This window comes from Streptomyces sp. NBC_00986 (assembly GCF_045162565.1).
GTDB lineage: Bacteria > Actinomycetota > Actinomycetes > Streptomycetales > Streptomycetaceae > Streptomyces.
In genome coordinates this window covers 4,765,945-4,822,198 of the sequence record NZ_CP108733.1, presented here as the reverse complement: position 1 = coordinate 4,822,198, position 56,254 = coordinate 4,765,945, and the positions used below count along the sequence as shown (strand labels likewise).

The 56,254-nt window shown below is 69.7% G+C and carries 59 protein-coding genes (2 of these 59 running past the window's edge); 41 read left to right on the top strand and 18 right to left on the bottom strand.

Annotation, left to right across the window (positions count from 1 at the left end; all coding sequences use genetic code 11):
• The 6 genes from OG504_RS20955 to OG504_RS20930 all read left to right on the top strand — a co-directional run.
• On the top strand, positions 1-424 hold the 3' end of the coding sequence (locus tag OG504_RS20955) for a serine/threonine-protein kinase (protein ID WP_405991204.1). It extends 560 nt beyond the left edge of the window; 424 of the gene's 984 nt are visible here — the last part of the coding sequence; its start codon lies beyond the left edge, outside the window; it ends in the stop codon at positions 422-424.
• Positions 411-872 (top strand): hypothetical protein, encoded by a 462-nt coding sequence (locus OG504_RS20950; RefSeq protein WP_390157573.1) that lies wholly within the window; start codon positions 411-413, stop codon positions 870-872. Before OG504_RS20955 ends, OG504_RS20950 begins: the two co-directional genes overlap by 14 nt.
• 80 nt (positions 873-952) lie before the next feature.
• Positions 953-1,861: a hypothetical protein gene (locus tag OG504_RS20945; protein ID WP_405991203.1), complete on the top strand. Its 909-nt coding sequence runs from the start codon at positions 953-955 to the stop codon at positions 1,859-1,861.
• A gap of 32 nt (positions 1,862-1,893) precedes the next feature.
• A complete protein-coding gene (locus OG504_RS20940; RefSeq protein ID WP_365305379.1) occupies positions 1,894-2,655 on the top strand; it encodes a VWA domain-containing protein in 762 nt (253 codons plus the stop codon).
• A gap of 3 nt (positions 2,656-2,658) precedes the next feature.
• Positions 2,659-3,450 (top strand): PP2C family serine/threonine-protein phosphatase, encoded by a 792-nt coding sequence (locus tag OG504_RS20935; protein ID WP_405991202.1) that lies wholly within the window; start codon positions 2,659-2,661, stop codon positions 3,448-3,450.
• Positions 3,447-4,610, top strand: a complete 1,164-nt coding sequence (locus OG504_RS20930) for a hypothetical protein (protein ID WP_405991201.1) — start codon at positions 3,447-3,449, stop codon at positions 4,608-4,610. Before OG504_RS20935 ends, OG504_RS20930 begins: the two co-directional genes overlap by 4 nt.
• A 22-nt stretch (positions 4,611-4,632) precedes the next feature.
• On the opposite strand, the gene OG504_RS20925 is transcribed toward OG504_RS20930, so the two are convergent.
• From OG504_RS20925 to OG504_RS20900, 6 genes are all read right to left on the bottom strand, one after another.
• On the bottom strand, positions 4,633-5,244 hold the full coding sequence (locus OG504_RS20925) for a hypothetical protein (protein ID WP_405991200.1): 612 nt from the start codon (positions 5,242-5,244) through the stop codon (positions 4,633-4,635).
• Positions 5,231-6,772, bottom strand: coding sequence for a substrate-binding domain-containing protein (locus OG504_RS20920; protein ID WP_405991199.1), 1,542 nt, complete (start codon positions 6,770-6,772; stop codon positions 5,231-5,233). The genes OG504_RS20925 and OG504_RS20920 overlap by 14 nt, the downstream gene beginning before the upstream one ends.
• A complete protein-coding gene (locus OG504_RS20915; RefSeq protein WP_405991198.1) occupies positions 6,769-7,986 on the bottom strand; it encodes a toxic anion resistance protein in 1,218 nt (405 codons plus the stop codon). Before OG504_RS20915 ends, OG504_RS20920 begins: the two co-directional genes overlap by 4 nt.
• Before the next feature lie 14 nt (positions 7,987-8,000).
• Positions 8,001-9,080, bottom strand: a complete 1,080-nt coding sequence (locus tag OG504_RS20910) for a substrate-binding domain-containing protein (RefSeq protein WP_405991197.1) — start codon at positions 9,078-9,080, stop codon at positions 8,001-8,003.
• A gap of 217 nt (positions 9,081-9,297) precedes the next feature.
• Positions 9,298-9,699 (bottom strand): hypothetical protein, encoded by a 402-nt coding sequence (locus OG504_RS20905; RefSeq protein ID WP_405991196.1) that lies wholly within the window; start codon positions 9,697-9,699, stop codon positions 9,298-9,300.
• Positions 9,700-9,832: 133 nt separating this feature from the next.
• Complete coding sequence (locus OG504_RS20900; protein WP_266861472.1) at positions 9,833-11,044, bottom strand: pyridoxal phosphate-dependent aminotransferase; 1,212 nt, start codon at positions 11,042-11,044, stop codon at positions 9,833-9,835.
• 180 nt (positions 11,045-11,224) lie between these two features.
• Here OG504_RS20900 and OG504_RS20895 point away from each other — a divergent pair, with 180 nt between their 5' ends.
• Positions 11,225-12,061 (top strand): trypsin-like serine peptidase, encoded by an 837-nt coding sequence (locus OG504_RS20895; RefSeq protein WP_405991195.1) that lies wholly within the window; start codon positions 11,225-11,227, stop codon positions 12,059-12,061.
• Positions 12,062-12,132: 71 nt separating this feature from the next.
• Here the strand turns inward: OG504_RS20895 and OG504_RS20890 are convergent, their stop codons facing one another.
• Together OG504_RS20890 and OG504_RS20885 are read right to left on the bottom strand one after the other, a co-directional pair.
• Positions 12,133-13,728 (bottom strand): amidohydrolase family protein, encoded by a 1,596-nt coding sequence (locus OG504_RS20890; protein ID WP_405991194.1) that lies wholly within the window; start codon positions 13,726-13,728, stop codon positions 12,133-12,135.
• An 11-nt stretch (positions 13,729-13,739) separates the two neighbouring features.
• Positions 13,740-15,017, bottom strand: a complete 1,278-nt coding sequence (locus OG504_RS20885) for an amino acid deaminase (protein WP_405991193.1) — start codon at positions 15,015-15,017, stop codon at positions 13,740-13,742.
• Between the two features lie 138 nt (positions 15,018-15,155).
• Between OG504_RS20885 and OG504_RS20880 the strand changes: the two genes are divergently transcribed.
• The 5 genes from OG504_RS20880 (at position 15,156) to OG504_RS20860 (ending at position 19,737) form a co-directional block, all read left to right on the top strand.
• Positions 15,156-16,202, top strand: coding sequence for a sugar kinase (locus OG504_RS20880; RefSeq protein ID WP_405991192.1), 1,047 nt, complete (start codon positions 15,156-15,158; stop codon positions 16,200-16,202).
• Positions 16,199-16,960: an IclR family transcriptional regulator gene (locus OG504_RS20875; RefSeq protein WP_327401632.1), complete on the top strand. Its 762-nt coding sequence runs from the start codon at positions 16,199-16,201 to the stop codon at positions 16,958-16,960. The genes OG504_RS20880 and OG504_RS20875 overlap by 4 nt, the downstream gene beginning before the upstream one ends.
• Positions 16,957-17,361, top strand: coding sequence for a RidA family protein (locus OG504_RS20870; RefSeq protein WP_405991191.1), 405 nt, complete (start codon positions 16,957-16,959; stop codon positions 17,359-17,361). Before OG504_RS20875 ends, OG504_RS20870 begins: the two co-directional genes overlap by 4 nt.
• Positions 17,362-17,508: 147 nt before the next feature.
• Positions 17,509-18,984: a GntP family permease gene (locus OG504_RS20865; RefSeq protein ID WP_405991190.1), complete on the top strand. Its 1,476-nt coding sequence runs from the start codon at positions 17,509-17,511 to the stop codon at positions 18,982-18,984.
• A gap of 90 nt (positions 18,985-19,074) precedes the next feature.
• A complete protein-coding gene (locus tag OG504_RS20860; protein ID WP_405991189.1) occupies positions 19,075-19,737 on the top strand; it encodes a hypothetical protein in 663 nt (220 codons plus the stop codon).
• Positions 19,738-19,768: 31 nt separating this feature from the next.
• On the opposite strand, the gene OG504_RS20855 is transcribed toward OG504_RS20860, so the two are convergent.
• From OG504_RS20855 to OG504_RS20840, 4 genes are all read right to left on the bottom strand, one after another.
• Positions 19,769-20,500, bottom strand: coding sequence for a hypothetical protein (locus tag OG504_RS20855; RefSeq protein WP_405991188.1), 732 nt, complete (start codon positions 20,498-20,500; stop codon positions 19,769-19,771).
• 102 nt (positions 20,501-20,602) lie between these two features.
• Positions 20,603-20,731 (bottom strand): hypothetical protein, encoded by a 129-nt coding sequence (locus OG504_RS20850; protein ID WP_405991187.1) that lies wholly within the window; start codon positions 20,729-20,731, stop codon positions 20,603-20,605.
• An 18-nt stretch (positions 20,732-20,749) separates the two neighbouring features.
• Complete coding sequence (locus OG504_RS20845) at positions 20,750-22,003, bottom strand: hypothetical protein (protein ID WP_405991186.1); 1,254 nt, start codon at positions 22,001-22,003, stop codon at positions 20,750-20,752.
• A gap of 87 nt (positions 22,004-22,090) precedes the next feature.
• Positions 22,091-22,609: a SigE family RNA polymerase sigma factor gene (locus OG504_RS20840; RefSeq protein WP_405991185.1), complete on the bottom strand. Its 519-nt coding sequence runs from the start codon at positions 22,607-22,609 to the stop codon at positions 22,091-22,093.
• Between the two features lie 170 nt (positions 22,610-22,779).
• Here OG504_RS20840 and OG504_RS20835 point away from each other — a divergent pair, with 170 nt between their 5' ends.
• The gene (locus OG504_RS20835) at positions 22,780-23,322 is read left to right on the top strand and encodes a hypothetical protein (RefSeq protein WP_405991184.1); all 543 of its coding nucleotides are present in this window, start codon (positions 22,780-22,782) and stop codon (positions 23,320-23,322) included.
• Between the two features lie 152 nt (positions 23,323-23,474).
• Positions 23,475-23,699, top strand: a complete 225-nt coding sequence (locus OG504_RS20830; RefSeq protein WP_405991183.1) for an antitoxin — start codon at positions 23,475-23,477, stop codon at positions 23,697-23,699.
• 26 nt (positions 23,700-23,725) lie between these two features.
• Here OG504_RS20830 and OG504_RS20825 read toward each other — a convergent pair whose 3' ends face one another.
• Entirely contained in the window at positions 23,726-25,000 is a 1,275-nt protein-coding gene (locus OG504_RS20825) for an MFS transporter (protein ID WP_405991182.1), read from the bottom strand.
• Positions 25,001-25,113: 113 nt separating this feature from the next.
• Positions 25,114-26,802 (bottom strand): chitinase, encoded by a 1,689-nt coding sequence (locus tag OG504_RS20820; protein WP_405996385.1) that lies wholly within the window; start codon positions 26,800-26,802, stop codon positions 25,114-25,116.
• Positions 26,803-27,189: 387 nt separating this feature from the next.
• Here OG504_RS20820 and OG504_RS20815 point away from each other — a divergent pair, with 387 nt between their 5' ends.
• The 17 genes from OG504_RS20815 to OG504_RS20735 all read left to right on the top strand — a co-directional run bounded on the left by OG504_RS20815 (position 27,190) and on the right by OG504_RS20735 (position 43,415).
• Positions 27,190-27,999, top strand: coding sequence for a hypothetical protein (locus OG504_RS20815; RefSeq protein ID WP_106971174.1), 810 nt, complete (start codon positions 27,190-27,192; stop codon positions 27,997-27,999).
• Positions 28,000-28,102: 103 nt separating this feature from the next.
• A complete protein-coding gene (cpaB, locus tag OG504_RS20810; RefSeq protein ID WP_405991181.1) occupies positions 28,103-28,816 on the top strand; it encodes a Flp pilus assembly protein CpaB in 714 nt (237 codons plus the stop codon).
• 9 nt (positions 28,817-28,825) lie between these two features.
• On the top strand, positions 28,826-30,076 hold the full coding sequence (locus OG504_RS20805; RefSeq protein ID WP_405991180.1) for a CpaE family protein: 1,251 nt from the start codon (positions 28,826-28,828) through the stop codon (positions 30,074-30,076).
• An 11-nt stretch (positions 30,077-30,087) separates the two neighbouring features.
• Complete coding sequence (locus tag OG504_RS20800) at positions 30,088-30,504, top strand: TadE/TadG family type IV pilus assembly protein (protein WP_405991179.1); 417 nt, start codon at positions 30,088-30,090, stop codon at positions 30,502-30,504.
• 1 nt (position 30,505) lies between these two features.
• Positions 30,506-30,859 (top strand): TadE/TadG family type IV pilus assembly protein, encoded by a 354-nt coding sequence (locus OG504_RS20795; protein WP_366431341.1) that lies wholly within the window; start codon positions 30,506-30,508, stop codon positions 30,857-30,859.
• 25 nt (positions 30,860-30,884) lie between these two features.
• Positions 30,885-32,225, top strand: a complete 1,341-nt coding sequence (locus OG504_RS20790; RefSeq protein ID WP_405991178.1) for a CpaF family protein — start codon at positions 30,885-30,887, stop codon at positions 32,223-32,225.
• Positions 32,226-32,236: 11 nt separating this feature from the next.
• Positions 32,237-33,178, top strand: coding sequence for a type II secretion system F family protein (locus OG504_RS20785; RefSeq protein ID WP_365305353.1), 942 nt, complete (start codon positions 32,237-32,239; stop codon positions 33,176-33,178).
• Positions 33,179-33,194: 16 nt separating this feature from the next.
• The gene (locus tag OG504_RS20780) at positions 33,195-34,085 is read left to right on the top strand and encodes a DUF5936 domain-containing protein (RefSeq protein WP_405991177.1); all 891 of its coding nucleotides are present in this window, start codon (positions 33,195-33,197) and stop codon (positions 34,083-34,085) included.
• Positions 34,086-34,109: 24 nt separating this feature from the next.
• The gene (locus OG504_RS20775) at positions 34,110-35,663 is read left to right on the top strand and encodes a sensor histidine kinase (protein ID WP_405991176.1); all 1,554 of its coding nucleotides are present in this window, start codon (positions 34,110-34,112) and stop codon (positions 35,661-35,663) included.
• Positions 35,664-35,723: 60 nt separating this feature from the next.
• Positions 35,724-36,599, top strand: coding sequence for a response regulator (locus tag OG504_RS20770; protein WP_405991175.1), 876 nt, complete (start codon positions 35,724-35,726; stop codon positions 36,597-36,599).
• A gap of 160 nt (positions 36,600-36,759) precedes the next feature.
• Positions 36,760-36,996, top strand: a complete 237-nt coding sequence (locus OG504_RS20765; RefSeq protein ID WP_328679542.1) for a hypothetical protein — start codon at positions 36,760-36,762, stop codon at positions 36,994-36,996.
• Entirely contained in the window at positions 36,996-37,601 is a 606-nt protein-coding gene (locus tag OG504_RS20760; RefSeq protein ID WP_405991174.1) for a pilus assembly protein TadG-related protein, read from the top strand. Before OG504_RS20765 ends, OG504_RS20760 begins: the two co-directional genes overlap by 1 nt.
• A 34-nt stretch (positions 37,602-37,635) precedes the next feature.
• Positions 37,636-38,217: a hypothetical protein gene (locus OG504_RS20755; protein WP_405991173.1), complete on the top strand. Its 582-nt coding sequence runs from the start codon at positions 37,636-37,638 to the stop codon at positions 38,215-38,217.
• A gap of 55 nt (positions 38,218-38,272) precedes the next feature.
• Positions 38,273-38,860, top strand: a complete 588-nt coding sequence (locus tag OG504_RS20750; protein ID WP_405996384.1) for an OmpA family protein — start codon at positions 38,273-38,275, stop codon at positions 38,858-38,860.
• Positions 38,861-38,991: 131 nt separating this feature from the next.
• On the top strand, positions 38,992-41,550 hold the full coding sequence (locus OG504_RS20745) for a hypothetical protein (protein ID WP_405991172.1): 2,559 nt from the start codon (positions 38,992-38,994) through the stop codon (positions 41,548-41,550).
• Between the two features lie 46 nt (positions 41,551-41,596).
• Positions 41,597-42,862, top strand: a complete 1,266-nt coding sequence (locus OG504_RS20740) for a hypothetical protein (RefSeq protein ID WP_405991171.1) — start codon at positions 41,597-41,599, stop codon at positions 42,860-42,862.
• A gap of 34 nt (positions 42,863-42,896) precedes the next feature.
• Positions 42,897-43,415, top strand: a complete 519-nt coding sequence (locus OG504_RS20735) for a hypothetical protein (RefSeq protein ID WP_405991170.1) — start codon at positions 42,897-42,899, stop codon at positions 43,413-43,415.
• On the opposite strand, the gene OG504_RS20730 is transcribed toward OG504_RS20735, so the two are convergent.
• On the bottom strand, positions 43,360-43,725 hold the full coding sequence (locus tag OG504_RS20730) for a DUF192 domain-containing protein (protein WP_405991169.1): 366 nt from the start codon (positions 43,723-43,725) through the stop codon (positions 43,360-43,362). The genes OG504_RS20735 and OG504_RS20730 overlap by 56 nt on opposite strands.
• A 132-nt stretch (positions 43,726-43,857) precedes the next feature.
• Between OG504_RS20730 and OG504_RS20725 the strand changes: the two genes are divergently transcribed.
• The 3 genes from OG504_RS20725 to OG504_RS20715 are packed head-to-tail and all read left to right on the top strand — an operon-like array spanning position 43,858 to position 46,166.
• The gene (locus OG504_RS20725) at positions 43,858-44,610 is read left to right on the top strand and encodes a prepilin peptidase (RefSeq protein WP_405991168.1); all 753 of its coding nucleotides are present in this window, start codon (positions 43,858-43,860) and stop codon (positions 44,608-44,610) included.
• 55 nt (positions 44,611-44,665) lie between these two features.
• Entirely contained in the window at positions 44,666-45,253 is a 588-nt protein-coding gene (locus OG504_RS20720; RefSeq protein ID WP_405991167.1) for a dihydrofolate reductase family protein, read from the top strand.
• 40 nt (positions 45,254-45,293) lie between these two features.
• The gene (locus tag OG504_RS20715; RefSeq protein ID WP_405991166.1) at positions 45,294-46,166 is read left to right on the top strand and encodes an LLM class flavin-dependent oxidoreductase; all 873 of its coding nucleotides are present in this window, start codon (positions 45,294-45,296) and stop codon (positions 46,164-46,166) included.
• A gap of 27 nt (positions 46,167-46,193) precedes the next feature.
• On the opposite strand, the gene OG504_RS20710 is transcribed toward OG504_RS20715, so the two are convergent.
• Positions 46,194-46,706 carry a DinB family protein gene (locus OG504_RS20710; protein ID WP_405991165.1) on the bottom strand — a complete coding sequence of 171 codons (513 nt, stop codon included), beginning with the start codon at positions 46,704-46,706 and terminating at the stop codon, positions 46,194-46,196.
• Between the two features lie 50 nt (positions 46,707-46,756).
• Between OG504_RS20710 and OG504_RS20705 the strand changes: the two genes are divergently transcribed.
• The 5 genes from OG504_RS20705 (at position 46,757) to OG504_RS20685 (ending at position 53,381) form a co-directional block, all read left to right on the top strand.
• Positions 46,757-47,563 (top strand): class I SAM-dependent methyltransferase, encoded by an 807-nt coding sequence (locus OG504_RS20705; RefSeq protein ID WP_405991164.1) that lies wholly within the window; start codon positions 46,757-46,759, stop codon positions 47,561-47,563.
• 786 nt (positions 47,564-48,349) lie between these two features.
• Positions 48,350-49,123 carry an isoprenyl transferase gene (locus tag OG504_RS20700; protein ID WP_405991163.1) on the top strand — a complete coding sequence of 258 codons (774 nt, stop codon included), beginning with the start codon at positions 48,350-48,352 and terminating at the stop codon, positions 49,121-49,123.
• Positions 49,124-49,505: 382 nt separating this feature from the next.
• Entirely contained in the window at positions 49,506-50,831 is a 1,326-nt protein-coding gene (locus tag OG504_RS20695; protein ID WP_043684613.1) for a PhoH family protein, read from the top strand.
• Positions 50,832-51,212: 381 nt separating this feature from the next.
• Entirely contained in the window at positions 51,213-51,929 is a 717-nt protein-coding gene (locus OG504_RS20690) for a lytic transglycosylase domain-containing protein (RefSeq protein ID WP_405991162.1), read from the top strand.
• 150 nt (positions 51,930-52,079) lie between these two features.
• On the top strand, positions 52,080-53,381 hold the full coding sequence (locus OG504_RS20685) for an AI-2E family transporter (protein WP_405991161.1): 1,302 nt from the start codon (positions 52,080-52,082) through the stop codon (positions 53,379-53,381).
• A 97-nt stretch (positions 53,382-53,478) separates the two neighbouring features.
• Here OG504_RS20685 and OG504_RS20680 read toward each other — a convergent pair whose 3' ends face one another.
• Together OG504_RS20680 and OG504_RS20675 are read right to left on the bottom strand one after the other, a co-directional pair.
• Complete coding sequence (locus OG504_RS20680) at positions 53,479-54,015, bottom strand: alkyl hydroperoxide reductase (RefSeq protein ID WP_405991160.1); 537 nt, start codon at positions 54,013-54,015, stop codon at positions 53,479-53,481.
• A 6-nt stretch (positions 54,016-54,021) separates the two neighbouring features.
• Positions 54,022-54,576, bottom strand: coding sequence for a peroxiredoxin (locus OG504_RS20675; protein WP_405991159.1), 555 nt, complete (start codon positions 54,574-54,576; stop codon positions 54,022-54,024).
• A 135-nt stretch (positions 54,577-54,711) separates the two neighbouring features.
• Between OG504_RS20675 and OG504_RS20670 the strand changes: the two genes are divergently transcribed.
• A complete protein-coding gene (locus tag OG504_RS20670) occupies positions 54,712-55,668 on the top strand; it encodes a LysR substrate-binding domain-containing protein (RefSeq protein ID WP_405991158.1) in 957 nt (318 codons plus the stop codon).
• 177 nt (positions 55,669-55,845) lie between these two features.
• On the top strand, positions 55,846-56,254 hold the beginning of the coding sequence (locus OG504_RS20665) for a MarR family transcriptional regulator (protein WP_405991157.1). The gene runs 509 nt beyond the window's last position; 409 of the gene's 918 nt are visible here — the first part of the coding sequence; the start codon lies at positions 55,846-55,848; its stop codon lies beyond the right edge, outside the window.

The following is a 56,254-nucleotide window of genomic DNA, read 5'->3' as shown; positions in this document are numbered from 1 at the left end:
GATCGGCCCGCCCAGCGACGTGTTCTCCCTCGGCGGCGTCCTGGTGTACGCGCTGACCGGCCGCCCGCCCTTCGGCACGGGCGAGGCGGTGAGCCTGCGGGTCGTGCACCGCGCACCCGAACTGGACGGCGTACCACCGGGGATACGGCCGCTGCTCGCACGGTGTCTGGCGAAGCTGCCCGGGGACCGGCCCCGACTGGCCGTCCTGCTGGGCGAGTTGCTGGCGCAGCCGCGCCCCGCGACCTGGCCGCCACCGGCCGTGGCCCGCACGATCGAGGTCCGCCGCAGTGAACTGGCGGCCCGCCGCGGGGGCGGCACCAGCCTGCCGGTGCCGTCCTGTCTGCTGCTGCACGCGCAGGCCCTGCTGGACGCGGGCCTCACCGACGACATGATCGCGCAGGCGGTGGCCCGTGGCGACGCCTGAGGCCTCCCTCCCGCCCGGCCGGGACTACGACATCGGCTCGTCCTGGCGGCAGTTGACCCACACCTGGGGTGCCCGCCGGAATTACCACGTCGAGAGCGAGGTCGATTCCGTTTCTCTGCAATTCGATCTAGAGGCGTCCGGGCGTACGCTCACCGTGCGTTTCATGACCACGAAAAGACTCCTTGTCGCCTTTGTCACCGACGGTCATTCTCTGCGCAAGGATCAATTGGCGATCGCCGCCGCCGCGTCGAACGCGTGGAACACCGAACAGCTGAATCCCATGCTCTCGGTGTGGGACGTGCGCGGACCCAGACCATGCCTCGCCGGGGTCTGCGACCTCCCGCTGACCTGCCGGATCTCCCAGGCCGATTTCGATGTTCTGGCCAGTGATTGGGTGGAACGGGCGCGACAGATGTTCACCCGTTGTCATCAGGTTTTCCAGCTGTAGAAGTGAATTGAGCATTCTCAGTCAACCCCTTTCGGCCACCCGCCTGTTGGCTCCACTATGGGCGCCAACGGGGGGTCGTCATGAGACATACGTTGTTCACTGTCCTGCTGTTCGGCTTGTTGATCGCGGTGATTCCGGCGGGGCCGGCGGCCGCGGCCCGCGCGGACTGCGGCAAGAACTTTCCGACGCGGCTCGGCTGTTGGCAGGACGCGCTGGACGACGGGGCCGTGGTCACGGTCACGCTGAACAAGCCGCTGGGCTTCGACGCCGGTCAGAAGGGCGGCCGGGCCGCCGTCCGCCGGGACCTCAAGAACCTCCGGGTACAGGTACCGGCCGGCGCCCACACCGGGCAGGGCGGCAGCGCGCTGATCGTCCTGGCCGGCCATGCGCTGGTCGACCGGGACGCCCGGATCGACCGGCTGGACGACAGGACACTGGCCGAACTCCCCGCCTGCGACGACGACTTGTGCAAGGCGCTCAAGAAGTCCTCGCTCACCGGCGGCCAACTGATCGACAAGAAGGTGGGCGTCGCCGAACTCGGCGGACACAAGTCCACGGACCACACGCGCGTCCTGCTCCTCGCCCTGACCGCCGTACTCCTCCTCCTGCTCCTGGCCCTCCTCCTCGCGGTCCGCCGCTCCCGCACCCCGGCCCTCGCAGGCGCCACGGAGATGCGCTCCGAGGAGACCCCCGCCGAGACCACCGCCCGACTGCGCCCCGTCCCGCCCGCACCCGCCCCGTCCTCCTACGGCCGCCAGGTCGGCCCCCGCACCGGCCCGTCCCGAACAGCCGTGGTCCGTACGGCACTTCACCCGCAGGGCTACGTCGAACTCGACCACGTCCTGTACCGCGCGGTGTGGGCCGAACCCGACCGCACCCCGCCCGTCCCCGGCGCGTACGTCGAGGTCACCGACGCCCACGAAGCCGACTCCGACGTCCTGTACGCCTTCCCGCCCGCCGCCCGGCACCACGCGCGCGGCACCTCGTGACCCCCGTACCGCTCGCTCGACCAGGAGACGCCATGCACAGCGAATACCCGCCCACGATGCCGGCGGAGTACGCCGACATCGAGTTCGAGAACAACGCGCAACGGCTGCCGCTCGTGCTGTGCCTGGACACGTCGAGCTCCATGGCGGGCGCGCCGATCCAGACCCTCAACGACGCGCTCGCCGAGTGGACCCGGGAACTCCACGACGACGTCTCCCTCAGCTACAGCGTCGAGGTCGCCGTGATCACCTTCGGCGGCCGGGGCGTCGGCGCCTGGCGCGGACCCCAACTCCTCGACCCGCGCGCCCCGTTGAGCCCCTTCGTGCCAGCGCACGCCTTCCAGGCACCCCGGTTCACCGCGTCCGGGGTCACCCTGATGACGGAGGCGCTGGAGCTGGCCATGCATGTCGTCGCGGCCCGCAAGGCGGAGCTGCGCGCCTCCGGACTCCAGTACTACCGCCCGCAGATCTGCCTGGTCACCGACGGTCTCCCCACCGACGCCACCGGCCACATGACCGACTCCTGGCACCGGCTGCTGCCCGTCCTCGCCGACGAGCAACAGGCCCGCCGTTTCCGGCTGTACGCGATCGGCGTCGGCGGCATCACCGACCGCGGCGAGCAGGTGCTCCAGGCGTTCGCGCCGAAGTTCAACGCGCGCATCCAGGGTTTCCCGTTCCGCGAGCTGCTGCAGATGATGTCGGCCAGCGCGAACGCCGAGCAGAAGGGCGCGGGCGACGAGGTCTTCGAGAAGATCTTCAGCCAGTTCAAGACCCAGCGCCCGGCCTGGGAGAGCTGAGCGGTGGCCGAATCGCCCTGGCGCATCCACGGCCTGAGCGTCGAGGGCTACCGGCACCGCCGCACCGGAACGCCCTGCCAGGACGCCTGCACCTACACGGCCTCGGCGTCCGTGTCCGTCCTCGCGGTCGCGGACGGCGCGGGCAGCCGCCCGCACTCCGACCAAGGGGCCCTGCACGCCGTCGAGTTGGCGGCCGAGCACTTCCGGCGCCGGGCGGCCGCCGCGTCCGGCTGCCCGCCGGGTCAGGAGGTCCACGACCTGCTCGCGGACGCCTTCGACGATGTGTCCAAGATCTTCCTGGACACCTACGGCAGCACCGCCCCCGACTACGCCACCACCCTCACCGTCGTCGTCCTCACCCCCGGCTGGCTCGGCCATCTCAGCGTCGGCGACGGCTTCGTCGTGGTCCGCGCCGGAACGGAGGACGGGGAACGGCAGTTCCACCTCCTCCCGCAGCCGCCCGCCGTCAGCGAGTACAGCAACGAGACCGTCTTCCTCACCTCGCCCGACGCGCCCCGCCGACTGCGCACCGACTGTGTGGCGGACCCGCGCGTCGACGGCGTCCTGCTCTCCACCGACGGCCTCACGCAGGCCGCCCTGTCGCTCTCCGGCGGCGGCCCGCCGCAGCCCAACACCTCTTTCGTGGACGCGGTGTTGGGCTCCCTCGACACCCCGGGCCCGGTGACCGACAAAGCGCACGAGAGCCTCGCCGCCCTCCTCAGGTCGGACCGGCTGACCAGCCTCAATGCCGACGACAAGACCCTGCTGCGAGCCGTGCGCACGGTGACCCCGTGACCGGCCGCACGGTCTACCTGGACGGCAAGCAGGTCACCCTCGCCGAACTCCCGCTCAAGGGCGGCGGACAGGCGGCCGTCTTCCCCGTCGAGGGCGACGACACGATCGTCGTCAAGCTCTACCGGGACCGCCCGGGCCCGGACTTGGAGCGCCGCCTGGCCCGCATGCTGACCATGTCACCCCTGGCGGCCCGCCCCACGGACGCCAACCAGCCCCCCGAACTCGCCTGGCCCACCGCCATCGCCCGCGGCCCCGACGACACGTTCCTCGGCTACGCCATGCGCCGCTTCGGCGAACCCCAACACGTCCAGCTGGTGGGCCTGTTCACCCGCGCCCAGCGCCTCCGCCTCTTCGGCGACCGAGCCGACTGGCGCTTCCTGCTCGGCGTCGCCTGGAACCTCGCGTTCATGACGGCCCGCATGCACTACGACCAGCTCGTCATCGGCGACTTCTCGTCGAGCAACGTCGTCGTCGACGCCAACGGCTTCGTCACGTTCCTCGACTGCGACTCCATCGCCTTCACCGACCCGGTCACCGGCGAGCCCTTCCCCTGCCTGATGCACACGACCGACTACTCCTCACCGGAACGCCAGTCGGGCGCCGCGGCCACCGAGGAGAGCGACAACTTCGCGCTGGCGGTGCTCATTTACCAGCTCCTCACGGCCGGCAACCACCCCTTCGGCGGAGTCCCGCACGACAGCACCCCCGAGTCGACGGTCAAGGACAACATCGCCGCGAGCGTCTCCTACGTCGTCCGCCCCGAGGCGGTCGTCATCCCCCGTGGCACCGTCGACCCCTCGGTCCTCCCGCCGGGCCTCCTCACCCTGGCCCACACGGCGTTCGGCGCGGGCGTCCACGCCCCGTCCGCCCGCCCCACCCCGGAAGTCTGGCTACGCGCCCTGGACCAGGAGCGCTCGCGGGTACAGGTCTGCCCGCAACGGCCCTTGCATTCCTACGGCTCCCATCTACCGACCTGCCCGTGGTGCACGCGGGCGGCGGTGACGGGACATGACGTGTTCAACGTGCCGGTGCGGCCTGCGGTGCCGGTGGTATCTCCGGCGACCGCACCGGAGTCGGAGCACGGCATGGGCCCGCTGAAGGTGGCAGGCGCCGTATTGCTGGCGCTCCTCCTGCTGATAGTCCTGCTTCAACTGCTCTGAGAAGTCCAGCTGTTCAGAAGGTTCAGCCGTTCTGCGAACGCCCCCGGTCCTCCAGATACCGCGTGTGCGACTCCTGCCGCCGCGCTTCGACTTCCCGCAGGTTGGCCGCCAACCCTTGCGCCTCCTCCTGAAGCACCGTCAACTGCCGTTCCAGATGCCGCTCAGGAGGCTCGGTGCCCGGCGCCAACCGAGTCCACCACCGCGTCCGTACGAACGTGTCGACCGCCTCCGGTACGTCCTGCCGGATCGCCCGCGACAGGATGTGCACGCCCTCCGGGTCCTGCGCGAGATCGTGGGTGACCTGCGGATCGAGGAGCCCGGCGAGGAGTTGGTTCAGCTCGGTGAGCCGGCCGGCGGCGGCAGGCGGCAGCTCGATGTCCGCCAGATAGCCGCCGAGCTTCTCGAAGTCGTCGCGGAGTTCCTCCAGTTGGGCGGACGGGTCCGGGAAGTCGGGGAGTGCCGGCCGCTCCGGCGGGGCGATCAATGCACCCGCGCCGTACAGCCCGACGACCACGACCGGCCAGTACGGCCCGGCCACGCCCACGAACGTCAGCACCAGCCCGACGAGCCCGCACGCGCTGCCGGTGAGGTTCTTGCGGGACTCCAAGTAGCCCAGGAACTTACTGGTAGCCACGGATCTCCTCGAAGGCGCCGTCCAGCGAGCCCTGTTGGGCGTCGAAGAGCCGGCCGCCGGTCAGGTCGGCGATGTGCTGGAGCTCCGCCTTGTCCGAGTCGCCGAAGAGGATGGGGAAGACGGGGATGTCCCGCTGGGCGGTGGGGAGTTGGCCGTAGAAGCCGTCGAAGTCCTTCGCCTTGGCGCCGGTCGTGTTCTCGCCGTCGGTCATCAGCACGATCGAGGTGAACGTGTCGCCGCCGGTGCCGAGGTGCTCGTAGGCCTTCTCCAGCGAGGTGTAGATCGCGGTGTTCCCGTCGGCGCTCAGCGCCTTGGTGTCCTTACGGATCGCATTCAGCCCGGCCTGCGGATCGCTCGGGCTCACCACATGCGTTTTGACGCTCTTCACCGCCGACCCGAACGGCATCAGCGTGACCTCCTCGCGCTGCCGGAAGTCCCCGGTCAGATCGGTGAGGGCCTTCTTCAGCCGGGACAGCCGGTCGCCGTCCATCGAGCCCGAGGTGTCGAGCACGTAGACGGTCCGCGAGGGCCGACGCAGTTTGTTCTCGTACGAGTCGAGGAGGCCGTCGGCGACGGACTGGCTGCCGGGGAAGGGGAGTTCACGCCGTCGGCTGGTGTCCAGGCCGGACGCGGGCGGTACGGAGGTGACGACCGGGCGGCGGTGGGTGCGGGTGGTGATCAACTTCTGGAGGGCGTCCGTGCGCAGGTCCGTCGTCACGCGCCGGACGTTCTCGCGGGTCGTGGCGTCCGTCGAGGCGAGGGACGTCAACGGGTAGTCGGCGGTGACGACTCCGTCGCTCGGACGGATCACCGTCAGGCCCGGGATGCCCTTGAGGACGGACTCGTAGTTGAGCAACGCGTCGACGTTTCCCCGGCGTTGGTAGGCCGTCGCCAGCCAGCCCGACGAACCCGACGTCAGCTTCTGCCCCTTGAAGAACTCCTTCAGCCGGGGAGTCGCCTTGGTGACGTCCGCGTCGGTGAGCGCCGACTGGGCGCCGGAGAGCGCGGAGGCGACGGAAATGAGGGTCGAGAAACCGGAGTTGGAGCGCGCCGGATCCGTCATGCCGTAGGTCAACCTGCCGTCCTGGACGGCCTGTTCGAGCTGCGACCAGGTGACCTTGTCCGGGGTCCAGCCCAGCTTCTGCACGGTGGCGGTCTTGACGCCGATCGCGACGGGGCTCGACATGATCGAGGTCTCCGAGACGACCTTCTTCGCCGCGTCGGGCCGTAGCCGCAGATAGTCGTTCGACGACAGCCACAGAGCGTCGTACTGCCCGTCGACCTCGCCCTTCGCCAGCAGGTCCACCGCGTCGAGGGTGCCCATGTAGGTGGGGCGGATCGTGATGCCGGTGTCCTTGCGGACCTGGTCGAACACCGGGGTCATGTCGCTGAGTTCGCTGGAGGCGAGGACGCGAAGGGTGCCGGGCCGGGGTGCGTTGTCGGTCTCGGCCTTCGTGTCATGGGCCGACGACGTGCACGCGGTGAGCAGCGCGGCCGTGCCGAGGGCGAGAGCGAGGAGACGTCTCATCCGAGACCTCCTTCCAGGGCGCTCTGCGACCGGCTCCGCTCCAAGTACGTGCCGGCGTTCTGGAGTTCGGACGTCAGGGACTCGACGGTCGCCGCCATCACCTCGGTCGCCTGGACCTTGTAGGTGTCGATCGCGTCGAGCGTGCGGTAGATCTGCTGGAAGGCCGTGCGGAGCGTCTCCGCGCCCACCGCCGGGTCGGCCGCGATGCGCTGGATCTCGCCGCTCTGCGTGGAGAGCATCTCGGCGTTGCCCCGGATGAGGTCCTCGGTCGTGCCGCGCAGGGCGTTGACCTGGTCGACGACCTTGCGCTGGTTGTCGAGTGCGGAGGCGAGCATGACGGAGATCCGGAGGGCGGAGACGGTGGTCGTCGCCGCCCGGTCGACGCCCTTGATCAGCTCGTCGTTGTTGCGCCGTACGACGTCCATCGCCAAGTAGCCCTGCGCGCACACCGCGAGCTGGGTCAGCAGGTCCTGGTGCTTCTGCCGGACCGGGAAGAGGACGTCCGCGCGCAGGGTGTCGGCCTGGCTCGGGTCGGCGGCCTCGACGCCGGTGATGTGCTGCTCGACGGCGGTGTCGAGGGCCTGGGTGAGGACGACGTACTCCTGGAGCTTGCCCATGGTCTCCCAGAGGCGGACCCGCTCGGTCTGCAACGCCGCGTTGTCGCGCCGGAGTTCGTCCTGGCCGCCGCGGAGAGAGCCCACGATCTTGTTGAGAGTCCCCTGCGCGGAGGCGTACTTGGCGACGTGGTCGCGCAGCTTGTTGCCGCCCGGCAGCCGGGACAGGAACTTCCGCCCCTTGGAGGCGGGCAGGTCACGCGGGTCCAAGTCCTCGACCACACGCCGGAGTTCGACGAGCGACCCGGCGACCTGTGACTGAGCGTCCCCGCCCTTCGACGGCAGACTCCGCACGGTCCGCTCCAGCATCCGGTTGGACTGCGCGGTCGCGGTGCGCATCTCACCGGCACCGAGCGCGGTGATCTCCCCGACCTTGCCCGCGAACTCGGGCGAGCGGGCGTCGAGCGAGGCAAGCCCCTCGACGTAGGCGGCGGCCTTCTGCGCCATGTCCGTACGGACACTGTCGTCCACGGGCACAAGCCCGCCGGCCTTCTCCTTGGGCACCGGCGCGACGGCCTCCGGCGGGGTGAGGGTGAAGACGTCGTCCCCGCTCTGGGTTTGCTGACTGCTGTTCTGGCTGGTGTTGAAGCTGCTGCTCATGTGGTTCCCCCCGTTCAACCGCGCGCCCGGCGCGCCATGTCGTGCAGCACCTTCGAGGTGGGCACGGGCGCCTGCCGGACGCCGGTCAGCGTCTGGTTGAGATAGCTGGAGTGGGCGGCGGTGGCCGCGACGAACTCGGCGGTGTCACCCTGCGGCCGGAACCCGTGCCGTACGGCGAGCTTGCGCAACGTCGGGTCGCTGCTGAGGAGTTGACCCAGCTCGCGGCCCTCCGGGGTGAGCGGCACGACGGTGTGGTCGCTGTTGGCCGTGGTGTCCGGGTAGAGCACGACGAGATCGCCGACCGGCTGCTTGTCGAGGAGCAGTGAGGCCACCTGCGACTCGTAGACGAGGACCAGCGGATTGCCGGCGCCGCTGATGAAGTCCCTGAACGGCGCGTCGGAGCTGGACTGTTGGGCCCCCTGCACGCTGATGAGTTTGTGCATGAGCGGCGCGGTGCGATCCACATCGGCGCTACTGGCCGCCACCCGCCCGCCGTTGGCGACGTAGGAAGCGGCGGCGAGGTACAGGGCCCCCGAGTTGGAGGTCTCGGGATCGGTGGTGGCGATGTAGAGGGTGCCGGTCAACTCACCGTGTTTGTCAGCCCCCTTGAGCTGCTGCCAGGTCAGATCCCGCTTGGCGGCATCGAGATAGGCGGCCATCTTCAGCGTGCCGCGATCCTTGCGGCTGTCCAGCGTGGCGAGCCCGTTGTCCGCGAGCACCTGGGCGGCGCTGCGGTGGGCGACGACGACGAGCGGCGAGTAGAAGGGGCGCGGCAACGGCTGCTGCACCTTGTACTTGTCGGCGAGCGCGTCGGCCGGCGCCTGACTGGAGGGGAAGGCGAAGTCGTACCCCTTGAGGTCGAGCCCCTCCATGGCCCAGGACCCGGAGGTCTCCGTCTTCACGGTGAAGCCCTTGGCGGCGAGGGCCTTCACCACATCGGGATCGGCGAAGAAGTCCGCCTTCTCCGAACCGATCACACCACGCACGGTCTTCGTTGCCGTGCCCTTGTCCCCGTTGTCCCGGCCCGCTACGACGGCTGCCACCACGCCACCGATCAGCAACACCGCAAGGACGATTCCCGCGATACGTCTCACGAGGGGCAGCGTGCTCGCGGAACCCAACATTCCCCGAGGAAAGGGATGAACGGGAGGTGTCGGCCGGGTCCCGGATCAACACGGGCTAAGGGCAGCGCCCCGTTTTTAGGGGCGCGGGGCTGTATCGATCTGCGGCTCCGCCGCGTGGGCGCGACCAGCCACGACGGGCGCGCACCCGCAAGAACACAGAACCCCTACGGCGACTAGGCACCGCAGCTCAGGCGACCGCAGTCACCGCATGCGCATCCATCCGCTCGGCAGACAAAATCGCCGCCGCAGTATCAGCCCGGGACGCAGCAACAACCAACGCCCGCCCGGCAAGCGCGTGCGCCCGCTGGTGCAGGGCGTCCAAACGGGACGTAGACGCGGCCGCGGACAACGCCCGGCTAGGCGAAGCCCCCCGCAACCGCGTCAACTGCCCGGCAAGCCTCTCCGCAGCCACATCCAGCTCATCGGACGGCTCCAGCGCCCGCAGTTCATCAGTCACCGCAAGCAGTGCGGCAAGATGCCCCGCAAGCTGAATATCCAGCTCCTCCTCACGCGACCGATGCGGAAAATCGGAGGAAGGTGTGCGGGCCACCGTGCTGTGGACCGACTTCGTGCGGATCGGTTCGTACATGGCATGGTCTCCTGTGCTCAGACAGGAAACCATCCTAGCTTAGATCTCGTCTAAAGTTGTGCTGGCCGAAAAATTGGCCGGAAGAACCCCAAGAAAACCGGGCCGAGAGGTTTACGGCGGGCTCCACCACCGTTTACGGCTGGCTGTACCCGTCCAGGAAGTTCCCGATCCGCGTCACCGCGTCCCGCAGATCCCCGACCGACGGCAGCGTCACGACCCGGAAGTGGTCGGGCTCGGACCAGTTGAACCCGGTGCCGTGCACGACCATGATCTTCTCCTGGCGCAGCAGGTCCAGCACGAGCTGCCGGTCGTCCTTGACCTTGAAGACCTGCGGATCCAGCCGCGGGAACAGATACAGCGCCCCCTTCGGTTTCACGCAGGTCACACCCGGGATCTGGGTCAGCAGCTCGTACGCGACATCCCGCTGTTCCTTCAACCGCCCGCCCGGAAGCACCAGGTCGTTGATGGTCTGCCGCCCACTGAGCGCGGCGACGACCCCGTGCTGCCCGGGCATGTTCGCGCAGAGCCGCATATTGGCCAGGATCGTCAGGCCCTCGATGTAGGAGTCGGCGTGCGCGCGCGGCCCCGAGATCGACATCCACCCGACCCGGTATCCGGCCACCCGGTACGCCTTCGACATCCCGTTGAAGGTGAGGGTCAGCAGGTCCGGGGCGACCTTCGCGGTCGGGGTGTGCGTGGCGCCGTCGTAGAGGATCTTGTCGTAGATCTCGTCCGAGCAGACGAGGAGATTGTGGCGGCGGGCGATGTCGGTGAGGCCCTTGATCATCTCCTCGTCGTACACGGCGCCGGTGGGGTTGTTCGGGTTGATGATGACGATCGCCTTGGTGCGGTCGGAGACCTTGCGCTCCACGTCGGCGAGGTCGGGCATCCAGTCGGACTGCTCGTCGCAGCGGTAGTGGACGGCGGTCCCGCCGGAGAGCGAGACGGCGGCGGTCCACAGCGGGTAGTCCGGCGACGGTACGAGGACCTCGTCCCCGTCGTCGAGCAGGCCCTGCATCGCCATGACGATCAGTTCGGAGACGCCGTTGCCGATGAAGACGTGCTCCACGTCCGTCTCGATGCCCAGGGTCTGGTTGTGCATGACGACCGCGCGGCGGGCGGCCAGCAGCCCCTTCGCGTCGCCGTACCCGTGCGCCGACGACACGTTCCGGAGGATGTCCTCCAGGATCTCGGGCGGGCACTCGAACCCGAACGCGGCCGGGTTGCCGGTGTTCAGCTTCAGGATGCGGTGGCCTGCCGCTTCCAGACGCATCGCCTCTTCGAGAACCGGGCCCCGGATCTCGTAACAGACGTTGGAGAGCTTGGTCGACTGGATCACCTGCATGTCGGTGAGCTTACGGCGCGGTAACGAGACTTGGCTCGTGCTTTCCGCCACATGAGACACCGTCGCGAACGGCCGGAAACCGCTCCTTGCCCCCTCCCCTCTCAACGATCACAATGCTCATGACAAAAAGACGGCGGCCGGAAGATCTCCGGTCGTCTCGTCATAAGAGGGGACCCCCACATGAACAAGCCTCTCCTTGCCGCGCTCTCCACCCTGGCCATCGCCGGGGCGGGCGTGGCACCCGCGGTCGCCGCACCCCAGGTGGCGCCGAAGGCCGCCGCGGTGACCGTCGACTTCGCCGGCATCGTCTCGCTCAGCAACTGCTCCGGCTCGGTCATCCGCTTCCCGAACTCGACCGACACCGCTCCGGCGCTGGTCATGACCAACGGCCACTGCCTGGAGACCGGCTTCCCGGAGCCCGGCGAGGTCATCACCGGTCAGTCCTCCAGCCGTACCTTCGGGCTGCTGAACTCGGCCGGCACCAAGGTCGCCACGCTCCGCGCCAACCAGGTCGTCTACTCGACGATGACCGACACCGACGTGACGATCTACCGCACGACCACGACGTACGCGGCGATCAAGAGCGCGTACGGCATCAGCCCGCTCACCGTCAGCGCCACGCACCCGACCGCCGGCACCGCGATCAAGGTCGTCTCCGGGTACTGGAAGACGATCTACAGCTGCAGCATCGACGGGTTCGTGTACCGGCTGAAGGAGGGGGACTGGACCTGGAAGGACTCGGTCCGTTACACCTCCGCGTGCAACACCATCGGGGGTACGTCGGGGTCTCCGGTGATCGACACCAGCACCGGGCAGGTCGTCGCGGTCAACAACACGGGTAACGAGGACGGGGAGACCTGCACGGTCGACAATCCGTGTGAGGTTGATGAGAACGGGACGGTGACGGTTCGCGAGGGCATCAATTACGCCGAGGAGACCTACAACATCCCGGGCTGCTTCACCTCGGCGAACGTGCTCAGCCTTAGCGCGTCTGGGTGCACCCTGCCTAAGCCGTAGTGGGTCGTTTCTTGGCTGCGGGTGCGTGGGGGCTGGTCGCGCAGTTCCCCGCGCCCCTTGAAAGCAGGGCGTTATGGGGTGCGGCGGATTGATCTGCCCGGGAGTTCGTTTGTTCGGTGGCCGGCTTCGATCACGAAGCGGCCGTCGATCAGTACGTGGGGGATGCCTGCCGGGAGTCTGCGGGGCTCCTCGAATGTTGAACCCGCTGCCACCGTCGCGGGGTTGAACAACACCAGGTCCGCGCGGTAGCCCTCCTTGACCAGGCCCCGGTCCGGCAGGCGCAGGCGGGCAGCCGGGCGGGACGTCAGGTGGGACACGCACTCCTCCAGGGACAGGAGGCCCAACTCCCGTACGTAGTGGCCGAGATAGCGCGGGAACGTGCCGTACGCCCGCGGATGCGGCTTCGCGCCCTGGAGGATGCCGTCGGAGCCGCCGGTGTGGACGCGGTGCCGCATGATCCGGCGGACGTTCTCCTCGTGGCCCACGTGCTGGAGGATCGACGGGGCGAGTCGGTCGGACAGGAGAAGGTGGCGGGCCGTGGTCCAGCTGTCGAGGCGGCGGCCCACGTAGTCCGACAGTTCGGGATTCTCGACCCCCGCGATCTCGATCGTGTCCCACTCCATCGGCACCCCGTGGCAGCCGTCCGAGCCGATCACCTCCAGGTGGTGGCGGATACGGTCGGCGGTCTCGTCGTCCGCCAGGCGCTTCAGGATCTCCTCCGGGCCGCCCTCGCTCGCCCAACTCGGCAGCATCGCCACGAGAGTTGTGCAGCCGGGGGTGTAGGGGTACGTGTCGAGGCTGATGTCCGCGCCGGTCGCCAGTGCCTCGTCCAGGAGGGACAGGAGTTCCGGCGCGCGGCCCTCGTTCACGCCGAAGTTCATGGTGGCGTGGGCCAGATGGAGGGAGCAGCCCGCCTCGCGGCTCAGCTCCACCATCTCCTTGTACGCCTCCAGCGCACCCGCGCCGTACGAGCGGTGGTGCGGGCAGTAGTAGCCGCCGTACGACGCCACCACCCGGCAGAGTTCGGTGAGTTCGGCGTCCTTGGCGTACATGCCGGGGGTGTAGGTGAGCCCGGACGACATGCCGACCGCGCCCTGTTCCATGCCCTCGGCGACCAACTGCCGCATCCGGTCCAGCTCTTGAGGTGTCGCCTCCCGGTCCTCCCAGCCGACGGCGAGCATGCGGACCGTGCCCTGCGGGATCAAGTAGGCCGCGTTGACCGCGATGCCCCGGCCCTCGAAACCGGAGTCCAGTCGGTCCAAGTACTCGCCCACCGAACGCCAGTCGAAGTCGATGTCGTCGCCGTACCCGTTCCAGCCGGCGATCGCCCGGCGCACCTCCGCGAGTGTGCGGTCGTCCACGGGGGCGTACGACAGCCCGTCCTGGCCGATGACTTCGAGGGTCACCCCCTGTGCGGCCTTGGCGCTGTGGTCCGGGTCGCGGAGCAGGGCGAGGTCGCTGTGGGCGTGCATGTCGATGAAGCCGGGGGAGAGGGTCAGGCCCTCCGCATCCAACTCCCGGCGTGCCTTGGGGCGTTGGCAGCCCGCCGCCGCGGCCTCCTGCACGATCGAGACGATCCGGCCGCCGTCGATGACCACATCGGCGCGGTACGAGGGCGCGCCGGAGCCGTCCACGACGTCCGCGTCCCGGATGACGAGTTCCTCCATACCGGCGCCTCCTAGAAGAACGTACGGATGTAGTCGACGACCGTCCCGTCCGCCTCCGCCACCGGGATCAACTGCCACTTGTCGAAGGACGTGCAGGGGTGGGACAGGCCCAGGCCGATCCAGTCACCCACCTCAAGGTCCGCCTCCGGGGCCGTCCGCAGCCAGGCGTGCTGGTCGGACAGCCCCGTCACCTCGACGCCGGTCGCCGGGCGCTCGGTGCCGTCGCGGCGGACGACCTGGGCGACGGGGAGGTCGAGGTCGTAGGCCGCGTCCCGCTTGCCCGCGTTGGCGAAGGCCTGCTCGGGGGAGGGGCGGGAGACGATCTGCGCCCAGAGCCGGAACGCGGGCTCCAGGGCGCCCTCCTCGGGGATGCGGGTGAAGGGGGTGATCTCGCGGTAGTGGCCGTCGTCGTGCGAGACGTAGGCGCCCGAGCGCAGCAACTTCAGCGCGGGGAGCGAGAGTTCGGGCAGTTCGGCGAAGACGTCGGCCACCGCGTCGAACCACGCGCTGCCACCCGCGCTGACGACGATCTCGTCAACTCCCTGAAAACGTCCGCCCTTGTCGAACTCCACGGCCAGGGAGGTCAGTCGCCGCAGCCACGCGTGCACCCGCTCCGGATCCGCCTCCGGCACCTCTCCCTCGTACCCGGCGACCCCCACCAACCGCAGTGTCCCTACGGCGGCCACCGCGTCCGCGACCGCCGCGCACTCCGCCTCCGTGCGCACGCCGGTGCGGGCGCCCTCGCCGGCGGCCAGTTCGACGACGACGTCCAGCGGGCGGGCGGCGCCGCGCAGGGCCGCGTCCATCAACTCGACGCCGCGCACGGAGTCGACGTAGCAGATGAAGCGGAAGTCCTCGTCGGCGTCCAGTTCGGAGGAGATCCACTTCAGGGCCGCCGGGTCGACCAGTTCGTTCGCGAGGAAGATGCTGCCGATTCCGAACTGCCTTGCCACGCGCATCTGGTGGGGGACCGCGAGGGTGATGCCCCAGGCGCCGTGGGCCAGTTGGCGGTGGAAGAGCTGAGGGGCCATGGAGGTCTTGCCGTGCGGGGCGAAGGCGAGGCCGTGGCGGGTCGCGTACGTCTCCATGAGGCGGAGGTTGTGGTCCAGGCGCTCGGCGGAGAGGGCGAGGACCGGGGTGGTGAAACCGCCGGTGAAGAGGTTGCGGCGCTGGGCCGCCAGCTCGGTGACGGTGAGGCCGTCCGCGTCCGGGGGGAGGCCCTTGAAGCGGTGGTCGACGCGTTCCCCGGCGAGCCGGGCGAGCGCTTCGGTACCGGAGTCGCGGACCATGGGGCCTCCCTGAGCTGGAGTGTTGCAATCCCTGCAACATTCATTGCGTATATCGCTTACCGCTGTCTAACATCTCGCCCAACACCGGGTCAACGGAGCCGCCGCCCCCGGCGCACCGGACGAGGAGCCATCACCATCGTGACCGCCGACGGACAGTCCACCGCCGCCCGTGACGTCGTGGACGTCGTAGCGCTGGGCGAGTCCATGGTCACGTTCCTACCCAGCCGGCCCGGCCGCCTCGCCGATGTGCCGTCCTTCGATCGCGCCATCGGCGGCGCCGAGTCGAATGTCGCCTGCGTGCTGGCGGCCGCCGGGCACTCCGTCCGGTGGGTGAGCCGGGTGGGGGCCGACGGGTTCGGCGATCATCTTGTCGAGACCATCGGCGGGTACGGGGTCGACGTGTCCGCCGTACGGCGTGATCCCGCGCGGCCTACCGGCATCTACTTCCGCACCGCCGGGGACCGGGCCACCGACGCGCACGAGGTGGCGTACTACCGGGCCGGTTCCGCCGCCTCCGCGATGGCCGCGGGGAACGTGGACCTCGACGCCGTACGGGCCGGGCGGGTGCTGCATCTGTCCGGGATCACCCCGATGCTCTCCGAGGACTGCCTCGGGCTTGTGTATGAGCTGACCGCGATCCGCGCGCACCGCCCGCTGATCTCCTTCGACGTCAACCACCGCCCGGCGCTGGGGCGTTCGGCCGACGGGCCGAGTGTGCTGCTGGAACTGGCGCGTGGCGCCGACCTCGTGTTCGTGGGGGAGGACGAGGCCGCCGAGGTCTGGGGGCTCGTCGGGGCCGATGCCGTACGGGCCGCGTTTCCCGACCCCGAGACGCTGGTCGTCAAGCAGGGCGGGCGCGGGGCCACCGTCTTCCACCGGGGCGACACCACCTTCGTGCCCGCGCCGCACGTCGACGTCGTGGCCGCGGTCGGTGCCGGGGACGCCTTCGCCGCCGGGTTCCTCTCCGCGACCCTGCGGGGACTTCCCGTACGGGACCGGCTCCGGCACGGGCATCTCACGGCCGCCGCCGCCCTCACCGTCCCCGGCGACCTCGCCGCGCCCCCGGTCCGCGACCACGCCGACCGGCTGGTCGCCCTGGACGACCAGGCGTGGGGGAGACTTCGACTCGGCCCCGGCTGGACCGACGCCGCCGACTGGGCCGACGAGGAGGTATGTACGCCATGAGTCAGACCGTCGACCGCGCGCTCAGCATCCTGCCGCTGCTCGCCGAGGGCCCCGCCGACCTCGGCCAGGTCGCCGAGCGTCTCGACGTCCACAAGTCGACGGCCCTGCGCCTCCTGCGCACCCTGCACGAACACGGCCTGGTCTACCGCCAGTCCGACCAGCGCTACCGCCTCGGCGCCCGCCTCATCGCCCTCGCCCAGGAGGCGATGGAGAACCTCGACATCCGTGAGATCGCCCACCCCCATCTCGCCCGGCTGAACGAGCAATGCGGTCATACCGTCCACCTCGCGGTGTACGAGGAGAACGAGGTCCTCTACATCGACAAGGTGGAGAGCCGCTATCCGGTGCGCATGTACTCGCGGATCGGCAAGCCCGTCGCGATCACGGTCGCGGGCGTGGCCAAGCTGCTGCTGGCCGACCTCCCGGAGGGCGAGCGCCGGGTGCTCGCCGACAAGCTCGAATACCCCATGTACACCGCCCGCTCCACCCCCAACGCCCCTGCTTTCCTCCGGGAGTTGGAGAAGGTGCGGGAACAGGGCTGGGCCACCGACCTCGGCGGCCACGAAGAGTCCATCAACTGCGTCGCCGCGCCGATCCGGGGCGCCGACGGACGGGTGGCCGCCGCGATGTCGGTCTCCGCGCCCAACGTCGTCGTCACGGCCGACGAACTCCTCACCCTGCTCCCCCTCGTCCGTCGTACGGCGGACGCCATCAGTGGTGAGTACTCCGGCCGAACTACCACCAGGGACACCGAATGACCGAGAAGACCGCCCTCACCCCCAAGACCCACACCGCCCCGCCCGCGAAGTTCTCGCACGGCGTCCGCAAGGGGAACATCCTCCAGGTCGCGGGCCAGGTCGGCTTCCTCCCCGCCGAGGAGGGCAAGCCGCCGACGCCGGCCGGGCCGACCCTGCGCGAGCAGACCCTCCAGACCCTGGCCAACGTCGAGGCGATCCTGGAGGAGGGCGGCGCGAGCTGGGAGGACGCGATGATGATCCGCGTCTATCTGACGGACGTGGACCACTTCGCCGAGATGAACGCGATCTACAACGAGTACTTCGAGGGCCGCGTCGAGGTGCCCGCCGCGCGCACGACGGTCTACGTCGGACTGCCCGCGGGCCTGCTCATCGAGATCGACGCGCTGGCCGTCCTCGGCTAGCACTGCTCCAACTCCCGCACACCGTACGACGGTTCGGCACCCCCCGGGGTGCCGCGCCGCGATCCCCCCTGCCCGGCTGCGCCCTCCGGGGGGCATCCCCCAGACCCCCGGACCCATGCTCTTACGACGACAACGAGGACCCCCACCATGTCCCTACCGCTCGCCGCCACCGCCCCCGCGACACCACCCCACACCGGAGGCCTGCTCCTCCTACTGGACGGCACAGCAGGCCTGTTGACGGTCGCCGCCCTCGGGATCGCGCTCCTCCTCTTCCTGATCATCAAGGTCAGACTCCAGCCCTTCGTGGCCCTCCTCGCCGTCTCCATAACCGTCGGCCTGCTGTCCGGCCTCTCGGTCACCGAACTCTTCGGCACGGTCCAGCGCTCGGACGCCGTCTCCACCATCGAGTCCGGCATGGGCGGCATCCTCGGCCATGTCGCGATCATCATCGGCCTGGGCACGATGCTCGGCGCGATCCTCGAAGTCAGCGGCGGGGCCGAGGTGTTGGCGTCCCGGCTGCTGAATCTGTTCGGCGAGAAGCGGGCCCCGCTCGCCATGGGCCTCACCGGCCTGATCTTCGGCATCCCGGTCTTCTTCGACGTCGGCATCTTCGTCCTCGCGCCGATCGTGTACGCCGCCGCCAAGCGCGGCGGCAAGTCGATCCTGCTGTACTGCCTGCCGCTGCTCGCCGGCCTGTCGATGACCCACGCGTTCCTGCCGCCGCACCCCGGCCCGGTGGCCGCGGCAGGCCTGCTCCACGTCCAGCTCGGCTGGGTCATCCTCATGGGCATCGTCTGCGGCATCCCCGCCGTGCTCGCCGCGTGGGCCTACGCCGCCTGGGTCGGCAAGCGGATCTTCGTCGCCGTACCGCAGGACATGGTCGAGGCGGCGGCCGAGGCGAAGCAGGCGGTCATCGACGAACAGCGGGAGTCCGGCGTCGTACCGCAGGAGAAGCCGGTGTCGCTGGGCACGGTCCTCGCGATCATCGGTACGCCCCTGGTGCTGATCCTGGCGGCGACCTTCTCGTCGATCGCCTTCGACCCGTCCACCGGCCGCTCGGTGTTGGAGTTCTTCGGCAGCCCCTTCGTCGCCCTGACGATCGCTCTCCTCCTCGCGTACTACCTCCTGGGTCTGAGGCGCGGCTGGTCCCGTAAGTCCCTGGAGACCGTCTCCACCGCGTCCCTCAAGCCGGTCGGCAACATCATCCTGGTCGTCGGCGCGGGCGGGGTCTTCGGCGCCGTCCTCAAGGCGAGCGGGGTCGCGCAGGCCCTCTCGGACACGTTCCACGACGTAGGCCTGCCAGTGCTCGTGCTGTCGTACCTGATCTCGCTGGTACTACGGGTCGCACAGGGTTCGGCGACGGTGGCGATCGTGACGACGGCGGGCATCGTGGCCCCGCTGCTGGCCGAGGGCGACCACTCGCAGGCGTTCGTCGCGCTGGTCATCATGGCCATCTCGGCGGGGTCGATCTTCGCCTCGCACGTCAACGACGGCGGCTTCTGGATGGTGGCGAAGTACTTCGGGATCAGTGAGCGGGACACGTTGAAGACGTGGACCGTGCTGGAGTCGGTGCTGTCGGTCGCGGGGTTCGCGGTGGCGGCGGTGCTCAGTCTGTTCGTCTAGTCCTATTTTCGTGCGGTGCCATGTAGGCGTCTGATAACGAAGTAGGGGCTGGCTGTGCCCGACACAGGATCGTCGACCATACTGCCCGCTGTGGAGCAGCGCATAGGTTCGAGCAGCCAGCCCCTGGAGGGCGCCGGATTCGACCCGGCCTTCGTCCCCGGGCTCACCGCACCCGCCGTGTCCTCCGACAAGCCGGAGGACACGAAGCCGAGGGACGCGGAGCCCGAGGACGCGAAGGCCGAGGAGCCGGCGACCCCGGAGGAACCGAACGAGTCCGAAGGGTCGGAGGAGTCGCCGGTCGCGAAGGTCGACGTGGAGAAGGCCGTTGCCGAGGACGACGATGACGACGCGGAAGACGCCGACGCGGATGACGACGAGGAGTCGTCCGAGGGTGACGGTCCGGTCTTCGAGGCGTCCGACCGTCGTGCGGAGATCGTCGCCGACGGGAAGGGCGTACGACTGCGCCTGGACGACCAGGCCTGCGAGTTCCGCTGGGACGAGATCGGCGCGATAGAGACCGAGTCCCCGCGCTTCGGCAAGCGGTTCACCATCACGGTGCACACGCCTGACCGCCGTTGGTACCCGATCGAGATCGAGGCGGCGGCTCGGAGCAGGTTCGCCGAGTGGGAGACGCAGTTGGACGCGGTCCTCGACGCGTACTTCGACGACGGTGACGAGGACGAGGCCGACGGGTCCGACGAGGTGGACGAGGCGGCGCTCGCCGCGGCGGAGGCCGAGGTCCGCGAGGACTGAGCACCAAGGCCGGGGCCCGGTCGGCCCGCCGTCAGCTCTTCGTGCCGAAGACGGTGAGGGCGTAGGTCGTGGGCGTCGGGCCGCCACCGTACTCCCGGAGGTAGGTGGCGGCCGGCCCGGCCCGGTACAGCGGGCTGGTCACCGTCAGGCCGGCCCTGGCGTACGTCCGGTCCACGGACGGGACGACGCCGTCGAGCCAGCGGGCCGCGGCGGCCGGGTCGGAGCCGGGATGGTCCAGCCGGACACAGGCGCGCAGGAAGGCAGCCCGGCCGGGCGCCTTCGCGGTGGCCGTGCACGTCAGCGACTTCAGGCCACCGGCGAGGTTCCACACCACAGCCATCCCGAGCTCGGTGCCCCCGGACGGATGCGCCGTCCCTTCCTCATGCCGTACGGCGGGTTCGTCGTCCTTGGCGGAGTCGAACTTCTCGCGGGCGCCGAGGCCGATGTGCCACTGCTTCGCCAGGGCGTCGACGAAGGCCGTGCCCGTGTAGCCCTGCGACAGCACCCCGAAGTGGACGGCCTTCGGGACCCCGCTCTCGTCGACGGTGGTCGGCCGGGTCGGCCAGGTGGTGAGACCGGGGGTGGCGGAGGCCCGCGCGGACGGCTCCGCGGAGGCGGCGGCCGACGGCGAACCGCTGGTGGCCGCGGCGGCCGTCCCGGCGGACGAGGCGCTGTCGTGCGAGGACGAACACCCGGCGAGGGGCAGGGTCAACGCCAGTGCCACGGCGGCGAGATGGCGGGGACGGGCGGCCGGGAAACGCATGGGCGGGGCTCCGGGACATGAGACGAGGACGCGGGCGGCGGTGCGTCGCACTGCCCGGCCGGAACCGGGTCGCGGGCGCACCGCCGTGGTGGTGAGGAGGCATCAGGAGTCGGTGAAGCCGGTGTGGTCGCTGCGGTTGACGTTGTCGAGTTGGATGTCGGCACCCTGCCACAGCCGCGGAGCGCCCGTGGAGGTCCCGGCGGAACAGCCGGAGCACGGCATCCCATCCACGGGCCAACTGCCGGTGATTCAGAGCCAGTTCGGGCTGAGGGCGATCGTCCGGAGCTGGTTCATGGTCAGGGCCGGGGCCGTGCGGGTCGCGGGGGTGTCCTGGGCGCCGGAGTTGAAGGCGCTGATCACCACCCGCCTTCCGTCCGTCCTGATGGTGTCGACGGTCCACATCACGACACCGGAACCGCCCTTCTCGCCCGGGCCCTGGTGCTCGGCGACCTTCGTGCCGTCGGACAGGACCTCCGCGTCGGAGCCGAACAACTGGCCCTCGACATCCGACATGTCCGCCTGGACGTTGACCTGTACGAGGGTCTTGCCCTTGCCGTCGTCGACGACGAGATAGCCGAACCCGGCGTCGTCCGTGTCGCCGGCCTCGGACACCTTGAGGCCCTTCGGCAGCAGGTTCCGGAGTGTGGAGGTGACGGACAGGGTGGCTCCCGTCTCGCTCGGACTCGGCGGTGTGACCGGGGAGTTGGGGTCCACCGGCATCGCGTCGATCGCCTCCCGCCAGGCCGTGGCGGCGGCCACCTTCCTCAACTGGGCCGGGGACAGCGGGGGTTGGCTCCTGGTGATCGGCGCGTCCTTCTCGGCGGCGGCGTTCCACTCACTGACGCTGACGTGCTGCCCCTGCGGGGTGACGAGTTCGGCGCTCCACAACTTGGTGTCCACCCGGCGGTCCGGATACTCGTACCCCTGAAGGACCATGACCACCGACCCGTCCGCCAACCGGCTCGTGCGGCACGCGTCGTAGTGCGTGAACACCTTCGCCGGGCACTGGGTCGTCTGCCGCGCCTGGTCACTCCCCGGCTGCACCCGTCCCAGGCCGACCTCGACGGCCGACGCGCCCTTGCCGTCGTCGTAGACGACATGGACGTACGGCGACGGTTCCTCGTCCGTGCCGCGGGCCTCGACCTTCGAGAACGTGCCCTCCGGGAGCAGCTTTTCGAGCGTGTTGACGAGCGCGGCTCCGGAGACGGGGGTGGGTGTGGACGTGGCGGTGGGCGTCGCGGCGGTGGCGTGCGCGGCCTGTGCCTCGGCGGGGTTTCCGCTGGGCAGGAGCAGGGCGCCGCCCACGCCGACGAGGGCGATACCGGCCGCGCCGCTCATGACGGCGGCGTTGCGGCGGCGGAGCAGGCGCCGGCGGCCCTTGAGGGCGCCGGCGGTGGCGAGGGCGGCCCGGTCGGTCTCGAAGGCGTTGCCCGCGTCGTGCAGGCCGGCGGTGAGCCGTTCCTCGAAGGGGTCGAGGGGTTCGCTGTGCTGGGTGTCGGGCATGGCGGACCACCGTTTCGCATCAGGGGCTTGAGAGAGATTCGTACACAGGGCTTGCGGGAGAAGGGAGTTGAGGGCTGGTGCGGGTGTTCAGGGGCGGGCGTACTCGTCGAGGTTCTCGCCGAGCAGTTCGCGCAGTCGGCCGAGCGCGCGGACGCAGCGGGTGCGTACGGCGGCCGAACTGACGTGCATCACGTCGGCGGTCTCCTCGACGGACCGGTCCTCCCAGTACCGCAGGACGACCACGGCGCGGTCCTTGGCGGGCAGCCGGGAGAGGGCCTGGAGCAGGGTCAGCCGGAGCGGTGTGTCGGCACCCGGGGCGCCGGGGTCGGGCAGGTCGGGCAGGACGTCGGTGGCGCGTTCGGTGCTGCTGCGGCGCCGCTGGTGGGCGAGGTAGGTACGGGTGAGGACGGTCTGGGCGTACCCGGCGGGGTTGCCGACCCGGGACAGCCGTCCCCAGCCGACGTACAGCTTGCCGAGGGTCTCCTGGACCAGGTCCTCGGCGAGATGCGTGTCCCCGGCGGTCAGCAGACAGGCGGACCGGTAGAGATGCCCGGCGCGCGCGGAGGCGAACTCCGCGTACTCGTCGGCACGTTCGTGTCGTCTCATGCCTGATCCCCCTGTTTTCGCGGGCTGTTGCCGGCGCCGCCCTCACTTGTACTGATGCGGTGGGCCCACAGAAATGTTTCAGGTCCGGGGGGATCGCCGGGGCGGCCAGGGCCGACAGGCGGGGCAGGTAGGGTGCTTCACCGGTTGTCTGATCTTCGCCGGAGGCTTTGTTGACCACCCCGCCGCCCGTTCCCCCCACCCAGGCGCCGTACCAGAACCCGTACCAGTCGCCGCCCTACCAGACACCCCACCCGGCATACGGCCGGCCGGGCCCCGCACCGGCACCCGCGCCGATGGTCCCCCTGTGCCAGGTGTGCGGCGCGGGCCCCGCCGCGCGGGTCAGCGTCCGGGGCCACCAGGGCATGATCGTGATGATGCGATTCCTGCGCCACCAGGGCGTGTTCTGCAAGACCTGCGGTACGGCCGTCTTCCGCGGGATGCAGACGGACACCCTGATGCTGGGCTGGTGGGGCCCGTTGTCGGCCTTCATCACTCCGGTGACGCTCCTGGTGAACCTCCTCTCCGCCCGGTCCGTCCTCAACGACCTCCCCGCGCCGACGACTTGGGGCTGGCGCCCGCCCCTCGACCCCGGCAAGCCGGTGCTGCGACGCCCGGCGGGCCTGATCGCCCTCGTACCGATGGCGGTGGTCGGCCTGATCGTGGCGGCGGTCTTCACGCTGTTCGCGATCGGGCTCGTCGGGGCGCTGATCTGAACCACCCGCCCGACCCACGTGCGCCCCGAACACGCCCGCCCCGCGCCTCCGCCCGCCGGGGTGTCCGGGTCGGGGCCACCTTGTCCTCCGGGGCCGGCCGTGACGACCATGTCCTTGACCGCGTAAGCCTGTTGCAGCGAGGGGGAACTGTCGTGTTCGACAACCTGGGTGACCTGGGGAAGCTCAAGGACAAGGCCGAGGAGATCGCCGGGGAGCACGGTGACAAGATCGCCGACGGGCTGGAGAAGGCCGGTGATCTCGTCGACGAGAAGACGGACGGGAAGCACAGCGAGCAGATCGACACCGCGGTCGACAAGGCACAGGACCTGGTGGAGAGGCTCGCCGCGCAGGCCGCGGACAGCGAGAAGAAGGACTGACGGGACCGGCAGGAGGGGGCGAACTCTCAGCCCACGGGGTCGAGTTCGTCGCTTCCCGTCGGGAGCGTGCGCATCGTACGCAGCGGTGACAGGAAGTTCGGGAGGACGCTCGCCGTCATGCCCGCCGCGCCGATCCACAAGGTCGCCGTAGCGCCGAACACCGAGCCCGACGTCCCGCCCAGCAGTCCGCCCAGCGGGATTCCGCCCCAGGACACGAACCGGGCCGTCGCGCTCACCCGGCCCAGGAGCCGGTCCGGGGTGAGGGTCTGCTGGAAGCTCGACTGGGCGACGACGCGGACGACTCCGCCGAAGGAGAGCGAGGCGAGGCCGGCCGCCGCCACGCACACGCTCCAGCCCGGGTGGGCCAGCGGCATCAGGACGGTCAGCGGGCACGTCACGAGTGACGCGAGCCAGATGACCCGGCCCTGGCCGACCCACCGCGCGACCCGGGTCGCCGACAGCGCGCCCAGCAGCGCACCGCAGCCCATCCCCGACAGGACGAGGCCGATACCGGAGGAGTCGAGGCCCAACTCCCGTTCCAGGAAGACCAGAAGCATGGTCTGGTACATCACCAGGAACAGGTTGAAGATCGCGTCGCTCAGCATGATCGCCCGCAGGGCCGGGTACTTGAGGACGAACCTCAGGCCCTCCTTGATGTCGCGGCCCAGCCGGGACCGCTCGCTCGGCCCCGACTCCCGTTCCGGCGGGGCCTCTTGCTTACGGATGCCGAGCGCCAGCAGCCCCGACGTCGCCATCCCGGCCGCGCTCACCAACAGCGTCGCGGGCGCCCCCACCCAGCCGACCAGCGGTCCGGCGATCCCCGGCCCGCTGATGCTGGTCACCGAGCGGATCGCCGAGAGCTTCGCGTTCCCCTCGACGAGGTTGTCGCGCCCCACCAGATGCGGCAGGTAACTGACGTACGCCACATCGAAGAAGACCGTCAGCACCCCGTGGACCAACGCGACCGCGTACAGCCACCACACGGTCAGCAGCCCCGCCCACCACGCCACCGGCACCGTCACGAGGACCAGCGCCCGCGCGAGATCGGTGCTGATCATCACCGACCGTTTCCGCATCCGGTCCACCCACGCGCCCGCCGGCAGCCCGACCAGCAGCGAACCCGCCGTGGTCATCGCGGTCAGCAGCCCGACCTGGAACTCGTCCGCGTCCAGCGCCACGATGGCGACGAGCGGCAGGGCGAGGAAGATGATCCGGTCGCCCAACTGCCCGAGCGCGGTGGCGGCGAACAGCCGCCCGAAGTCCGGTTCGCGGAGGAGTCCGAGCCGCGGGGGTAAAGCCATACGGGGCACCTGCCGGGAGGTCGACGTCACGGATGATCACGTCAACCTAACCGAGAGGGTGGGGAGCGCGACCGACAGCGGCCGCGCTCCCCACCCTCCTTGCCTACCGAGTATTACGGCAGCGCATGCACATGCGCCCCCACCGAGTTAGACCACGAACTGCCCGCGGCCGCATCCCAGTTCGTCGACCATGTCATCGCGCCCCGCAGGTCGGGGTACGTCTTCGACGGCTTGAAGGTGCCGCAGTTGGTGCCGGCGGTGAGGCAGTCGAGGGCGTTGTTCACGATGGTGGGGGAGACGTAGCCGCTGCCGGCCGCGCTCGTGGAGGCCGGGAGGCCCAGGCCGACCTGGGACGGGGCGAGGCCGCCCTGGAGCTGGATGCAGGCCAGCGCCGTCAGGAAGTCGACCGTGCCCTGGCCGTAGACCTTGCCGTCGCAGCCGAGCATCGTGCCGCTGTTGTAGTACTGCATGTTGACGACCGTGAGGATGTCCTTGATGTTCAGGGCCGTCTGGAAGTACGCGTTCGACGTCGACTGCATGTCGATCGTCTGCGGGGCCATCGTGATGACGAGCGACGAGCCCGCCTTCGAGGAGAGGGACCTCAACGCCTGTGTCATGTAGGTCGCGTTGATGCCGTTCTCCAGGTCGATGTCGACGCCGTCGAAGCCGTACGTCTGCATCAGGGAGTAGACCGAGTTGGCGAAGTTCGTCGCGGACGTCGAGTCGCTCACCGAGATCGTGCCGTTCTGGCCGCCGATCGAGATGACGACCTTCTTGCCGGCCGCGTGCTTGGCCGCGATGTCCGCCTTGAACTGGTCGACCGTGTAGCCGCCGAGCCCGGCCGAGTCGAGCGTGAAGGAGACCGCGCCAGGCGTCGAGGTCGCGTCCGCGAAGGCGACCGCGATGATGTCGTACTGGGAGGAGACGGCCGAGAGCTTCTGGACGGTCGCGCCGTTGTTGAAGTTCTGCCAGTAGCCGGTCACCGCGTGCTTCGGCAGCCCCGTACCGCCGTTGCCGCCCGTCGCCGTCGTCGTGCCCGTCACCGCCGTCGACTTGCCCGACTCACCGGCCGAGTTGGTCGCCGTGACCTGGAAGGAGTACGCCGTGGAGGCCGCAAGTCCCGTGATGGTGGCGGACGTTCCCGTCACCGCCGTGATCTTCGTGCCGCTGCGGTAGACGTTGTAGCCCGTCGCTCCCGACACCGCGCTCCACGCGAGGGAGACCGAGGAAGAGGTCGTCGAGGAGACCGTCAGACCCGTCGGTGTCGCCGGGACCGTCGGGGCGGGGTCGCTGCCACCGCCGCCGTCGGGGCCGTAGACCGAGATGTCGTCCGCGTAGTACGCGGCCTGGCCGTACCAGCCGTGCGTGTACACCGAGACGGACGTGGTCGAGGCGCCCGTCGTGAACGTCGTCGAGAGTTGCTTCCACGACGCGGTGTCGGGGGTCCACGTCGACACGTCCGTCGTGCCCGTGCCCGTGACGCCCAGGTAGGAGTAGCCGCCCTGCACCCACGCGCTCAGCGTGTACGTCGAGTTGGGCTTCACCGCCACCGACTCGCTGCACTGGGCGTTGTCCTGGCCGGCCGGGGTGGCCTTCAGGGCCGCCGCGCCGCTGTGGACCGGGGACGAGACGGTCGTGCCGCTGCCCGCCGTACAGGTCCAGTTGGTCAGGCCCGACTCGAAGCCGGCGTTCTTGGCGTTGTTGATGTCGGCGGCGGACGCCTGGCCGGTGCCCGCGAAGGAGAGAGCGAGGGCGGCCATGGCGACCCCGGCCCACAGACGTCTTTTCCTGAGGACGGGCATGCCTGGTGCGCGGTCCACTGATGCCTCCGGTGGGGGAGTTTGGAGGGGATGTGACTGTGACTGTGCCGACGGTGGCCACCGCTGGGAGTCCCAGAGTTGGTCCAGACCAATCTGATGTCAAGAGGTCCAGACCAACTTCGCCAACGTCGGCCTCGGTGCTTCCGCCGCGATCAGATGCGCGACCTGCCCCGTTTTGGCATGTTGTGTGCGATGACAGTTGCCGCACAGCTACAGAAACGCTGTTCTCCGGTCACAGGGGCGTGGTTACAGTGCTGAGGTAGTCACGCAGTGAAGTCAACTCGGTGTGCCGGAGTAATGCCGGTGGGCCGACAGGCGTGAGACGGGGAGCTGCGCGTGCCAACTGCCATTGCCGTGACCAGCGCCGACATGGCGCTGCCGCCACAGGACGAACGGACCCTGCCCGCCGTCGTCCTGCGGGACCTCGATCAACGACCGCTGGACCAGGCGTTGTCGGAGATGCAGGCCCTGATCGACCAGCACGGGCATGTCGTCGTCGTGTCCTCGCAGGCCGTGTCCGAGGGTGTCGACCGACGGCTGCACACGATCCGGTCCATCCTGGAGACCGACCGGATCGCCCTGTTCCGTCCGAATCTGCCCCCGCTCGGACTCGCCGTCCTGGCCCGGCAGTTGAGGCAGCTGGCGTCCTGCGACCTCAGTCCCGGTGTGCTCGCCTCGGCGGGCCGGCTGCTCACGCACTACATCCACGCCGGCGCGCTCCTCGGCTCGGTCACCAAGCTGGACCGGGTCCCCGTCGGCCTCAAGCAGCACGCCAAGTCCTGGGTGCCCGGCAGTCAGTTCGCGGTGATCGCCCACCCCGAGCCGCAGTTGGTCCGGGTCGGCCCCGGAGTCACCCTGGAGGGGCCGGAGTTCGGCACCTGGATGCTGGTCGCCAAGGGGCAGCTGCAGTCCGACTGGATCGGCACCACCCTCGCCCCGGCGTGGAACGCGATGGGGCTGCGCGAGGCCACCCTGCCCGCCGAGTCGGTGACCTGGTGGGGTACGAACAAGCTGATCGAGTTCTGTACGTATCTGCCCGACCTGTCGGTGCTGTACCAACTGGTCACCTCTGTACGGCAGTCCGTGTGCCACTGGTGCGGCATCGACGTCATCGGCGACCGTTGTGTCTTCTGCTCCGCCACGCCGCCCGTTCACGAGAACCAAACGTCGAGCGGATAAGTCCTCAACTCACAGGACACGCTTACAGCACACGAATTCGCCAGACCTGGTTCGATCCGCTCATTTCCGCTCGACCGATATCCCCAATGAGGTTGTACGGTTCATGAACTCCCGTCAGCGCCGCGGCGTGATACTCCTGCTCCTGTCGGTGATCTGCGCCCTCGGCGCGTTCGCCGGCGTCCTCTCCGTCATCCGTGACGTGAAGTCCAAGGTCGGCCCCGAGGTCACGGCGTACCAGGTCAAGGACAACGTGGCGCCCTACACGGCCCTGACCGCCGCGCAGTTCAAGAAGATCGAGATGCCCAAGCGGTGGCTGTCGGACAACGCCGTGACCGATCTGCGGCAGATCGCGGGCAAGATCGCCGTGACCACGCTGCGCCAGGGCTCCCTGCTGCAGACCGACATGATCGTGGACCAGCCCGCCCTGCAGCCGGGGCAGCAGGAGGTCGCCATCATGATCGACGCGGCGACCGGCGTCGCCGGCAAGATCACACCGGGCTCGACGGTCAACGTGTACGCCACCTTCGCGGGCGCGAAAGAGGGCGACCCCGACCAGTCCAAGATCATCGTGACGAACGCGAAGGTCATCGACGTCGGCCACATCACCGCCCTCGACCCCGGCAGCAACAGCGACAAGAACCAGCAGACGTCCACCGACGGCGTGCCGATCACCTTCGCGCTCTCCACGCTCGACGCCCAACGGATCACCTACGCCGAGTCGTTCGCCGAGCGGGTGCGGCTCGCGCTGGTGGCACCCGGCACCGATACGACCGTCCCCGACAAGGACCGGACGTACGAACTCGCGAAGGACAAGTGAGAGGCCCGCATGCCCACCAGGATTCTTCCGGCGGTCGGAGACGCGGACGCCATCCGCGCCATCACGACCCTGCTCAGCCAGCTCCCGGACGCCGACCCGGTGGCCCCGGTGGCCGACTCGACGCAGCTCATCGACACCCTGGCCCGGCTCGCCGCCGAGTCCGTCGACGAGCTGCCCGAGGTCGTGGTGGTGCATGAACGCATCGGTCCCGTACCGGCGTTGGAGCTGGTCCGCGAGGTAGCGCTGCGCTTCCCCGCGGTCGGTGTCATCCTCGTCACCACCGACGCCAGCCCCGGCCTCTTCCAGGCCGCCATGGACTCCGGTGCCCGCGGCCTCATCGCCCTCCCGCTGAGCTACGAGGAGTTGGCCAACCGCGTCCAGGCCGTCGCCGCCTGGTCCGTGGGCGTACGGCGTCATCTGGGCCACGGCGGCGACGTGTTCACCGGTGTCGGCGGGACCGTCGTCACGGTCAGCGGCGCCAAGGGCGGGGTCGGCGCCACCCTCGCCGCGATCCAACTCGCCCTCGCCGCCCAGGCGTCGGGCCGTACCGTCGCCCTCGTCGACATGGACCTCCAGACCGGCGACATCGCCTCCTACCTGGACGTCCAGTTCCGCCGCTCGGTCGTCGACCTCGCCGCGATCACCGACATCTCGCCGCGCGTCCTGGCCGACGCCGTGTTCCGGCACGACACGGGGATCGCGCTGCTGCTCGCCCCCGGCGAGGGCGAACGCGGCGAGGAGGTCACCGACCGGGCCGCCCGCCAGATCGTCAGCGCCCTGCGCTCCCGCTACGAGGTCGTCGTCATCGACTGCGGGGCCCAGATGAGCGGCGCGAGCGCGGCCGCCGTCGAAATGGCCGACACGGCAGTGCTGTTCACCACCCCGGACGTGGTCGCCGTACGCGCCGCGAAGCGCACCGTACGGATGTGGGACCGGCTGCAGATCCGCAAGGCCGAGGAGACGACCATCGTCGTCAACCGCTACACGCGCGGCACCGAGATCCAGCCGGCGCTCATCCAGCGCATCACCGGCACGACGGTCGCCGCCACCGCGATCCCCGCCAACTTCAAGGAACTCCAGGGCGCGGTGGACGCGGGCCGGCTGCACGAACTCGACAACAAGAGCGTGGTGAAACAGGCCCTTTGGGGTCTCGCGGGCGAACTGGGACTGGTCAAGGTCCCCGAAGTCGCCCAGAAGAGCGGGCGGTCGCGGGGCGGCGGGGATCGCGGCTCGGTGAGCTTCCGGCGCCGGAGAGAGTGAGGGGGATGCGTATGTCTTCGATGCCTGCCGTGCTTTCGGCGGCTTCGCGTGAGCGGGACAGGGGCCGGGACCGGGGCCAGACCACCATCGAGTTCCTCGGCATGACCCCGCTGATCATTCTGACGCTGGTGCTGATGTGGCAGTTCGTGCTGGTGGGGTACACCTTCACGCTCGCGGGGAATGCTGCGGACGAGGCGGTGCGCGCGGGGACGGCCGCCGCCCCGGGGGACCGGGAGGCCGCCTGCGAACAGGCGGGCCTCGACAAGCTGGACGGCGCGTGGAAGGGGGACGCCACGGTGACCTGCGGAGGCACGGGTTTCGTCACCGCCGACGTCACCCTCAAGGTGCCCGTCCTCTTCCCGGGCGCGATCGGGTTCCCCTTTGAGGTGCACGGCCACGCGGGCGCCGTAGAGGAGGCGAAGGACTGACATGTTCCACGGCCTCCGAGCGCGCGACCGCGGTCAAGTCGCCATCGAATACCTCGGGTTCATCCCGGTCCTGATCCTCGTCACGCTGGCGGCGGTGCAGCTCGGGCTGGTCGCGTACACCGCGGAGCAGGCGGGGACGGCGGCCCGGGCGGGGGCGCGCAGTGCCTCGCTGCGGCAGGGGGCCCAGCCGGCGTGCAGCGAGGCCGTCAGCGACTGGCTCTCGGTCAGCTGCCCGGAATCGTTCGGCGGCGACACGGTCTCGGTCACCGCCACCATCCACATCCCCTCGGTCATCCCCGGTTACGACGGCTTCGGGAACGCCAGCAAGACCGCCACCATGCCGCTCGACCACTGAACGCGGAGCAAGGAGCACAGCACTCATGGGTCTGCGGGAACGCGTCAACCATCCCGAGGAGAACGGCCATCGGGGCGAGGACGGCCACATGGTCGCCTCGTACCGCGCCAAGCTCCTGGAGGAGATCGACCTCGCGGAGATGAGCGCGCTGGCCGCCGCCGAGCGACGGGCCCGGCTTGAGCGGGTGCTCGGGCACATCATCAGCCGTGAGGGACCGGTCCTCTCGACCGTCGAGCGCTCGCAGTTGATCCGCCGGGTCGTCGACGAGGCACTCGGCCTCGGCATACTCGAACCGCTCCTCGAGGACGCGTCGATCACCGAGATCATGGTGAACGGCCCGGACGCGATCTTCGTCGAACGGGGCGGCCGCGTCGAGCAGTTGCCGCTCCGCTTCCCCTCGCACGACCAGCTGATGCAGACCATCGAGCGGATCGTGTCGACGGTCAACCGCCGCGTGGACGAGTCGAATCCGATGGTCGACGCGCGACTGCCGTCCGGCGAGCGCGTCAACGTGATCATCCCGCCGCTGTCGTTGACCGGCGCCACGCTCACCATCCGCCGCTTCCCGCGCTCCTTCACGCTCCAGGAGATGGTCGGCTTCGGCTCGCTGGACGAGCACATGCTGTATCTCCTGGCGGGCCTGGTGCACGCGAAGTTCAACATCATCGTGTCGGGCGCCACCGGCACCGGGAAGACGACCCTCCTCAACGCGCTCTCCGGCCTCATCCCGGAGACCGAGCGCATCATCACCATCGAGGACTCCGCCGAACTCCAGCTCCAGCAGTCGCACGTGATCCGCCTGGAGGCCCGCCCGCCGAACGTCGAGGGCAAGGGCCAGGTCACGATCCGCGACCTCGTCCGCAACTCCCTCCGTATGCGCCCCGACCGGATCGTCGTAGGAGAGGTCCGCGGCGGCGAGTCCCTCGACATGCTCCAGGCGATGTCCACGGGCCACGACGGCTCCCTGGCCACCGTCCACGCCAACAGCGCCGAGGACGCGCTGATGCGCCTGAAGACGCTGGCGTCCATGTCCGAGGTGGAGATCCCCTTCGAGGCGCTGCACGACCAGATCAACAGCGCCATCGACGTCATCATCCAGCTCACCCGCTTCGCCGACGGCGCCCGCCGCATCACCGAGATCGCCCTCCTCGACAGCCACGGCAGCGAGCCGTACCGGCTGGCGACGGTGGCCCGCTTCAGCCCGCAGCCCATCTCCGCCGACGGCCGGGTCTACGGCACCTTCGAGTACTTCCCGCTCTCCCGCCGCACCGCCGACCGGCTCTACATGGCGAGCCAGCCCCTGCCGCAGGCCTTCGGCGTCGCCCACACCACGGAACAGCTCGCCCTCAGAGAAGCCAGTAGGTAGGGACCGACCCCATGGATCTCCAGACGATCGTCACGCTCACCACCGGCGTCACCCTGCTGACCTGTGTCCTGGGCGTCGCCGGCGTGCACGCCTACGCCACGGGCAAGGCGCAGCGCGCGGCCCTGGTCGACCGGCTGTCGTCGACCGGCCAGATCCAGGTGGGCCGCGTCCGCCGCTTCCGCGACCTGGACCGCAGACTGCGCCGTACGAGGCTCGGCAGGCAGCTCGAACTCCGCCTCGCGGCAACGGGGTTGGACATGACGCCGGGCGAGTTCTTCGTCTACATGCTGGCCACGGTGGCGGCCCTCTGGCTGATCGGACAGGCCTCGCTCGCCCCCTTCTTCGGGCCGATAGCAGGCCTGTTGGGCATCGGGGTGGCGATCCAGTTCCTCAACTGGCAGCGCCAGAAGCGCATCGAGAAGTTCATCAACCAACTCCCCGAACTGGCCCGCATCATGGCCAACGCCACCCACGCCGGCCTCGCGCTGCGCACCGCGATCAGCATGGCGGCGGAGGAGCTGGAGGCACCGGCCGGTGAGGAACTCGCCAAGGTGGCCAACCAGTTGGCGGTGGGCGCCTCGATGGACGACGCGCTGAGCGAGCTCGCGGACCGCCTCCCGTCCCGCGAACTAGTCGTCCTGGTAACGACGTTGGTGCTCTCCAACCGGGCCGGCGGCCAGGTGGTCAGCGCCCTGCGCAACCTCACGGAGACCCTGGAGGAACGCAAGGAGACCCGCCGCGAGGTCCGCACCCAGCTCTCCCAGGTCAACATGACGTCGTACGCCGTTCCGGTGATGGGCGTGGGCGCCCTCTTCCTGATGAACGGCGTCAAACCCGGCGCCCTGGACCGGATGACGGGCTCCCCGATCGGCCAGGCCTGCGTGATCATCGCCTTCGGGCTGTACGCGGTCGGCTTCATCCTCATCCGCCGCCTGTCCCGCATCGACGTCTGAGGGGAGGAGAGCAGACATGACGGCACTCGTCCTCGCCCTGGTCATGGGCCTCAGCGTGTGGGGCGCCTTCGCGGGCATCCGCATGTACCGCGCCGACGCGAAACTCCCCACCGACCTCGTCCTCGCCCTGGAGGTCGGCTCGACCCGCACCGGCGCGGTCGACTCCCTCATCGACCGCATGGGCATGCGCTACGCCCCGATGGTCCTGCGCCTGATGGGCCCGAAGCTGGTCGCCAAGTACCGCCGCAAGATAGACCTCGCGGGCAACCCCGGCGGCCTGACCATCGACCGCTACGCGGCCCGCCGGGCGGTCTACGGCTTCCTCGGCGGCTTCGGCGGCCTGCTGATGCTGCTGGAGGGGCACTACATAGTCGCCGTCATCCTGTTCGCCTTCGGCGCGTTCTGGACGGAGGTCGGCATCTGGTCGGCGATCCGCATCCGCAAGGACGTCATCGAACGGACCCTGCCGGACTTCCTGGACGTGCTCGCGGTGGTGGTGAGCGCGGGCCTGGGCTTCCGCCAGGCGCTCGACCGGGTGGCGTCGAAGTACGAGGGCCCGTGGGCGGACGAACTCCGCATCACGCTGAGGCAGATGGACCTCGGCATGAGCCGCCGCGCCGCCTTCACGGAACTCCGGCGACGCAACGACAGCGAGCAAGTCGCCATGTTCGTCACGGCGTTGCAGCAGGGGGAGGAGCTGGGCGCCCCGATCGTCGACACGTTGGTCTCGCTGGCCAAGGACATGCGCCGCACGGACGCGCAGAACGCCCGTCGTAAGGCGGCCCGCGCGGTCCCCAAGGCCACCATGATGATCACCACGTTCATGGTCCCGGCCACGATGCTGCTCCTCGGCGCGGGCCTTCTCCTGGGCTCCGGCACGGACTTCAGCACGATCACCGGCAAGTAGGAACGGACGGGGGCGACTTGAACGATGGCGACGACGGACGAACGTGACCGTACGGGACTGCTGCGACGCCGCCCCAAGCCACCGGAGATCACGACACCGCCGGCCGGGACGGTGCTGCCGGACCACGTGCGGTCGGGGGCGACGGACATACCGGTCACGTCGGTCACCCCGGCGCTGCCCGAGGGCTGGGTACCGGCGGGGGGCTGGCTTCCGGGGGTACCGAGGCCACCGGCACAGCCGGGGGTGGAACGGCTGGCCGCCGACGGTGAGGGCGCCCCACAGGGGCCACCCGCACCTGACGACGAAGGCGAAACGGGTGGTGCGGGTGGGAGTCAAATCCCGGCCGAAGGCCGGGAAGTCGCCCTCCCCATCCAGATCAGCGCACTCCAAGCAATGTGCAGGCAGGTCTTCGGCTTCCGCCTGGCGATGATCGCCCTGGCAGCTCCCTCCGCCCTCGTGAACGCCAACCCCGGCGTAGCCACTCGCCTCGTGGGCGCAGCCGTAGTAGTCACGTTCATGGCGTCCTACGTCCTGTTCCGCGACTGGGAACGCTTCGGCCCCCTACTCCTACGCCACCCCTCCCTCCTGGCCGTGGACACCCTCTTCGGCTCCCTGCTCCTGATCTCGGCAGGGCCAACCAGCACGCTCGCCTACGTCAGCGTCTGCACCCCCCTCCTCGCCGGCATCGTCTACGGCTGGCGGGGCGCCGGCTGCTTCGCCGGCCTCCAGGCGGTGATCCTGGTGCTCGCGCAGACCGCCGCGGCGGACGCCCACAGGGCCGTGGCGCAGGCCTTCCTGCTCCCCGGCCTGTGCGTGATCGCCGGCGCGATGGGAGTGACCCTGCGCAACCTGATGCTCCGCTTCGGCGAAGCGACGACCGCGTTGACGACGGTCCAGGCGCGTCTCGCCGTAACGGAGGCGGTAGGAGCCGAACGAGCGCGCTTGGCAAGGGAGTTGCACGACTCGGTGGCGAAGACCCTGCACGGTGTCGCCCTCGCGGCGGACGGCCTGGCGGGCTCGGCGGGCGCGGACCACATGAACCCGACCCTGATCCGGCAGCAGGCGGAGCTGGTGGCCCGCTCGGCCCGCAGGGCGGCCGCGGAATCCCGCGAACTCCTGGCGGACCTGCGGCGGGAGTCCAACCCGGAGGAGGGCACGGACGTACTCGTGGAACTGGCCGCCCGCACAAGGGACTTCAGCGCCAGGACCGGCCTGCCCACGACCTACCGCCCGACCGGCGACCACGGCGTACCGCCGGTCCCGCCCGCCGTGGCACGCCAACTCCTCACCATCGCGACGGAGGCGATGGAGAACGCCCACCGCCACGCGACCCCCACCAAGGTCGACGTGGAGGCCGGGGTCCACGACAGCCTCCTGCGCATCAGCGTCTACGACGACGGCCGCGGCCTCCCCGCGGGCACGACCCTTGAACAGCTGCGCAGGGCAGGCCACTTCGGCCTGGTCGGCATGGTCGAACGGGCCGCGTCGGTCGGAGCCCGCATCCGCATCGGCCGAGGCGGCCACGACACGGGCACGGAGGTCCGCCTGGAACTCCCATTGGGAGCCCTGACGACCTGACGACGTAAACCCATCCCCCCACCCGTACAGACGACTTGAGAGACCCGAGAGGAGGCAGCCATGCCGGACCAGACGACGCCCCACCCCGGCGCTCCCCAGCCGCCGCCGAACCCGTTCGCCAACTTCCCGCAACCGGCCCCGACTTCAGCTCTCCGGGTCGTCGTGGCCGACGACAACCCGGTGGTCCGGGCGGGCCTGACGGCCCTGTTGTCGGGCCGCGCGGACATCACGGTCGTAGCGGAGGCGGCGGACGGCCGGGAGGCGTACGAGGCGGCCCACTTCCACCGCCCCGACGTGGTCCTGCTGGACGTCCGGATGCCGGGCGTGGACGGCCTCTCGGCGCTGCCGTACCTGGTGCGGATCGCGCCGGTCGTGATGCTCACGTACAGCAGGGAGTCGGAGATCGTCCAGGAGGCGCTGCGGCGCGGGGCGGGCGGTTATCTGGTCCACGGCGAGTTCACGGCGGACGAACTGGTCGCCGCCGTAAGGGACATCAGGCAGGGCAGGGCCCATTTCACGCCATCGGCGGCGGGGGCGTTGCTGGCGCAGCTGCGACAGGAGCGGACAGGCCCCTCCCTGCCCGAGGGGCTGGGCTCATACGACTCTCAACTAGGTGCTGCTGCAAATGGAATAATGCCTTCGGTGCCCCATCTCCAGCCGAATTCGCCACATGGCCTTTCGCAATTGCAACCATCTGTGAGACAGTCATCCTCGGACAGGTCACGGTTCCAACTGAGCGCGAGGGAGGCGGAGATCATGGACCACATCGCGTCCGGCATGACCAACCAGCAGATCGCCGCCACCTGCTTCATCTCCGAGAAGACCGTCAAGAACCACATCAACCGCATCTTCGCCAAGCTCCACAGCACGAGTCGTTCCGAGGCCGCGGCCAAGTGGCTTGGTACGGCGCCGGGTTCGGCCCGAGGGCTGGGGTGAGCCGTGATGTCGCGACGGGGGACCCGACTGAACTCCATTTGGGCCCGATTTTGGGCCCAGGGGCCCTCTGGCGTACCCGTAGTTCGGGCATACCGTTCTCATGTCGAAAGCGGCACCGGCGACGAGGAAGCCGGTAACGCGTCACTCGGAGGGGAACACCATGAGCGACCTGATGCTGAAGACCGCCGTTGCGACCAAGGCGCGCGTGAACGGCTGGAAGAACACGACCGTCGAGGCCCTTCAGCGCCGTGCCGGCGACAAGGGGCAGACCGCGGTGGAGTACCTGGGCATCATCGCGGTGGTGGTGGCGATCGTGCTGGCGATCACGGGTACGTCCATCGGGCAGTCGATCCTCGACGCGATCAACAACAAGATCTCCGAGGTGACCGGCGGCTGATGCGGCCGCGTAGGTACAGCGACGCAGGGCAGGCCTTCCCCATCTACATCACGGTGGTGGCGGGTCTGCTCTTCCTCGCGTTCGCCTACGTCGCGGTCGGCCAGGCCGCGGTGAACCGGAGTGGCGCCCAGACGGCCGCCGACGCGGCGGCGCTCGCGGCGGCCCAGGACACCCGGGACCAACTTGCAGGCGTGTGGAAGCTGGACGTACTCGACCCGACCAAGTGGCAGGACATCTTCGACGGCATCGCGGAGGGGCTCACCCCCTCGTGCGGGCGTGCCGACGAACTCGCGGGGCAGAACGACGCCGGTGTGGACAGCTGCACACAGACAGGCCCCCTGAGCTTCACGGTCGCGGTCAAGACCGACAAGCCGGTCGGAGATTCGATCGTCCCCGGCACGGAGGACAAGTACTCGACAGCTCACGCCACCGCCGAGATCGAGCCGCTCTGCACGTTCCAACTCCCCGGCGAGGACGCCGGGGACAACGTGCTGCCGAAGCTCACCTGCAAGGACGGCAAGGACTGGGATCTGGACCCGCTCCATGTCACCGATCTGGATCTACCGGGACCCGAGGACCTCTTCGACGTCCACCTGGCCGACTGACAAGCGAACGACGAGTGATGAGGGAAGCAGAGTCATGAGCATTCGGTTCACTTCGACGGCCCGCAGGGGGATGGTCGCCATGGCTGTCGCGGCCGGTCTGGCCCTCGGCGTGGCCGGCTGCGGTAGTGGTGGCGACGACAACAAGAAGCCGGACACCCCGGCGTCGGCCTCCAAGAGCAGTGGATCCGATCCGAGCGCTCAGGAGGGCCAGTCGGACGCGCCCTTGGCCGAGGTGAAGGGCTCGAACGGCCTGATCCTGGACATCACTTCGGCCACACGGGACTCCGGCGGCTTCGTCACGGTGAACGGCAGCCTGAGGAACGACGCGGACAAAAGCGTCGTGGTCCCGGCCGCGTTGAGCGGCAACGAGACCGAGGTCATCAGGAACGGTCCGTCGCTCGGCGGCGCCACGCTCGTGGACTCGAAGGGCAAGAAGCGCTACTACGTACTGCGCGACACGGACGGCCGCCCGCTGACGACGACCGGCTTCACGACGATCAAGTCGGGCGACGAGCTGTCCGTCTTCATGCAGTTCCCGGCACCGCCGACGACCACGACCGAGGTCTCCTTCGAGCTGCCGACGTTCGCCGTCGCCACGATCAAGATCTCCGGATGAGGCGGCCGTGACCACCACTCCCCGTCTCGCCCTGGTCGTGACCGCCGCCACGATCATGGTCGCCGCGAACATCGTCGGCGCGGTGGCCGCGCACGCCGACGACACCCCGAGCCCGAGCGTCCCCCCGGGCACCGAGGCCTCGGCCTCCGCCCCGGTGCAGGTCGACCCGAACGACCCGGACCTGAAGCTCCCCGAGGGCGCGACGCTCGCCGCCCCCAAGGTCCTGGACATCAAGTCGGTCGTGGAGGACCAGGGCGGTGAGGAGCGCCGTGAGGACACCAACTCGGACGTGACCTTCGCCCTCCAGGCCGAGGTCCTCTTCAGCAAGGACAGTTCCAAGCTGAGCGCCGAGGCGAAGTCCCGTATCGACGCGATCGCCGAGGAGATCAAGAAGCAGAACGCGTCGACGGTCCGCGTCTTCGGCTTCACCGACAACCTCGGCTCGTCCGCGCACGGCGACATCCTGTCCAAGCAGCGCGCCGACGCCGTGCAGGCGGTCCTGGACTCGGACCTGAACAACCCGAACATCACCTTCGAGGTCCGCGGCTACGGCGAGCAGTACCCGATCGCCGACAACTCCACGGAGGCCGGCCGCAAGAAGAACCGCAGGGTCGAGGTGACCTTCCCGCGCACGGAGAGCTGAGGCCCATCCGGCACTTGGGCACCGATTTGGGCCCACGGGCCCATCTCGGGCACCCGCCCCGTCCCTAACCTCTGGAACCTCTGCAAGGTCTTGTCGCGCTGGGAGCGACGTCGGGGGACGGGGGAGACACCATGGCCTCGATCGGAGGAGTGCCGGAAGTGCCGGGCGGGCAAGGTGAGTTGAGCGGGCGTCGGGACATGCCCGTGCCGCTCGCCACCGCGCTGGTGTTGGTGCACGTACTCTTCGCCGTCACTCTCGTCGGCGGGTTCGGGCTGCTGATGACCGCCGGGGCGTACGACGCCCTCGACGGACAGGTGATCGCCCTCGTCGCGTACGCCGCCGCACCCGGTGTCCTCGGCTGGTGGCTCGCCCGGCGGAGCTGGGAGGGCGGGGACCGCGTCCGGCGCGGACTCGTCGCCGTACAGGGCTGGTTGGTCCTCGGCGGGGTCGTCAACCTCGTCTCCGGGTCCGCCCGCGGGGGACTGCAGCTGCTCCTCCCGATCCTGATCCTCTTCTTCCTGTCCCGCCCCGAAAGCCGTCAGTGGTACGGGCTGGCCGAACTGGACCGCGCGGAGCGCCGGCCGTTCTCCCTGTCCCGGCTGATCCGTTGGCGCCGGGACGAGGGGCAGACGGCGGTCGAGTACGCCGGGTTCATCGCCATCGTCGCCGCGATCATCACCGCGCTGCTGGTCAGCGGCCTCGGCACGCAGATCTTCGGCGGCATCCAGTCGGAGGTCTGCAAGGTCACCGGCCTGGCCTGCCCCGCTTCGACGGGCAGCGACACGGACACAACCGCCGGTGACAACAACGCCGACGGCAACGGCGGAACCACAAACGGCGGAACCACAAACGGCGGGACCACAAGCGGCGGGACCACGAACGGCGGAACCAACGGCGGCACCGGCAACGGCTCCACCGACACGAGCACCACCACCGGCACCACCGACGACCAGAAGCCCGCCCCCGCCCCCGCCGACGACAAGAAGGACGACAACAAAGACGACGACGGCTGCTTCTCCGGCATCGGCGCCTTCTTCGGCTGCGCCGGCAACCAGGTCAAGCAAGTAGGCCAAGGCCTCTTCGTCGACGGCGTCTGGGGCGACCTCACCGGCATATACGACATGGTCCGGCACCCGTGGGACACCCTGAAAGGCATCGGCGACTACGGCAAACAGCTCGGCCACGACTGGTCGGAGAACTCCAAGGACGCCGGCAAGAAGTGGTCCGACGGCGACTACGGCGGCGCCCTGTGGGACTGGGCCGGCGCGTCCGTGAAGACCGGCGGCACGGTCCTCTACGACGTGTTCATCGGCGACGACGTGGCCAAGGACTGGAACAACGGCGACAAGACCCGCGCCGTCAGCCACGTCCTCTGGAACGTCGGTTCCCTCTTCATCCCGGGCTACGACGGCGCCAAGGTCGTCGAGAAGCTCGGCGACCTCGGCAAGATCGGCAAGCTGGGGAAGCTCGGCGAACTCGCGGAGAAGGCGGCCAAGGCCGCGGAGGACGCGAAGAAGGCGGCCAAGGCCGGTGACGTCGAGGCCGCCGACAAGGCCGCCAAGGAAGCCGACGACGCCGCCGAGGAAGCGGAGAAGAAGGCCGAGAAGACCGGCTGCACGATCGGCGCGCCCAGCCGCCGTATCCCGTACGACGGCAATGGCCCCGATACGCCCGGCACCCTCACCGGTGCTCCCGGCACGGGCTCCACGGTGCTGGCCGCCGGCGGCTCCCCGTACGTCGTCCTCGCCGAGGACGGTTGCGACGAGGACGCCAAGAAGGAGGCGGAGGACGCCCGCAAGCAGGCGGACGACGCCGACGCGGCCGCCCGCGCCGCCGATCTGCAGCATGCCGCGGACGAGGTGAAGAAGGTCATCGCGGATGCCAGGGACAAGCAGAAGACGCCCAGGAACGAGCGGTTCCAGCTGGACGAGAAGAAGATCGACGACCTCGTGGCCAAGGCCAAGGACAAGCCGGACCTGAGCAAGGGGGAGATCGGGAAGACCGAGTTGACCCAGTCCCTCAAGGACCTCGCGGACACGCTGAAGAACAGCGGCATCGACAGTCAGAGCCGCGGTTCGCTGGGCGGCCCTGTGCTCAGAGCGGGAAACCGCTATCAACTGGCCGAGGCCATGGCCGAGGTCAGGGCGGCGGGGCGAGCGGTGGACGAAGCCGCCGAGGGCACCAAGGTCTACGCCGGGGTCGGGAAGACGGGCCGCAAGACGGTGGATCTGGGAGACGGAACCACCGCTGATGTAAGTGCCATAGACGACGCCGACATTGTGTACAAGGGCAAGGACGGCAACATCCACGTCGTGGAGGTCAAGAACACGGGGCAAGCGGCGACGCAGGCCTCCATGCCCGCCCAGGCCGGGAACCTGGCCAAGTGGCAGAAGGCCGCCCCCGGCCGCAAGGCCCGCTACGAGATCGAGACGCAGGACGGCTGGGACAAGGTGTTCGACGGTTTCCAGAAGGACAAGAAGACCGGAAAGGTCCCGAACGGCACTCCCGCGCAGACTCTCGCCGAGAACGGCCTCGACCTCCGCGTCGCCGGCCAGGACATCTCGTCGCAGCAGCTCAAGGCGATGAACGACGCATGGAGCAAGAAGACTCCGGCCGAGCGGCAGGCGGCACGGGACTCGGGCAAGATGAAGGACCCGAAGACCGCCATGCAGTATCTCGGTGTTTCCTGACGTGGAGCGGACGAGCGGACGATCAGAGGAACGGAGCGGCCGGACAGTGACCGTGCATCACCTGCTGCCCGCGGACATGCGGCGGCTCCCCTCACCGTGGAACGACCTGACCTCGGAACGGGCGTCGGCACTGGAGGAACTGCCGCATACGGAGACGACCGAGCGAGCCGCCCTCGATGCACTCGCGGCCGCGCTCTCGGGCCCGCCGGAGTCACCGGTGCCGCGCGTCTGGAGCGACGAGTCCTGGGAACTCTTCGACCGGATCCGTCACGAGGCCGGGTACCGGCTGGCCCACGTCATGCCGACGGCCGACCGGTTCACCCGCGAGGGCGTCGCCGAGGTACTGCGGGAGTGGGCGGACACAGCGCGACCGCCGGTGCCTGCCTGGTGGCTGGACGATCAACTGGACCTGATCGTCGGGGTGTTGACCGACCAGGCGCTCGCGGGCTGGGCCCATGACGTGCTGCGCTGGCTCCAGCAGGAGCCGTACGACGAAGCAGGTGTCGCGGCGGCAGCCGAGCGCTGCGTCGAGAACGGGCTCGCCTCCCGCGACGCGGTGAACCTGCTGCATGCCCTCGGCACACCCCACGGCGAGCAGGCCCTGCTGCGCCTCGTACGGAACGACAGAGCTGAGGACAGCCGCTCACAGGCGCGGGACGCCCTGGTGTGGCTGCGCCGCCCCGGCTACGAAGCCCGTGCGCAGCGACCGGCGCGGGGAGAGCACCCCCTGCTTCCCCCCGCCGTACGGGAACTCCCCTACAGCTGGGGCGCCGGTTTCCAATGGCCGGTGGAACTGCCCGAGAGCGAGGAGAACATCTCCCGGGCGAGGGCGATCCTGGAGGCCTGCGCTCCGTCCGAGCCCGTGTCCGAACCGGTCCCCGCCCCCTCCTGGCACGGCGACGAGGACGAGGAACCGCCCGCCTGGCTCGAAGTCCGTCAGATCATGCGGGAGTTGATGCCGTACGCCCGCCTGGTCACCGAGGAGCGGATGGCCGACGCGACCCGCGAGTGCGCGCTGCTCAACATCCCCGGCGTACCCAGGGACCCGGACAGCGAGGAGGCCGCGCGCTTCACCCGCCGCTGGGTGACCTGGATCAGCGGCTGGATCGCCGGCGAGGTCTTCACCTGGCTCGGCATGTACGTCGACGACGACACCCTCGTCACCCCGTGGGCGATGGAACTCGCCGAGCGGTACGCCCGGTTCGGGTTCGTCCCCGACCGGGCCGTCGCGATGCTGAACTGGCACGACACCGTATCCCGCAGCCGGGAGGCCCTCACCCGGCTGGCGGTTGAGGGAAGACTGCCGTCGTGACCCCGCCGGCTGTTCCTCGGCCCGGGCGGCGCGGATGACGTTGCTGCTCGCGAACCTCTTCGTCGTGGCGGACCGGAGCCCCGCCCAACTCCGGCACGCCCTGGCCGACTTGCTGGACCTGCCCGACGACGCGGTCGACGTGGCGCACCAGGACGAGGACCAGGAAGGCCGTGACTGGGAGGCCCCGGTGCTCTGCACCTACTGCCCGCTTCCGCCGGGCGACCTGGCGCTCTCCCTCGACATCGGCGTCACCGAATCCGCCGCCGGCGACCTCACGGAGGCGGACCTCGCCCGCGGTGTCGCGGCCAGGGTGGCGAGCTCGGTCCTCCATCCCGCGGAGTCCTACCCGCCGAGCGCGTACTGGGCGGCGGTCCCCGACGGACGCGTGGTCAGGTGCAGCATCGAGCCGATCGAGACGGGGTACGGCGCGGACGCGGCCCTCTACCCGTATCGGGTGTACGGGGTGGCGGAACAGGTGCCGGACCTGCCCCTTCCCCCTACTCCGTCTCCACCGACACGAGACCCCCCGCCTCCACCCCCCACCCCGCCATGACCCCCGCCCCCGCCTCCAGCACATGCCGGGACCGGAACCGCGGCAGTCCCAGCCGCCCCGGCCTCATCGTGTGGACGGCGATGACCTTCAAGTGCCGGTCCAGGTAAGCCACATCGATCGGGAAGCGCATCCGGAACGTGTGCACGCTGCTCGCCGGCGAGAGCAGCATCGCCCCGTCGATCGCGTCCCGGCCGAGCAGCCCCTTCGTACGCGCCCGGTACGAGGTCGCCAGCTCCAGCGGGACGGTGACCGCCCCCGCGGCCCCGTGCACGATCAGCTTCCCGCGCCCGTCACTCCAGCGTCGTCCCATGCCAGGTCACCTTCCTGTGCCACTTCGGAACCGGTGTGAACCGAGTCAACCGACCGTATCCACACGGGAGTAGGCCCCACATGGGCCCACGGACCCATGCCCCGACCGCCGCCCACTCGATATCGTCCCCGCGTGCGCCTGATTCTGATCGTCGTGGGTGCCCTGTGGGGCGCGTGGTCGGGCCTCCTGCTGCCCCGCGCCGCCCACCGCCTCTCCGTGGACCCCGAGGAACCCTGGAAGGGACAGTGCCCCGACGGCCACCCGATCACGGGCCCGTTCGACGGCTGGCTGGGCCGGGCCCGCTGCACCACCGACACCACCAGCGCGCACTGCGGCCCCTACGGCCCCCGCACCCCCGCCGTATCCACCGCGACCGCCCTCGTCTGCGCGGCCCTCGCCGCCGCCACCGGCCCCCGCCCCGAACTCGTCGTCTGGCTGCTCACCGCCCCCGTCGCCGTCCTGCTCGCGCTGGTCGACCTCCGGGTCCACCGCCTCCCCGACGTCCTCACCCTCCCGCTCGCCGCGGCCACCCTCGCCCTCCTCGGCATCGCGGCCGCGCTCCCCGCCGACGCCGGTTCCTGGCCCACCGCCCTCTACGGCGGTCTCGCCCTCGGGGCCACCTATGAGGTCCTGTACCTGATCAACCCCTCCGGCATGGGCTTCGGCGATGTGAAACTCGCCCTCGGCCTCGGCACCGCCCTCGGCTGGTACGGCTGGCCGGTGCTCGTCACGGGCGCCTTCGCGGGGGTGCTGTACGGCGCGGTCTACGGCCTCGGCATGGTCGCCCTGCGCCGGGCCGGCCGTAAGACGGCGATCCCGTTGGGGCCGTTCATGCTCGGGGGGGCGTTCACCGGGTTGGTGCTGGGGGCGTTCGCGGTCGCGTGAGACGGTGGTGGACCCGGCGCCGAGCGGGGCCGGCCACGAACGAGGCGGTGCACCCATGCGGAAGATCAGCCTGATGATGTCCGTGTCCCTCGACGGCTACATGGAGGGCCCCGGCCACGACATCGACTGGCACAGGGTCGACGAGGAACTCCACCAGCACATGAACGACACCCTCAAACACATGGGGGCCTTCGTCGACGGCCGTGTCACCCACGAACTGATGGTGGACTACTGGCCCACCGCCGACGCGGATCCCGAAGCCCCCGCCGTCATCGCCGAGTTCGCCCGCATCTGGCGGGACATGCCGAAGATCGTGTACTCGCGGACCCTGCCCAGCGGCCCCGCCGACTGGAACACGACCGTCGTGCCCGAGGTCGTCCCCGAGGAGGTGCTGGCCCTCAAGGAACAGCCCGGCGGCGACCTGGGCCTCGGCGGCGCCGACCTCGCCGCGACCTTCCTCCGCCTCGGCCTCGTCGACGAGATCAAGGTGTACGTCAACCCGATCCTCCTCGGCCGCGGCACACCGATGTTCCCCGTCTCCGACACCCGCACCCCGCTCCGTCTCACCGAGTCCCGCACCTTCGGCAACGGGGTCGTCCTCCTGCGCTACGAGCGCGCCGACCTCAACTCCAGCCCCTCGTAAAGCTGTTGTCCACGGCACTCTCCCCAGGTAGGAAGAAACCATGACCGACCTCGGCGCTGTATTCCGTCCCCAACTGCCTCCCGAGCGACTGCGGGCGGTGGTGCGACTCGCCGACGCCTCGGGGCTCGAGGAGCTCTGGCTGTGGGAGGACTGTTTCCGGGAGGGCGGGATCTCGGCCGCCGCTGCCGCGCTCGCGTGGAGCGAGCAACTGCGCGTCGGCGTCGGCCTGTTGCCGGTGCCGTTGCGGAACGTCGCCATCACCGCGATGGAGGTCGCCACGCTGGACCGGCTCTTCCCGGGCCGCGCGATCGTCGGCGTCGGGCACGGCGTGCAGGACTGGATGGGACAGGTCGGTGCCCGCGTCGAGTCCCCGGTGACCCTGCTGCGCGAGCATCTCGACGCGCTGCGCGCCCTGGTGCGCGGGGAGCGCCTCACGACCGACGGGCGGTACGTCAAGCTCGACGACGTCGCCCTCGACTGGCCGCCGGCCGGTCCCGTCGAGATCCTCGCCGGTGCCACAGGACCGCGCACCCTCCGCCTCTCCGGTGCGGCGGCCGACGGCACGATCCTCACCGCGAGCACCCCACCGGACGGCGTCCGCCGGGCCCGTCGACTCATCGACGAGGGGCGGGAGTCGGCCGGCCGCACCGAGCCGCACAAGGTCGTCGTCTATCTCCTCACCGCCACCGGTCCCGACGCCGCCTCCCGTCTGCGCGCCGAACTCGCCGACGAGGGCGTGGAGTCGGTCCCCGACCTCGGTGTCGCCGGTGACGCGGGCACCGTCGCGAAGGCCGTGCAGCGTCTCGCGGAAGCCGGCGCCGACACGGTCGTCCTCCAGCCCACCGGTGACGAACCCGACCCGGAGGGCTTCGTACGCTTCGCGGCTGAGGAGGTCAGGGCGCTGGTCCCCTGACGACCGCGACCCGTCGCCCACGAGGGGCTACGACGGCCGGTGATCCCCGGCCGCCCCGTCGATCAACTCCCGCACGATGTCCATGTGTCCCGCGTGTCTCGCCGTCTCCTCAAGCATGTGGACCAGCACCCAGCGCAGCGACACGGAGTGCTCCCGCCACGGCGGCCGGCCGGCCGCGTCCAGCGGCAGCTCCGTGATCACGCGGTCGGCGGCGGCGCGGGCGCGGCCGTAGAAGGCGACGATCCGTTCCGTCGTCTCGTCCGGGCCCGCGCTCAGGTCCTCGTCCGTGTACGGGTCGAACCACAGCGGTTCCCGCTCGTGGCCGAAGCTCTCCACGAACCAGCCGTACTCCACCGACGCCAGATGCTTCACCAGCCCGAGCAGGCTCGTGCCCGAGGGGGTCATCGGGCGTCTGGCCTGCTCCTCGTCCAGGCCGTCCAGCTTCCACAGCACCGCGTCCCGGACCTGGTCCAGGCTCGCGTGCAGCGTCGCCTTCTCGTCGCGGTGGAACAGCGCACCCGTATCTCCGTCGTCGGCCATGCTTCGAAAATTAGCAGCGCCCACTGACAACGCCCTGCGACCATCGCCCCATGGACAACAGCGGGAGCGGTACGGGCGGTACGGGCAGCTTCGAGGACCTCGTCGCGGAAGGTGCCGCCGTTCCCACCGAGGGCTGGGACTTCTCCTGGTTCGAGGGCCGGGCCACCGAGGCGCGTCCCTCGTGGGGGTACGCGCGGTCCGCCGGGGACCGGCTCTCGCGCGCGACCACCGCCCTGGACGTCCAGACCGGGGGAGGGGAGGTCTTCGACTTCGCGCTGAGCCGGGCCGCCGCGCAGCCCCCGATGCTCGTCGCCGCCACCGAGGGCTGGCCGCCGAACGTGGCCAAGGCCACCGAACTGCTCCGCTCGCGCGGTGTCGTGGTGGTCGCCGCGCCCGAGGACGACCCGCTGCCCTTCGCCGACGGCGCCTTCGACCTCGTCCTGAGCCGCCACCCGGTCCGCGCCCACTGGCCGGAGATCGCCCGCGTCCTGCGCCCCGGCGGCACGTATTTCGCCCAACACGTGGGCCCCCGCAGCGCGTTCGAACTCGTCGAGCACTTCGTCGGCCCCCAGCCGGAGGCCGTGAGCGGCGCCCGCGACCCCGAACGCGAACGGGCCGGCGCCGAGGCGGCGGGGCTGGAGATCGTCGAACTCCGCGCCGAGCGGCTGCGCATGGAGTTCCACGACATCGCGGCCGTCGTCCACTTCCTCCGCAAGGTGATCTGGATGGTCCCCGACTTCACGGTCGAGGCCTACGAGCCCCGACTCCGCGCCCTGCACGAACGGATCGAGGCAGAGGGCCCGTTCGTGGCGCACAGCACCCGCCACCTCTTCGACATCCGCAAGCCGCACGCGTGAGTGCCCAACCTCCGGGCGCCGCACGCCATTTGGCGAAATCCCGCGCGCCCGAGTGGCCGTAGTCCTGCGGTGGTCGTGAAGTGGTCCCGCGGTGGTCGACGTACGAGTGCCCCGCCCGCGCCGCCTCTCCTCGGCACCCCTCATCACCTGCCGGTCTCGCTCGGCGTGGCCGGGAGGCGGGCGCCGCCACGCCCGGCCGGGGCCACGTCACCTCACGTCCCCCATACGTACACGGGTTTTCCACATCGTTATCGGGATCGACTCGCATCCCGCCCGCCACCTCACGTAAGTTCAGACCAAGGTAATTCGCGTGAGCAAAGCCGCGCGGTCGGCACCGCGCGGTGGAGGGGGCTGCGCGGTGCCCTGCCCCGTCAAGTGGACGTTCGCTGACGGCGTCACCCTTGAGAGCGACACGCCGAGGGTCGGCGGAAAACCTCCACGTTCTCCTTGGAATCCGCTGTGAATCAGCCATGATCAGGGCCGGAATCGGGGGTTCCATACCCCCTGACGCGTCGTCGGACGGTTTCGGAGAGTAGTTGTGGCACGCCGATGCACGCAGCATCACTTACGAAGGGTTATGGTGGAAACCCCCCCTCGGGCCGGTCCGTATCCCCCCCCCACGGACCGGCCCGATTTTTTGTGCCGTGCGGCGACCGTCCGCACATCGGTCGGGTCCGACCTTCGTGCCGAACCGGGATGAGCCCAGACACCCCTTGGGGAATCGGGGTCCCGGCGGGGGTAGGCTGCCAAGCCGGGGACTGCCATCCACGGAGGGGCTGACAACACGTGAACCTGCGCGACACCCTGCGCCGCCTGCTGGTCAGGTTCTACGCACGCAGGGTGGAAGGCCATCTCGACCACGAGCAGGTGCCCAAGCACATCGGCGTCATCATGGACGGCAACCGGCGCTGGGCGAAGGCGGCGGGCTCGACCACCGTCATGGGACACCGGGCCGGCGCCGAGAAGATCGAGGAGTTCCTCGGCTGGTGCAGCGAGACGGACGTCGAGGTCGTGACGCTCTGGCTGCTGTCGACGGACAACTTCGACCGCCCCCAGGAGGAACTCGGCCCGCTGCTCGGCATCATCGAGAACGTCGTCGCTTCGCTCGCCGCGGACGGCCGCTGGCGGGTGCACCACGTCGGCACCCTCGACCTGCTGCCGACCGGGATGCAGTCCGTCCTCAAGGAGGCGGAGGAGTCCACCGCGCACGTCGACGGGATACTCGTCAACTGCGCCATCGGCTACGGCGGCCGTCAGGAGATCGCCGACGCGGTCCGCTCGATGATCCTGGACGCCGCAGACAAGGGCACCTCCATGGAGGAGCTCGCCGAGCACGTGGACGTCGACCTCATCGGCAAGCACCTCTATACGGGTGCCCAGCCCGACCCCGATCTGGTGATCCGGACGAGCGGCGAACAGCGGCTGTCCGGATTCATGCTCTGGCAGACGGCCCACGCCGAGTACTACTTCTGTGAGGTCTTCTGGCCGGCCTTCCGCAAGGTCGACTTCCTGCGCGCGATGCGTGACTACGCGGCGCGACACCGGCGCTTCGGCGGATGAAGAGGCCGCTACGGCGCGTGACGGGCCGTGGCGGGGCACGATCGGGCCGCTACGGCGGATGACGGACAGAACGCCTGGAGTCACCGGGACCACCCCCCTTGGGACGTAAGTAACAAGGAGTTCACCAGGGCGCCGTCATATGCCGTGGCATGGCGGCGCATGTTCGAGGGCATAAGCCAAGCAGGTCGACGCCCGAACCACGGGTGTCGTATCTCAGCGGACGGCACGGGGCCGTCCGCCCGGGAGGCCCTTTGCACCAGTTCGACCGTGCGGTCAGTACGGGCGAGACGGAGGGCCGGTCTCCGGTCCGCGCATCGCGGCCTGGACCGGTCCAGCTCCTCTCCGTCGCTCCCCGACCTCTTCCGAGGGGGTACGTCCTTCCGTGGTGACCAGCACAAAGCGCCGTCTGCCTGACCGGCGCACTTATGTCATCGACACCAGCGTTCTGCTGGCCGACCCGAACGCACTGAACCGCTTCGAGGAGCACGAAGTCGTGCTGCCGATCGTCGTGGTCACAGAGCTGGAGGCGAAGCGGCACCATCCCGAACTCGGGTACTTCGCCCGGCAGGCCCTGCGCCTGCTGGACGAGTTCCGCGTCCGGCACGGTCGCCTCGACGCCCCCATCCCGATCGGGGAACTCGGCGGCACCGTCAGGGTCGAGCTCAACCACTCGGACCCCAGCGTGCTGCCCAGTGGGTACCGCCTGGGGGACAACGACTCCCGCATCCTCGCGGTCGCCCGCAACCTGCAGGCCGAGGGGTACGACGTCACCGTCGTGTCGAAGGACCTTCCGCTCAGGATCAAGGCATCCTCCGTCGGACTCCTCGCCGAGGAGTACCGCGCGGAACTCGCCATCACGGGCTCCTCCGGCTGGACCGGAATGTCCGAACTGACCCTGCCGGGCGAACAAGTGGACATCCTCTTCGAGGAGGGCCACGTCTACGTCCCGGAAGCAGCCGACTTCCCCGTCCACACCGGTCTTACGATCCAGTCCGAGCGCGGCAAGGCGCTCGGCCGGGTCACGGCCGACGGCAACGTCCGCCTCGTGCGCGGCGACCGGGAGGCGTTCGGCATCAAGGGCCGCAGCGCGGAACAGCGCATCGCGCTGGATCTGCTGCTCGACCCGGACATCGGGATCCTGTCCATGGGAGGCCGGGCCGGCACCGGCAAGTCCGCGCTCGCGCTCTGCGCGGGCCTGGAGGCGGTCCTGGAGCGGGGCCAGCACAAGAAGGTGATGGTCTTCCGGCCGCTGTACGCGGTGGGCGGACAGGAGTTGGGCTATCTGCCCGGCTCCGAGGCCGACAAGATGGGCCCCTGGGCCCAGGCGGTCTTCGACACGCTGTCCGCGGTCACCAGCCGCGAGGTCATCGAGGAGGTCACCGCCCGCGGGATGCTCGAGGTCCTGCCGCTCACCCACATCCGCGGCCGCTCGCTGCACGACGCGTTCGTGATCGTGGACGAGGCGCAGTCCCTGGAGCGGAACGTCCTGCTGACCGTCCTGTCCCGCATCGGCGCCAACTCGCGGGTGGTCCTCACCCACGACGTGGCCCAGCGGGACAACCTCAGGGTCGGCCGCTACGACGGTGTCGTCGCCGTGGTGGAGAAGCTGAAGGGTCATCCGCTCTTCGCGCATGTGACCCTCACGAGGTCCGAGAGGTCCCAGATCGCGGCGCTTGTGACCGAAATGCTGGAGGACGGCCAAATCTGAGGTAGTACAGGCCAGTTGGCGCCGCTCCGTAAAGCCGATGAGCTTAGCGGGGCGGCGCTTCGGCGTCCTGCTGTTTCTCCAAATCCCGTGGGGCAAACGGGATGTGAGCTTTCACACGCAACTCAGAATTGCCACCCGGCGTCCGGTTACGGCAGAGTCTCATTTCTGTCAGGCCCCGCATACGACACACGTGTACCCCCAGCGGTACGCACCACTTGAGCATCACAGCCAACTCCACAGCGAAGTCGTATGCCGCCCGCTCTCCACGCGGCGCTCCCCGAGCGGGAGTCGCCCACCGGGCCCGTGCCTCCCGTGACCCCGCAGTTGGGAGGCCAGCGTTCAGGGGCACGATTGCGTCCGCCAGGGTCACCGAAGCGGACGATGCTGGAAGGACACCGTGTGAGCCGGATTTCGGTCCGGGGATTCGCAGTGGCTTCGGCCACCGCGGTCACCGCCGTCGGAAGCGTCGTAGGCGTTGCCTCGGGCAGCGTCGCACAGGCGCAGAACAATGACGCCGAGACGACGGCAGCCGACACCACGCTCCTGGCGGACATCCCCACGGGCCAGCAGGCCCAGGTGCAGACCGCCTCCTTGACGCAGCAGGCCGACGCCCAGGCGATCCAGGCCGACGCCAGCGCCAAGAAGGACGCGGAGGAGTCGGCCCGCCTGGCCGCCGCCAAGACCGCCGTCGCCAAGAAGGCGGCCGCGGAGAAGGCGGAGAAGGCGGCCAAGGAGAAGGCAGCGGCCAAGGCCGCCGCCTCCAAGGCAAGCAGCTCCTCGTCGAGCTTCCCCGTGCAGAGCTCCTACACGGTCGCGCAGATCCAGTCGATGGCAGCCTCCATGGTGCCCAGCGGCCAGTACCAGTGCTTCAGCAACATCGTGGACCACGAGTCCAGCTGGAACTACCGCGCGGTCAACGCCTCTTCCGGCGCCTACGGCCTCTTCCAGGCCCTGCCCGGTTCCAAGATGTCCTCGGTCGGTTCGGACTGGCAGACGAACCCGGCCACCCAGATCAAGTGGGGCCTCAACTACATGGACAGCCGCTACGGCAGCCCGTGCGAGGCCTGGTCGTTCTGGCAGGCGAACAGCTGGTACTAGAACCGGCACTGGACCGGACCTGCATTCCGGTCCGCTCAACCTCACGAGGCCCCTCCCCGTCATAGGGGGAGGGGCCTTCGCCCTGTACGGTCGGATTCGCAGCGACTCCAGGGGGGAGTAGTGGGGCAAGACGGGGGAAGAGGACGAATCATGTCGCGAGTACCAGGATGGCTCGGCAAGGTCGGCGCCGGACTGAGCGAGATGGGGGAGCGGTTGGACGAGCGCCGCGCCGAGGTGGCGAAGGAACACACCGAGGCCGCGCCCGAACCGCCCGCCGAACACCCCGAGCCCCGGGAACCCGTCCCGGTCACCATCGCCCGCGACCGCCCCGACCCCTCGCTCGCCGTCCCCTGGGGTGTGCGTGTCGCCGCCGAGGCCGGCTGGCGGCTGCTGATCCTGGCCGGCACGGTCTGGGTCCTGATGCGCGTCATCAGCGCGGTCCAACTGGTCGTCCTGGCCTTCGTCGCGGCCCTCCTCATCACGGCCCTGCTGCAACCGACGGTCGCCCGCCTCATCCGCTACGGCTTCCCGCGCGGCGTCGCCACCGCCCTCACCGCGATCCTCGGCTTCGTCGTGATGGGGCTGATCGGCTGGTTCGTGACCTGGCAGGTCATGGCGAACATCGACAACCTCTCCGACCAGGTCCAGAACGGCGTCGACGACCTGCGCAACTGGCTGCTCAAGGGCCCGTTCCACGTCACCGAGAAGCAGATCAACCAGATCGCGAAGAACCTCCGCGAGGCCATCGGCGCGAACACCGACCAGATCACCTCGGCGGGCCTGGAGGGCGTCCAGGTCATCGTCGAGGCGCTGACCGGCATCCTCCTGACGGTCTTCTCGACCCTCTTCCTTCTCTACGACGGCCCGCGCATCTGGCAGTGGTCGCTGAAGCTGGTGCCCGCGGCGGCGCGGCCGGCGATGGCGGGCGCGGGCCCGCGCGCCTGGCGCACGCTCACGGCCTACGTCCGCGGCACGGTGATAGTCGCCCTCATCGACGCCGTGTGCATCGGCGTCGGCATCTACTTCCTCGGCGTACCGATGGCCGTACCGCTGGCCGTGTTCATCTTCCTGTTCTCGTTCATCCCACTGGTGGGTGCGGTGGCGTCCGGCGCGCTGGCGGTCGTCGTCGCGCTGGTCACCCAGGGCGTGTTCACGGCCCTGATGACCCTGGCGGTGGTCCTCGCGGTCCAGCAGATCGAGGGCCACATCCTCCAGCCGTTCATCCTGGGCCGCGCGGTCCGGGTGCACCCCCTCGCGGTGGTCCTGTCGGTCGCCGCGGGCGGGATGGTCGCGGGGATCGGGGGAGCGGTGGTGGCGGTGCCGCTGGTGGCGGTGTTGAACACGGTGGTGAGTTACCTGAAGTCGTACTCCCAGGAACCGGCGTCGATCCAGTCCCCGAAGCCGCGGGGGGCTACGGCGGTGTCATCGACGCCGGAGGACTCGGCCCCGTAAAACCCTGGGGGCTCCGCCCCCAGACCCCCGTTTCCCGTGGGCAAAGGCCCGGGGGTCCGGGGGCGGAGCCCCCAGCGAGACGGACGGTCGGCCGAAGTCACTCAGCCGCCAGAACCGCCTCCGCCTCCAGCGTGACCCCGACCGCCTCCACAACGGCCGCGATCTTGAACGCCTCCTGGATCACGTCACGCTCAACACCCGCCTTGCGCAACACCTGTTCGTGCGAGTCGAGACACATCCCGCACCCGTTGATCGCGGACACGGCGAACGACCACAGCTCGAAGTCGACCTTGTCGACCCCGGGGTTGCCGATGACGTTCATCCGCAGCCCCGCGCGCAGGGTGCCGTACTCGTGGTCGGACAGGAGATGCCGCGTCCGGTAGAAGACGTTGTTCATCGCCATGATCGCGGCGGCGGACTTGGCCGCGCCGTACGCCTCCGGCGACAGGTTGGCCTTCGCCTCGGGCGCCAACTCCCGTAGCACGAGCGGCGATCGGGACGCGATCGCCGTGGCGAGGACCGTGCCCCACAGCTGCTGCGCCGGCAGGTCGGAGTTGCCGATGACCGAACCGAGGTTGAGCTTCAGGTCCTTGGCGTAGTCCGGTATGGCGGACTTCAGGGTGTCCAGCGACATCTCAGGTCACTTCCCGGCGAGCAGCGCGCCCGCGTCGAGCGTGTCGTCGCCCTTGGTCCAGTTGCACGGGCAGAGCTCGTCCGTCTGGAGCGCGTCGAGGACCCGGAGGACCTCCTTCGGGTTACGGCCGACCGAGCCCGCGGTCACCATGGAGAACTGGATCTCGTTGTTCTGGTCCACGATGAACACCGCGCGCTTGGCGAAGCCGTCCTCGCCCTCGATGCCGAGGTCGCGCATCAGCTCGTGCCTGGAGTCGGCGAGCATCGGGAACGGCAGGTCGCGCAGGTCGTCGTGGTCCTTGCGCCAGGCGTGGTGGACGAACTCGGAGTCGCCGGAGAAGCCGAGCACCTGGGCGTCACGGTCGGCGAACTCGTCGTTCAGCTTGCCGAAGGCGGCGATCTCGGTGGGGCACACGAAGGTGAAGTCCTTGGGCCACGCGAAGACGACCTTCCACTTGCCCTCGTAGGTCTTGTGGTCGATCTGCTGGAACTCCTGGCCCTTCTCCAGCGAGACACAGGCGGTCAGATCGAACGACGGGAACTTGTCACCGACAGTGAGCACACGCACTCCTTGCAGCGGAGAAGCGCCCAAGCGGAATGAGCGCTTCTCGTGGGTTGGTCGGCCCCGATCCTGGCACAACGTGCATTGATTGTGGAAATAGCTACACTGGGTCGTGTTGATCGGAGGCGGTTATCAGTGACCGTTAGTAATACGAGTAAGAGGCGTCAGCCCAGCCTCGCGCAGCTGCGCGCCTTCTCCGCGGTCGCCGAGCACCTCCACTTCCGGGACGCCGCCGCCGCGATCGGCATGAGCCAGCCCGCCCTCTCCGGTGCCGTCGCCGCGCTGGAGGAGACCCTCGGCGTCACGCTCCTGGAGCGCACGACCCGCAAGGTGCTCCTCTCGCCCGCCGGCGAGCGGCTCGCCGTACGGGCGAAGGCGGTGCTGGAGGAGGTCGTGGCGCTGCTGGAGGAGGCGGAGGCGGTGCGGGCGCCGTTCACCGGGGCGCTGCGGCTCGGGGTCATCCCGACCGTCGCGCCGTATCTGCTGCCGACCGTGCTGCGGCTGGTGCACGACCGGTACCCGGACCTCGATCTCCAGGTGCACGAGGAGCAGACCGCGAACCTGCTGGAAGGGCTGACGACCGGGCGGCTCGACCTGCTGCTGCTCGCCGTGCCCCTTGGGGTGCCAGGAGTGGTCGAACTCCCGTTGTTCGACGAGGACTTCGTGCTCGTCACCCCGCTCGGCCATCCCCTCGGCGGGCAGACCGGCATCCCGCGCGAGGCGCTGCGCGAGCTGAACCTGCTGCTCCTCGACGAAGGGCACTGTCTGCGCGACCAGGCGCTCGACATCTGCCGGGAGGCCGGGCGCGCGGACGCCCCGGTGACCACGACCGCGGCCGGGCTGTCCACGCTGGTGCAGCTCGTCGCCGGCGGGCTCGGGGTCACGCTGCTGCCGCGTACCGCCGTGCGGGTCGAGACGGCCCGCAGCGACCAGCTCCTCACCGGCTACTTCACCGAGCCCGCCCCGACCCGCCGGATCGCCCTCGCGATGCGCACCGGCGCGGCCCGCCGCGCCGAGTACCAGGAACTGGCCGCCGCCCTCCGCGAAGCCCTACGACCCCTGCCCGTAAGGGTGTTGGGCACCGGCACCTGACCCGCCCCCGTTCGGTCAAATGAGCGTCGGACAAAGGAAATCGAACGGCGGGAATTCTCAACTTCCGTCACCCGCAGGCAGGTAGGAAGAACCCGCCCTGAATATGCGCGCGGACTGATAAACCTTCACCCCTCAGCGCTACACGTCAGTTGCGTGTACGAAAAGCCTAGGGGAGTGATGTCGGGCATTCGGGATTCCCTCGGCCGGGTCGGTCACGACCTGCTCGCGCGGGCTCTCGCGACCTGTGGGCGCGAGGAGTTCACCGGGGGACTGCGGGTGTCCGGCAGACCAGGCGGCACCTTCCATCTGCGCGGCGGACTCGTCGTCGCCGTGGAGACTCCCGGTGCTCCAGGCCCGGAGGCGCTGCTGCTGCGCTCCGGCCGGGTCGGCGGTGAGCAATGGGCCGATCTGGTACGGGAGTCGGGCGGTACGCGCTGGCCGCTGGACGGGCTGGTCGCCCACGGGTACGCGGGCGCCGCCGAGTTGCGGATCGTGTGTGTGCTGGCCCTCCACGACGCGGCCTTCGCGGTCGTCGCCGGTGACATCGACGACTGTGAACTCGCCCCGGACGCCCAGCCGTTCGCCC

Excerpts from the sequence above, each read along its gene's own strand:
- OG504_RS20690 (WP_405991162.1), top strand. The coding sequence starts at position 51,213 with ATGCTGGAAGGACACCGTGTGAGCCGGATTTCGGTCCGGGGATTCGCA.
- OG504_RS20745 (WP_405991172.1), top strand. The coding sequence starts at position 38,992 with ATGGCCTCGATCGGAGGAGTGCCGGAAGTGCCGGGCGGGCAAGGTGAG.
- OG504_RS20840 (WP_405991185.1), bottom strand. The coding sequence starts at position 22,609 with ATGAGACGACACGAACGTGCCGACGAGTACGCGGAGTTCGCCTCCGCG.
- OG504_RS20905 (WP_405991196.1), bottom strand. The coding sequence starts at position 9,699 with ATGTACGAACCGATCCGCACGAAGTCGGTCCACAGCACGGTGGCCCGC.
- OG504_RS20865 (WP_405991190.1), top strand. The coding sequence starts at position 17,509 with ATGTCCCTACCGCTCGCCGCCACCGCCCCCGCGACACCACCCCACACC.
- OG504_RS20875 (WP_327401632.1), top strand. The coding sequence starts at position 16,199 with ATGAGTCAGACCGTCGACCGCGCGCTCAGCATCCTGCCGCTGCTCGCC.
- OG504_RS20945 (WP_405991203.1), top strand. The coding sequence starts at position 953 with ATGAGACATACGTTGTTCACTGTCCTGCTGTTCGGCTTGTTGATCGCG.
- OG504_RS20790 (WP_405991178.1), top strand. The coding sequence starts at position 30,885 with ATGGGTCTGCGGGAACGCGTCAACCATCCCGAGGAGAACGGCCATCGG.
- OG504_RS20805 (WP_405991180.1), top strand. The coding sequence starts at position 28,826 with ATGCCCACCAGGATTCTTCCGGCGGTCGGAGACGCGGACGCCATCCGC.
- OG504_RS20685 (WP_405991161.1), top strand. The coding sequence starts at position 52,080 with ATGTCGCGAGTACCAGGATGGCTCGGCAAGGTCGGCGCCGGACTGAGC.
- OG504_RS20885 (WP_405991193.1), bottom strand. The coding sequence starts at position 15,017 with ATGGTCCGCGACTCCGGTACCGAAGCGCTCGCCCGGCTCGCCGGGGAA.
- OG504_RS20780 (WP_405991177.1), top strand. The coding sequence starts at position 33,195 with ATGACGGCACTCGTCCTCGCCCTGGTCATGGGCCTCAGCGTGTGGGGC.
- OG504_RS20715 (WP_405991166.1), top strand. The coding sequence starts at position 45,294 with ATGACCGACCTCGGCGCTGTATTCCGTCCCCAACTGCCTCCCGAGCGA.
- OG504_RS20855 (WP_405991188.1), bottom strand. The coding sequence starts at position 20,500 with ATGCGTTTCCCGGCCGCCCGTCCCCGCCATCTCGCCGCCGTGGCACTG.
- OG504_RS20750 (WP_405996384.1), top strand. The coding sequence starts at position 38,273 with ATGGTCGCCGCGAACATCGTCGGCGCGGTGGCCGCGCACGCCGACGAC.
- OG504_RS20915 (WP_405991198.1), bottom strand. The coding sequence starts at position 7,986 with ATGAGCAGCAGCTTCAACACCAGCCAGAACAGCAGTCAGCAAACCCAG.
- OG504_RS20795 (WP_366431341.1), top strand. The coding sequence starts at position 30,506 with ATGTTCCACGGCCTCCGAGCGCGCGACCGCGGTCAAGTCGCCATCGAA.
- OG504_RS20720 (WP_405991167.1), top strand. The coding sequence starts at position 44,666 with ATGCGGAAGATCAGCCTGATGATGTCCGTGTCCCTCGACGGCTACATG.
- OG504_RS20730 (WP_405991169.1), bottom strand. The coding sequence starts at position 43,725 with ATGGGACGACGCTGGAGTGACGGGCGCGGGAAGCTGATCGTGCACGGG.
- OG504_RS20895 (WP_405991195.1), top strand. The coding sequence starts at position 11,225 with ATGAACAAGCCTCTCCTTGCCGCGCTCTCCACCCTGGCCATCGCCGGG.
- OG504_RS20680 (WP_405991160.1), bottom strand. The coding sequence starts at position 54,015 with ATGTCGCTGGACACCCTGAAGTCCGCCATACCGGACTACGCCAAGGAC.
- OG504_RS20775 (WP_405991176.1), top strand. The coding sequence starts at position 34,110 with ATGGCGACGACGGACGAACGTGACCGTACGGGACTGCTGCGACGCCGC.
- OG504_RS20800 (WP_405991179.1), top strand. The coding sequence starts at position 30,088 with ATGTCTTCGATGCCTGCCGTGCTTTCGGCGGCTTCGCGTGAGCGGGAC.
- OG504_RS20920 (WP_405991199.1), bottom strand. The coding sequence starts at position 6,772 with ATGAGACGTCTCCTCGCTCTCGCCCTCGGCACGGCCGCGCTGCTCACC.
- OG504_RS20845 (WP_405991186.1), bottom strand. The coding sequence starts at position 22,003 with ATGCCCGACACCCAGCACAGCGAACCCCTCGACCCCTTCGAGGAACGG.
- OG504_RS20890 (WP_405991194.1), bottom strand. The coding sequence starts at position 13,728 with ATGGAGGAACTCGTCATCCGGGACGCGGACGTCGTGGACGGCTCCGGC.
- OG504_RS20755 (WP_405991173.1), top strand. The coding sequence starts at position 37,636 with ATGAGCATTCGGTTCACTTCGACGGCCCGCAGGGGGATGGTCGCCATG.
- cpaB (WP_405991181.1), top strand. The coding sequence starts at position 28,103 with ATGAACTCCCGTCAGCGCCGCGGCGTGATACTCCTGCTCCTGTCGGTG.
- OG504_RS20815 (WP_106971174.1), top strand. The coding sequence starts at position 27,190 with ATGGCGCTGCCGCCACAGGACGAACGGACCCTGCCCGCCGTCGTCCTG.
- OG504_RS20760 (WP_405991174.1), top strand. The coding sequence starts at position 36,996 with ATGCGGCCGCGTAGGTACAGCGACGCAGGGCAGGCCTTCCCCATCTAC.
- OG504_RS20785 (WP_365305353.1), top strand. The coding sequence starts at position 32,237 with ATGGATCTCCAGACGATCGTCACGCTCACCACCGGCGTCACCCTGCTG.
- OG504_RS20770 (WP_405991175.1), top strand. The coding sequence starts at position 35,724 with ATGCCGGACCAGACGACGCCCCACCCCGGCGCTCCCCAGCCGCCGCCG.
- OG504_RS20710 (WP_405991165.1), bottom strand. The coding sequence starts at position 46,706 with ATGGCCGACGACGGAGATACGGGTGCGCTGTTCCACCGCGACGAGAAG.
- OG504_RS20940 (WP_365305379.1), top strand. The coding sequence starts at position 1,894 with ATGCACAGCGAATACCCGCCCACGATGCCGGCGGAGTACGCCGACATC.
- OG504_RS20825 (WP_405991182.1), bottom strand. The coding sequence starts at position 25,000 with ATGGCTTTACCCCCGCGGCTCGGACTCCTCCGCGAACCGGACTTCGGG.
- OG504_RS20705 (WP_405991164.1), top strand. The coding sequence starts at position 46,757 with ATGGACAACAGCGGGAGCGGTACGGGCGGTACGGGCAGCTTCGAGGAC.
- OG504_RS20765 (WP_328679542.1), top strand. The coding sequence starts at position 36,760 with ATGAGCGACCTGATGCTGAAGACCGCCGTTGCGACCAAGGCGCGCGTG.
- OG504_RS20735 (WP_405991170.1), top strand. The coding sequence starts at position 42,897 with ATGACGTTGCTGCTCGCGAACCTCTTCGTCGTGGCGGACCGGAGCCCC.
- OG504_RS20870 (WP_405991191.1), top strand. The coding sequence starts at position 16,957 with ATGACCGAGAAGACCGCCCTCACCCCCAAGACCCACACCGCCCCGCCC.
- OG504_RS20900 (WP_266861472.1), bottom strand. The coding sequence starts at position 11,044 with ATGCAGGTGATCCAGTCGACCAAGCTCTCCAACGTCTGTTACGAGATC.
- OG504_RS20820 (WP_405996385.1), bottom strand. The coding sequence starts at position 26,802 with ATGCCCGTCCTCAGGAAAAGACGTCTGTGGGCCGGGGTCGCCATGGCC.